Below are 57671 nucleotides of genomic sequence, written 5' to 3'. Positions count from 1 at the left end.
TTCAAATGCGCGTAGCCGAAGTTGACAACGGCTTCGTCGACGAGACCGAACACCGCGAGCGCAGAATTGCCGACGTGTCCCGAGTCGTCGCCGAACGTCACATAGCCCTGCGCGAGCGGCGCGCGTACCGGCGAGAACGGCATCACGCCGATGCCCGTCACGACAAAGCCGTTGTAGCCGCCGCCGCCCACCTGCAATGCGCGGCCGTTCCAGTTCTTCGGAAGATTCACGTCGAAGCGGATGTCGGGCGTGGTGCCTTTGATCGCACGAATGACGCCCGTGATCCGGCAGAAGTCGCCTGCGCTATTGCCGGACGTCTGTGCGGAAATCATCGTCGCCGTTTCGATGTGCGCGCCGTGCGTGGGCAGCGCGATCGAGTCGGCGTCGATCCAGACGTCGCCCAGGTCCGTGCAACGGGTGGCGAATGGCGGCTCGCTCTGTTTCTGAGTCGGGTTCTGGCCGGCTGGCGATGCGTTCGTTGCAATCGCGGCTGCAAACGCCGATTGCGCGCTGTAGATCAGCGCGTAAAGGAGGGCCGCGCGTGCGAGCCCGAGCGCCGCACGCGGCCATGCGATACCGTGCTTCATCGGCAGTCCGCTCCGGGGACGGCCGCGCGCGGCTGCGTCGGCCCCATCCATTCGTTCCAGATGCGCGCGAGCAGCAGCACGGCGATGATCGCGACGAGATCGCCCGCGAGCGCGGCGAGTCCGTGACTCAGGCCGTGGATGTTGCGCGGCGTTGCCGTATCGACGACCAGCGAAATCAGCGTGCCGCCGACGAAACAGACGAGACCCGTCCGGCCGACCTTGATCACGGCTGGCATCTTGCGCGCGAGCGTCGCGATGTGGCCCGTGCGGACGAGCACGGCGGCGACCCATGCAATGACGAGGAAGTTGATCACGCGTTCAATCGACAGGTTCTGTTTCAGATGGCCGGGCAGCGGCTGCGTCAGGACGAAAAGCTTGACGATGGCGAAGGCTAGCACGGCCGCGATGGCTATCACGGTGAGCCAGCGACCGGTTTTCGATAGCTGGAAACGATCGGACACGGGCTGCACACGGCACAGAATACCGATGACGAACATCAGTTGCCAGGCAAAGGGATTGAAGGACCAGTTGCCGACGTCGTCGATCGCGAAGAACTTCGCCAGTGGGATGGCGAGCGCCCACGTTGCGAGGCTCAGTGTCAACGCCGAAGCCGCCGATTTTCGCGCGAGCGGCACGATGAAAGGGACCGTGATCGCGAAGAGCGCGTACATCGGCAAGACGCTGGACAGATAGGGCTGGCGTCTGAAAGTGGCGATGTTGACGGCCTCTCTGATCGGCGCCGATGAGAAAGCTGACCAGTCTGTCAGGTCGACCATCGGGCGATTCAGGTGCAGGAACTGAAGAATCGCACCCGATAGCAGGGTGAGTAGCGCTGTCAGCAAATAGGCTCGGTAGATTTCCCAGCAGCGCTTGTAGAAGCGGTTTTGGGCGGATTTTTGGCCCTTTTTGGCCAGCACGGCGCCGTAAGCTGCGGCGGATGCATAGCCTCCGAGGCAGACGAAGACTTCGGCTGAATCGCATAAGGCGTAGGCGTGCAGCATCAGGTGCTGCAGGACGCCGCCCGGAATGTGGTCCAGCACGATCACGATCAGCACGATCCCTCGGAAGAAATCCACTTCGATTGAGCGTGTGGTGCGGGTTTGCATTCGAGGGCTCGATTGAAGGCGCTGGGTTGTGGTCCCTGGTTGGTTGTGTGGCGCGGCGTACGCTGCCGTTTCTCATGACGGCTTTTGTAACGCTGCACGCCGCACGCGTCGGGTTTACGTGCAGTAAGAACTGTTTTGGTTCAGAACGTTCCCGGGTTTACCCGTTGTTGTGAGAATGAATTGCAGTGGGAAGGGAGTTGAAATTTTGGGCGGAGGAGGATCGAACTCCCGACCTTCGCATTGCGAACGCGACGCTCTCCCAGCTGAGCTACCGCCCCACGATCACGCGATTCTAGCACAGCGCATTCTTAATGCACCAGCCAGCAACCCGCGTCATTTAGCCGGCGCCCCGGCCAGCACCCAGTCGACGACGATGCGGATATCCGCATCGCTCATCGCCGGATGGGCGGGCATCGGAATCGCGCCCCACACGCCCGATCCGCCATCCTTCACCTTGCGCGCGAGCATCCCAGGAGCCCCGGCATTGCCCTTGTACTTCTCCGCAACCTGCTGAAACGAAGGTCCAACGAGTTTCCGATCGACAGCATGACAACCCATGCACGCGTTGCTTCGCGCGATCGCGAGCCCGCGCGACGTATCGGCGGCGGATGCAGACACCGAAAACGTCCCCACAGCCAAAGTCATCAGCACTCCACTCAGCACCACGCGCCCGACAAAGAAGCCGAACCTCATTGCATCGCCTTAGGATTGCCCGGATGAACGGACGTCGAATTGCTGACGGGCGCAGGAGACTGCTGCTCCAACGGACGCGAAGTCACCGACGAATCCGGCACCGCCCCCGACGTCACTTCCGCAGCTTCCGGTTGCGCAGCGGCTGAGGGCGCGCTGGAAGCAGCCGAAGCAGCCGCCGCCGATGTCGCCACCGCCTCCTGCGGCTGGATGTACTGGAATACCTTCACAACCTGCACGACGCCCGGCACCCGGCTCGCGACATCCGCACCCCGATTGCCTTCATCGGCAGTCACGAGCCCCATCAGATACAGCGTCCCCCGCTCGCAAACCACCTTATAGTTGTTCGCCGAAATATCCTTCTCGGCGATCAGCGCAGTCTTCACGCGCCCCTCAAGATACGTGTCGTTACTGCGCGACGAGAAATCACTCGCCGGCGCAATAGCCAGCTCGTTGACGATCGCATTCACGTTATTGAGGCTTCGCACAACGCTTTCCGCGCGCGCCTTCGACACCTCGCCGGCCACTTCGCCCGTCAGCAGCACGCGCCGGTTGAATACCGTCACGTTGACGTGCGCATTGTCCGGCAGGTTCTGGCTGATCAGCGACATCGCCTTGACCTGAATCTCCCGGTCTTCCGTCTGCGCGCCGAGCGTGCGCCGATCGGTCGCGACGAGCGCGCTGCCGCCCGCCGCCGCGCCGACAGCCAGCACGCACCCCTGCAGCGTCGCGGCCAGTCCGGCGACGAGCCCGACCACCAGCGTGGTCCTCACAAACGTACTCTTCACGCGATATGCGCTCATCAACTCGCTCTCCTTCAGAATCATTCTTCGCCGAGCAACATGGCATCGATGCCGTCGCACAGACAATGGATCGTCAACAGATGCACTTCCTGCACGCGCGCCGTGCGATCGGACGGCGCGCAAAGATGGATGTCGGTATCGTGCAGCACTTCATTGATCTTGCCGCCACCCTTGCCCGATAGCGCAACGACGATCATCTCGCGGTCGTGCGCGTCGTCGATGGCGGCGAGGATATTCGCAGGATTGCCGGATGTCGAGATGGCGAACAGCACGTCGCCCGGCTGTCCGAGCGCGCGAACCTGCGTTGCAAATATCTGATCGAACGAGGCATCGTTCGCGATGCCGGTGATGATCGATGCATTCGTCGTCAGCGCGATGGCGGGCAACGCCGGCCGTTCACGCTCGAAGCCGCCGATCAGTTCGGCAGCGAAATATTGCGCGCCGGCAGCGGATCCGCCGTTGCCGCACGCCAGTATCTTGTTGCCGTTCGCGAGCGCGGCAAACATCGTGTCGACGGCCGCCGCGATCGGCATCGACAGGCTTTCTAGTGCTGCGAGTGTGACTGCCGCGCTGTCGCGGAAGTGTTGTTGAATGCGTTCGACTGACATCGACTCTCTATCGTGTACTGCATGCGCCACCCGCCGGCGACGCTGGTTCATGTGACGTGTTGTCCTTGCATGGGCGACTGCATACGGCCGCTCCAATCGGCGCGCCCCGATACGATAGCGCGCCGCCCCGTGCGCGTCCGCAAGTTTATCGTACTCACGCTGCGATTCCGGCGCCTCAACGGTCATCGGCTCAGTTGCCCGCGCAGTCGTCCGCGCGAAAAGCATCGCGCAGCCATAGCAGACGTCCGCGCTCGAACGCGATCACATCGAAGCGGCACACGGGCATCGCGCCATCATGGGCCGACAAAAAATGCTGCGCGGCGCGCACGATGCGTTGTTGCTTGCGCCACGCGACGCTCGCCGCCGCGCCGCCGTATCGGCTTTGCGTACGCGCCCGCACTTCGACGAACACCAGCGCGCCGTCCGGCTCCTTCATCACGAGATCGATTTCGCCGCCACGACAAACGACATTGCGCGCGACGAACCGCAAGCGCTGCCGCTGAAGAAACGTCATCGCGCGCGTTTCGAATGCTGCTCCGACGGTTTTGGACCGGGCGCCATCGGAAAAGTTGTTCGGGCGGCTCGCGCCATCGCGCGTGTCCTCTCGTGCGCCTGCAACTGCGTGGCACAATGTCGGCCTTGTTTTGTGTGTCTGCGTCTTTCGTGTCATGACTCCTCTTTCCGAACTCGCGCAAGGGCAGCACTATCCTGCTTCTGCGCTCTATGTCGTGGCTACGCCGATCGGCAATGTCGCCGACATCACGTTGCGCGCGCTGCACGTTCTCGGCCTCGTCGATCGCATCGCCGCCGAGGACACGCGTAACACAGGACAATTGCTGTCGCGCTACGGCATCGCGAAACCGCTGGTCGCCGTGCATCAGCACAACGAACGCGAAGCCGCGCAGCGCATCGTCGAGTATCTGCAGGCAGGCGAGCGCATCGCGTATGTCTCCGACGCGGGCACGCCGGGCATTTCCGATCCGGGCGCGAAGCTCGTCGATGCCGTGCGCGAAGCCGGTTTCGCCGCCGTGCCGCTGCCCGGCGCAAGCGCGCTTGCAACCGCGCTCAGCGTAGCGGGCGACTGGGTCGCGACGTTCACGTTTCTCGGCTTCCTGCCGCCCAAAGCCAAACAGCGCGCCGCCGCGCTCGCACCGCTCGCGAAGCATCCGCACGCGATGGTGTTCTACGAAGCGCCGCATCGCATCGTTGAAACCGTGCAGGCGCTCGCCGATGCCTTTGGCGGCGACCGACGTCTGTTGATTGGCCGCGAGTTGACGAAGTTACATGAGAGATTGCATCGCTGCACCCTGGCCGAAGGGCCTGGGTGGCTCGAAGAAGACGCGAACCGGCAGCGCGGAGAATTCGTGCTGGTCGTGGAAGGCGCGCGCGCCGAGGCCGAAGGCGAGCACGATCACGACGCGCTGCTCGGCTTGTTGCTGCAGGAGTTGTCGGTGAGCAGCGCGGCGAGGATCGCGGCGACGCTGACGGGCGCATCGCGTAACGTGTTGTACACGCGCGCGCTCGCGCTGAAAAAGGACGGCTGAAAAGCAAAAAGGGCTGCGTAGTGCAGCCCTCTTGCAATCCTTCTCTTTGCAGAGATCGCGTCTCCGCATCCATCCAGGCAATGACAGGACGATCTTACTTGTCGCTCGAATCGCTCTGGTTCGAAGCCAGGATCTGGTTCATCTCGGCCTTCGCCTCGCGCTGCGTCAGCCCTTCGATCTTCACGCGCGCCGTGCCCAGCCGAGCAAGATGCAGAACTTTCGCGGCCGCATACGACAGATCGATCACCCGGCCGCGCGCATACGGACCGCGGTCGTTGATCCGCACGACGACGGCGTCGTTGGTCGCCGGATTGGTCACGCGCACATACGAGCCAAGCGGCAGCGTGCGATGCGCCGCCGTCAGCGCATGCATGTCGAAGCGCTCGCCGTTTGCCGTCTTGCGTCCGTGGAAGCCGCGGCCGTACCACGACGCGCGCCCCAACTGATGGAAGTCGGCGATATCGGGACCGTCGGTCAGCGGCTCAGCGTCCGCGAGCTTGCCCTTCCGACCTGCCGCATCCGGCAATTCTTTCAAACCTGAACCATACGACAGCGGAGCGAGCGCCGTTTGCGCGTCCTTCGTTGTCGCGGACACACCGCTGACCTGGGTGCTCGCGCCTGGAGGCACCGCACAGCCGGCGAGTGCCAAAAAGGCAAAAACGCTCCCAACGCGTCGGGATAGCCGAGTCTTCATAATACGAATAGATACAAATGCGAGCCGCATCACGCGAATGGCTGCGTGTTTGCTTGCGACTCCGGCGGCAAAGGGCCGACACGCGCTGCGCAACGCTGGCGCAGAACGACAAAAGCCCGGACGCGGCACATTCAGCCGCAACCGCACGGTTAGTTTTCACGTCTGACGCAACCTGTCCCCGCAGATTCGCCAGACCCCACGAGCCGCCATCGAACGTTCACACGCTCAGCGCCGGAAACTCACAGCGCTCAGGAAGGCGGCGTAGGCCCCATCCGGCGTTACGGCAGCGAGGCCGTGACAGGCGCGTGGCACCTGGCTGGACAGGACGTGCGCATCGACAAAAGCGATCGATGCTGGATTTGCCGTCGGATACACCAACAGCACTTGCTTGATGGTGAATCAGCACCGTTCATTCCAGTTTCATATGATGAAACGGCAGCTGCTCACCCAAAAGATAGCGCGGTCTCCCACGCCCAATACGCGCATTATAGCAAAAACACAATTCCGTGTTCTCTACCTGCTGATTCCGTCGATGAATTCTCACTATTACTGCAAAAATGAGCATTCGTCAGTAGGCTTTCCGGCCAATGGCACGTGCCGCGACGGTCGGTACAATCGAGCTTTTCACGTATCGCGCCGCCACCCATGAAAGTCACTCTGATCCCCGTCACGCCGTTCCAGCAGAACAGTTCGCTGCTCGTCTGCGAGCAGACCGGGCACGTGGCCATCGTCGATCCGGGCGGTGATCTCGACATCATCAAGGGCGAAGTGGAGCGCCAGAAAGTGTCGGTCGAAAAGGTACTGCTGACGCATGGCCACATCGATCATTGCGCCGGCGCGAAGACGCTCGCCGCGCATTACGGCGTACCGATCGAAGGTCCGCATGTCGACGAGCGTTTCTGGCTCGACAAGCTGCCCGAGCAAAGCACGCGCTTCGGCTTTCCCGCTGCCGATGCATTCGAGCCGGACCGCTGGCTCGACGACAACGACGCAGTGACGTTCGGCAACGAAACGCTTGAGGTCTATCACTGTCCGGGCCATACGCCCGGTCACGTGATCTTCTTCAGTCGCGCGCATCGTCTCGCGCTGGTCGGCGATGTGCTGTTCGCCGGCTCCATCGGTCGCACGGACTTCCCGCGCGGCAATCACGGCGACCTGATCCGCTCGATTCGCGAAAAACTCTGGCCGCTCGGCGACGACGTCACCTTCGTCCCGGGCCACGGCCCGACGTCGACATTTGGCGACGAACGGCGCACGAACCCATACGTCGCGGACGGAGTCAGCGCATGACGGTGGAAATCTATGTGAGCACCGACGTCGAAGCTGACGGCCCGATTCCCGGCCCGCATTCGATGCTGAGCTTCGCGTCGGCAGCGTATACGGCGGACAAGCAATTGATCGGCACGTTCTCGGCGAATCTCGAATTGCTCGAAGGCGCGGTGCCTCATCCCGTGCAGGAAGCGTGGTGGAAGACGCAGCCCGAAGCGTGGGCCGCATGCCGCAAGGACCTGCAGCAGCCGGAGTCGGCACTCGTCGCGTATGTCGAGTGGGTCGAGGCGCTACCGGGCAAGCCGGTGTTCGTGGCAATGCCGGCGGGGTTCGATTTCACGTTCATGTTCTGGTACATGATGCGGTTTGCCGGCCGCTGCCCGTTCTCGTGGTCCGCACTCGACATCAAGACGCTCGCGTTCGCGATGACGGGATTGCCGTATCGCAAGTGCATCAAGCCACGTTTTCCGAAGCACTGGTTCGACGATCATCCGCACACGCATGTCGCGCTCGATGACGCGATCGAGCAAGGCGCACTTTTTTGCAACATGCTCGCCGACTTGCGGGCGCGTCAGAGCTTGATATTGTCCGATACTGAAGGGGACGACTCAGCAGAAAACGCCAACGACCCGGCGCGAAATTAGGTAATCTCCCTCAGCAAGGGCAGCTTCGGTTGCGTTTCGTTTTCCGTGCCTCTAACATTGACGAAAAGGCGACGCGAACACGGAGGCGCAGTTGACACTCGATACGTTCTCTCAAAAGATCCTGCGTCTTTTGCAGCTCGACGCGCGCCGTTCGGTGCAGGAAATATCCGATCAGGTCGGGCTCTCCAGCACGCCGTGCTGGCGCCGCATCAAGGACATGGAGCAATCGGGCATCATCCAGCGCTACACGGCGTTGCTCGACCGCGAAAAACTCGGCCTCCATGTCTGCGCGCTCGCACATATTCATCTCACGCGTCACACGGAAGGCGGCGTCGAGCAGTTCGAGCGGGAAATCGCCACCTGCCCTGAAGTGACCGAGTGCTACAGCACGACGGGCGAATCCGACTATATCCTCAAGATCGTCGCGCCCGACATCAAGGCGTACGACACCTTCCTGCACGACCGCATCTTCAAGATTCCCGCCGTCGCACAGGTGCGCACGAGCGTTGTGCTGCGCGAGATCAAGTTCGATACGCAGTTGCCGCTCTGACGCCCCCGCGCAAGCGACGGCTCACGCAGCGCCGCGCGGCTCGCGCGCGAGTTCGTCGCCGGCCGTCGACACATCGACCGCGTGCGTGACGTTGAGCTTGCGCGCGCCCAGCTTGCGCTTGAGCGCATCCAGATCGACCCGCGCCAGCTGCTGCGCTTCGCTTTCCAGCGCGCCGAGCCTCGACGGCTGCAACGTGACCTCGACGTCGAGGCCCGAACTCAGATAGTGCAGGTTCACCGTGGCCGCCGTCAGCCCTTGCGCGGCGAGCGCGGATTCGACTTCGGCGGCGATCTTCGCACGCGGCGGCAGATTCACGGGCGGCCGCGCGATCGCGTCGTTTTCCGGGTCCACGTGAATCAACGCATCGAGCACGCGGCTATCGGCCAGGACGCGCGAGCGCGCCGTTTCCGCGATGTAGTGGCCTTCGGAAACCGAGATCATCGGATCGACCAGAATGTGCGCGTCGACGAGCGCGAAATCGCCCATCTTGCGGGTGCGCAACTCGTGCACGTCGCGCACGCCGGGCGTCGACATCAGCCGCGTGCGCAGATCGGCGGTGGCCGATTCGTCGAGCGCGCGATCGGACAGGTCCTGTAGCGCATCCCAGCCGAAAGTCCAGCCCATGCGCGCGACCATGAAGCCGACGATGGCCGCGGCGATGGGATCGAGCAGCCTCACGCCGGCAAGACTCCCGAGTATGCCGAGTGCAACCACCAGCGACGACGCCGCGTCCGACCGCGCATGCCAGGCGTTCGCGATCAGCATCGCGGAACGCACGCGCTGCGCCTCGTGCAGCATGTAACGGAAGAGCCCTTCCTTCGACAACAGCACTACCACGGCCACGGCCAGCGCACTCATATGCACGGCCGGGATGTGCTGGAGATCGGTGAGCCGCGTGCCCGCGCGCCACAACATGCCGACGCCGACCGAGATCAGCAATCCGCCCAGAAAGAGTGAAGCGACCGTTTCGTAGCGGCTATGTCCGTAATTGTGATCGGCGTCCGGTTCCGCACCGCTATGGCGATTGGCGACCAATACGACAAAATCCGAAATCAGATCGGCAAGCGAATGCACGCCGTCCGCGACGAGTGCCTGGGAATGCGCAATTACGCCGACGACGATCTGTACCGACATCAACACCGTATTGAGTCCAATGCTGACGTAAGTGCTTTTGCGCGCGACGCGCTGTTTTTCCGCCGATTGCTCGGCCACGTTGGAAGGCATGTGAAAGAGTGCAGGTTCGATAGTTTTAATTCTACCTGCTGCTCGATGAAACCGCTGTTAAGCGAAGAAAAAACGTCTTTCAAATCAGATGCTTATCAAAACGCGAAGCATTCTCATTGTGAGCTTGCACGTTGTGTATGAAGTTCAATAGTGCAGTCAGGCAATCATAGGCAATAAAAAACCGCAGCCGAAAAAGTGCTGCGGTCTTTCTTTAATGCATTGCTCGCGATGCGAGCATTAAGTCATATTATTTCTCGATGAGAAATTTATCGCGATCCTGACCTGCGATCCAGCGCGGCGGTTTGCCACGGCCTGACCATGTGCTCCCACTGGCGGGATCGCGATATTTCGGCGCAACTCCGGCGCGCGGACGAGACGCCGCCTTCGCCGCCTTTGCGCGCCCCCCTCCGAGTTCGGCCAAAGTAATGCCGTAATCAGCCATTTTCTGCTTGATTTCGTTTAGCACTTCCGCATATTCGCGCGCTTTTGCCTCTTCGATCTGCTTCTCGAGCTTTTCGCGCTGCGCGAGTAGTTCCCTGTAGGAGGACATAGTTCCCTTGTGGTTCGATAAATGGACGTCGGTCTGCGCCGATTAGTCACTGAAAGTGATCATGCCTCGGAATTTGCTGGCGAGATTAACACAAAATAGAAACCGGGGAAAAGACTCCGCGCGAAATTAATTAATCTCAATTTCATAAACTTTCACCGCTGTCGCAATTGTCCGGTCTCGCCGCTCTATTATTCTTTCCCTGAAAACCGGGCCCCGGTAATAAAACTCTATTCAACTGGCAAAACATGAAACACAAAAGTTAATTTACTCCGGAACATTTCATTCCATGCGAACTTGGGCCGTGAAATGCAAAATCATCTTTTACAGCGAGGTTAAAACCCGGCGATCGAACGGTCTTCACGCAGCGGTCAGTCGCTCGATGCAATCTTCCAATGCGGTGCGCAGGGCGTTGTCATCGGATGCCGGCGTTTCGAACGGAATCCGGCTGCGTGCGCCCGCTATTTCGAGGTCGACACCGTAGCGGTCCACTCCCGCCAATCGCGCATGCGGCGGCCGGCGCGGATGACGTTCGAAAAATTCGACCAGGCCCTCTTCTTCGTCGAACGAAACCGGGTCGAGCGGATCGAGTTCATCCGCTGTCAACCAGCCCATCGCGCCAAAGCCGCCGATGTAGCGCATCCGTTCGACCGACATCGCCCAGAACGAGAAATCGCCCAGCACGAGATAGCGCTCGGCGTCCGGGTGATAGCGGAGGTAGCGGTGGATCACAGGCGGCGTCGAGTCGACGTGCTCGAACGTGCCGACCAGGGTGATCCGCTGGCCGTTGAGCACGTCGCCGTCCGGCGCGTGGACGATCAGGAAGCCGGCGCGCGGGTCGGAGTGCAGATTGCGCGTGTGTTCGGCAAGACGGCTCACGAGTATGGTCGGACGGTGGCGCGCGTCGGGCGCGAACGGCAGCACGGTCGGATACGGAAAGCCTTGCGGCTGACGCGCGTGCGTCGCGAGCGTGCCAATCGAAGCCTGATGCAGCAGATGCAGCGGAGCGTGAGCGGGGATGTTCAAGTGCGCGTCCTCGGGGGAATGGATGCGGCGGCCGGCGAAATCCAATGGGGAGCCGATGCGATGCAGACGCGCCGCGCGCGGATATCAATATTAGTTCAAGGGCTTGTCGGCACGACGCAAGATGCTTCGCTAGAATCCAAAATCGCTTTCAGCGCGCTTTCCCTCCTGCTGTCTTCCCATTCACCGAGATTTCCGTGTCCGATCGTCCGTCCGATTCCGCCTCGCTGCCTGCCGCGCACCGTAATCTGCCCGTCGGCGCGCGCAACCGCGCCCGCTACGCGACGATGGCGCTCTTTTTTATCGCGGGGATGATGTATGCATCATGGGGCGTTCACGTGCCGACGGTGCGCGACCGCTTCCATCTGAACCCCGCGATGCTGTCGCTCGCGCTGTTCGCGGTCGCGGGCGGCTCGATCGGCGCGATGGTGACGAATGCACCGTGGATCGCGCGCGTCGGCACGCGCCGCGCGTGTCTCGCAGGCGGGCTCGCGATGTCGGCTTGCGGCGCGTTGATCCTCGTCGTCCCGTGGTACTGGATGCTGCTCGTCGTGCTCGCGATCTTCGGCGCGGGCATGGCGACACTCGACGTCGCGATGAACGCCGAGGCCAGCGCCGTCGAAGAGGCGCTCGGGCGGCCGATCATGTCGTCGCTGCACGGAATGTTCAGCCTCGGCGGGATGGCGGGCGCGGCCGTCGGCGGCGCGGCGCTCGCGCACGGCATGGCGCCCGCGCTGCATCTGCTGCTCGCGTCGCTCGTCAGCGCGAGCGTGCTGATCGCGGCGTGTCCCGCCGTGTTGCCGCACGTGCCGCACGCCGAGCACCCCGATGCGCACACGCCCCGCGCGAGTCGCTGGCGGTCGCCGGCGCTGTGGGCGCTCGGCGCGATCGCGTTGATCGCGCTGATCGCCGAAGGCGCGATGTACGACTGGGCGACCGTCTACATGCGCGACGTCGTCGCGTCGACGCCCGCCGTCGCCAGCGCCGCCTATGCGGCTTTCTCAGGTGGAATGGCGGCCGCGCGTTTCGCCGGCGACGCCGTGCGCGCGCGTTTCGGCGCGCCGCAGCTGATCGCCGCGAGCGCGTCGCTCGCCTGCGCGGGCATGATCGGAGCGCTGCTCCTACCGAACGCCGTCGCCGCGCTGACGGGCTTCACGATGATGGGCCTCGGCCTCGCCAACATGATGCCGGTGCTGTTCGCGGCAGCGGCGCGCGTGAAAGGCATTCACGCCGCCGAAGGTCTCGCGCACGTCGCGGGCCTCGCGTACTTCGGCCTGCTGCTCGGGCCGGTGATCATCGGCGGCGTCGCGCAGCTGACGAATCTGCCGATCGGCCTGTCCGTCGTTGCGCTGTGCGCCGCGCTCGTCGCGTTCATCGGGCCGAAGGTGCTGCGCTGGCTGGGCATCTGAACGCCGCCGCGCGCGTTCGTTGGCCTCGCGCCGGCCTCGCCGCCGCTTCGCGCGGCGCTACGTCACTCGCTACGTGACGTACGCAGACATTTCACGGCACGCCAGCACGTCGAAAATCTCCACGCATTCCGCTCATCGCACCGAACCCATTGATTTTGTTAGGGTTCCAGACTAAATGTCAAATGATCAAACGCCGTGCGCGCAATGGCATGGGCTTTGCTCAAACATCAGACGATGCGCGACGCAGACATGCTCATCGCGTCACCGAACAAATAGCGACGGCAACCGAAGCGTCAGGGAGGACGGCGGACCGGAACATCGGTCCGCCGTATTTATCGCCGCATCCTCGGCTCGCGCGACGGAAACCGCTCCATTCCGATCGATCAAAGCTCGTGAAACGTGCTGTACGTCTGTCCGAAGTCGTTGCGTTCGAGAAAATTCGTGTAGGTCATCGTCACCGACGCGTCGAGCGCTTCGACGTAATGCCACCAGCCGATCGGCAGAAACAGCAGTTCGCCCGGTTCGAGCGTGCACTCGATCATTCGCGCCTGCTGGACGGAAGGAAAGCGTTCGACGTCGATCGCGCTGCCGTCGATCTGCGAGTAGCAATGCAGATGGTTGTACATGTACGGGGTATCGGTGAACGGCACGAGCAGTACGCGTTTGCGCCCGATCACCTGCGCCATCACGTTGTTGGTCAGATCGTGGTGAAACGGCGTCCTCGTGCCGGCCGGTCCGAACCAGAAAAAGCCCGCGTCGGCGGCGTCCGCATCCAGATACTCGCGAACGGGCGGCGCATCGGCCCATAACGCCGCAAGCGCCGCGCGGTTGCGCGACGCGTTGTTCGCCGTCATGTAGAAGTCGTTCGTCACGCCGCTCCGCTCGACGAGATCGACGTAGTCGCGAAAACGCATCGTGCGCTTCAACGCGGGCTGGTTGATCTCGTAGTCCGCGTTCGCATCGCGCCCGAATTGCACCTCGACTACCGCGTCGCCGCAGCGCGCGCGGAAGTAGTCGAAATTCCATCGAACGCGCGCGGGCCACGAATCGAACGTGCCCGTGATGATCACAGGTCGGTTCTGGAAATAGAACCGCTCGTAAAACACATCGCGTGGCAGACGTGCGCATCGTTCGACGGAATCCGCTCCGGCGCGCATGCGATTCAGGTCGCCGCACACGGAAAGCATCCATTCGCGCTTACGCAAACGATTGCGCAAGCGTGAACCCGCTAGAAAATAAGGGCTTTTCAGCGTGCTATCGATTTCGCATAGCGCGTGATCGCGTTCGAATCCATGCTGAACGAGCACGGCATGCACGGTTTCGGGCGCGGCGTCGAGCAACAGGTTTTCGGCGATCCAGCGACGCCATTCGTCATCGATCAGACGTGTCACGACAGCCCCCAAACGTTGATGTCCCGTTCGACAGTATCTCCGGCATTGCGCGCGAACGTGCGCGGCGATGCGCAGAAGTCGTGCGTCCGCGACGCAAGCCGGATGCGCATAAAAACAAAAGGCACGCGGGTCGAAACCCGCGTGCCTCCTGGGGCCTTCCGGCCGGCCCGCGTCAGACGGAAAGCGGCGAGCCGCTCATCCGCCCGCGACAACCGCTCTTACATCTTGACGACGTCGAGCAGCGTCTTCTTGCCTGACTTGTAGTTGTACAGCGAGATCACGCCGTGCTTCAGATCGCCCTTCGAGTCGAACGTGGTTTCGCCGATCACACCCTTGTAGTCGGTGTTCGGCATCGCTGCGAGGATCTTCGCCGGATCGGTCGAGTTCGCACGCTTCATTGCGTCGACGATGATGTACACAGCGTCGTACGTGAACGGAGCGTAGATCTGGATCGGCTGACCGAAGCGCTTCTGATACTTCGCCTGGAACGCCGCGCCGCCTTCCATCTTCTCGAGCGCCATGCCGGCTTCCGAGCAGACGATGTTGTCGGTTGCGTCGCCTGCCAGGTCGGACAGCTTGTCGGTACAGACGCCGTCGCCAGCCAGCACCTTCGCGCGGAGGCCGAGCTGCTTCGCTTGCTTCGCGAACGGGCCGCCCGTTGCGTCCATGCCGCCGTACATGATGGCGTCGGGGTTTTCGCCCTTGATCTTCGTCAGAATGGCGCGGAAGTCGACAGCCTTGTCGTTCGTCGCGTCATGCGACATCACGTTCAGGCCCAGCGACTTGGCCGTCTTCTCGAATTCGTTTGCGAGACCCTGGCCATAAGCCGTCGAGTCGTCGACGATCGCGACGCTCTTCACCTTCAGGCCCTTCGCTGCGTAGTTAGCCAGCGCCGGACCTTGCTGCGCATCGGTTGCCACGACGCGGTACGTCGTCTTGAAGCCCTGTTGCGTGTATGCCGGGTTCGTTGCCGACGGCGAGATCTGGACGATGCCTGCATCGCTGTAGATCTTCGAAGCCGGAATCGACGTGCCCGAGTTCAGGTGGCCGACCACGGCGACGACCTTGTCGTCGACCAGCTTCTGCGCGACCTGCGTAGCCGTACGCGGATCGGCTGCGTCGTCCTGTGCGTCCAGTTGCAGCGTGACCTTCTGGCCGCCGATCATCAGCCCCTTCGCGTTGATTTCCTCGACTGCGAGACGTGCGCCATTCTCGTTGTCCTTGCCCAGGTGAGCGATGCCCCCAGTCAAGGGTGCAACATGGCCGATCTTGACAACGGTGTCGGCCGAAGCCGTCGTCGCCAACGTTGCAAACAGCATCGCCGCAGCGCTGATCGGCAACAGCTTTTGAATTTTGATGTTCATGTAAGTCTCCGATTTCGGTCCCAAAAACAACGTAATCGCCCTTGTGCCCCGCTTCCTTCACGTGTCGCTCAAATCCCGTGGACGACTCCGCCGGATGCATCGTTCATGCACTTGGCAAGCACGCGTTCCAGCCTGTTTGTGGCAGGTGGCGCCCCGCGCTTGCGCGCAAGTGTAGGCCATCAAATTAATTTGTGGGGTTTTTTTGAGTAAGTGGGAACACTACCAATAGCGTTTGTCCTATTTAGTCGTGAATCGGGCCACAACGCTGCTCCGGAAGCTCCAATCCATGCGGCTTTCGGGAACACGAAGGTTTCTTCTATAGCGTGGGCCTTAAGCTTTGCGGGCATCGTCCGTTAATGCGTCGGATATGCGCCGATCCCGTCATAACGCGTGAACAGGGTGATAAAGCAGCGCTGAGAACGTTCTCATTTTTTCTTATGCGCTGCTCGCTATATATAGGCGTAGGTGCAAGCGGTACTTCCGCGTTTCGATGCACACGCGGATGCCGATGGCTCTCGCGCGAAACGCTCGGCAGAGCGCCCGACCTGTATCGCTACACTCACGCCCGTCGCAGTGCTCGCGTCCGTTCGGTGCATTCGAGATTGCGTTCCTCAGACGAGTGCGTGGACACATTGCGCGACTCACGCATCGACGCCCGCGAAGCCCGTGCAGCGGCCCGGCCAACGATCGCCATCGTTTCAATCCGCTTACGGGCGCGGCGCCGTCGGCGAAGCGCGTCAGTCAACCGTCAGCGCGCGCGGGCGCCCGCTGCAGCCGCTTTCTTTTGATGGCACACTGAGCGCCCGCTGCGAGCGAGGCCCGCGCAAACGATTGTCTGCCCGCAGCGGTCCAACAAAAGCGGCCCAACAGCGGCAATCCAACAGCAGCAGCCCGACTGCGGCATCCCCGTTTATGCAAGGAGAAACAACGTGAGCGTGACTTCCCGATGGATCGACATTCCGACCGGCAATGACTCGTTTGGCGCATACATGTCGACGCCCAAAAGCGGCAAGGGTCCGGCCGTCATCATCATTCAGGAGATCTTCGGCGTGAACGGCCACATTCGCGACGTCGTCGATCAGTATGCGCAGGACGGCTATATTGCGATCGCACCGGATATCTTCTGGCGCACGCAGCCGCGCGTCGAACTCGGGTACGTGGGTGCGGACCGCGACAGGGGCATCGAGATCCTGCAAAAGACCAACGTCGAGCTCGCCGTCGCGGACATCGGCGCAACGGCGGCCGCGCTGCGCGCTATGCCCGAAGTGACAGGCAAGGTGGCGGGCATCGGCTACTGCTTCGGCGGACGTCTCGCGTATCTGGCGGCCGCCGAAGGCACGCTCGATATCGCCGTGTCGTACTACGGCGGTGGCATCCAGAACCAGCTCGACAAGGCGCCGCAGATCAAGGTGCCGATGCAGTTCCACTACGGCGAGCTGGATCACGGCATTCCGCTGTCGGCAGTCGGCGAAGTGAAGGAGCGCTTCGCGGGCCGCGACGACGCCGAGCTGTACGTCTACCCGAACGCCGATCACGGCTTCAACTGCACCGAGCGCGCGAGCTATCACCAGCACTCGGCAGCGCTCGCGCACGGCCGCACGCTGACTTTCCTCGCGACCCACGCGTAAGTTACGCTAGAGGCGTGACGTGGCTGCGTCGCGCCTGACATCTGTGCGTCACGTCACCGGCAGCCCGCGCGTGTCGTCAACAACATGCCAAACCGGGCGGGGGCCTTCGTCGTGCAAGCCGATTATCTCGATCATGATGCGATCGGCCTCGCCGATCTCGTGCGCAAACGCAAGGTGAGCGCGCGCGAGCTGCTCGAAACAGCGATCGCGCGCGCCGAGGCCGCCAATCCCGCAATCAACGCGATCGTCCTGAAGGATTACGACGCCGCTCGCCAGCGCGCGACAGGCGAGCGCGTGAACGGCAGCGCGTTTGCGTCGGGTGCCGATGGACAGGCCGCCGATGCGCCGCGCGCCGACGCGCTCGGCGATGGCCCGCTCGCCGGCGTGCCGTATCTGATCAAGGATCTGGGACTGCCCGTCAAAGGGCTGCGCATGTCGATGGGCAGCCGCCATTACCGGCACTACGTTCCCACCGAAGACGCCCCGCTCGTCACGCTGACACGCGCCGCCGGCCTCAACATCTTCGGCAAGACGAGCACGTCGGAGATGGGCCAGATGCCTTTTACGGAGCCCGAACTTTTCGGTCCGTGCCGCAATCCGTGGAATCTCGATCACACGCCGGGCGGTTCGAGCGGCGGTTCGGCCGCGGCCGTCGCGGCGGGCATCGTGCCGCTCGCGCATGCGTCGGACGGCGGCGGTTCGATCCGTATTCCCGCTTCGTGCTGCGGCCTCTTCGGACTCAAGCCGTCGCGCGGACGCCAGCCGTCGAATGCAGCGCCCGCGCCCGGCGAACTCGGCATCGATCACGCCGTCTCGCGCAGCGTGCGCGACAGCGCGCTGCTGCTTGATCTCACCTCCGGCAACGCGGAGCGGCCAATGGGCGCGCCCGGCACTTTTCTCGCCGCGACACGCGAACCGTGCAAGCCGCTGCACGTCGCATTCGTGACGGACCCGATGTTCGCGCCCGCGCTGTCCCCCGACGCCCGCGCCGCGCTCGACGATGCCGCACAGCTCGCGGCTTCTTTGGGCCATCGCATCGAACCCGTCTCGCTCGGCATCGACTTCGCGAGACTGCGCGAAGCGTTTCTGATGATCTGGTCGGTCAGCGCCGAAAATCTCGTGCTGAAGGCCGATCAGATCACCGGGCGCAAGCCGAACCGCGACCAGTTCGAAATTGCAACATGGACGATGGGACACATCGGACGCAAGCTGGGCGAGCGCGAGCTGCCCGATGCGCTTGAAACGCAGCGCAACGTCAGCGCGAAACTCGCCGATCTTATGACGCGTTACGACGTGATCCTGTGCGCAACGCTTGCCTCCGCACCGATCAAGATCGGCGAAATGCAGCCGACTGCCGCCGAGAAAATGCAGATGCGCGCGATTACGACGGTCCCCGTCGAACCGCTGATGCGCAAGCTGCTGACGGATGTGTCGAACAAGGCGTTCGCGTGGGCGGGCTGCACGGAACTCTTCAATCTGACGGGCCAGCCGGCGATGTCCGTGCCGCTCTACTGGAATGCGCGCGGCCTGCCCGTCGGCGTGCAGTTCGCGGCGCGCGAAGGCGGCGAAGCGACGTTGCTGCGGCTCGCGGCTCAACTTGAGACGGCGCGTCCGTGGTTCGACAGGCGGCCGCCGCTGATGCCCGCGCGAATCTAGGCCGTCGCGAAGAGAACCAGCAGTACACTCAGGCGGGCTTGCGCATTGCGTCGAGATCGGCGTGACGTTGGGCGGGCACGCACGCGACGGCGAAGATCGACAGCGCGAGTCCGCACATCACGTAGTACGTCGGCGCGAGTGGCGAACCCGTCGTCTTGATGAGCCACGTAACGATGAACTGGCCGAAGCCGCCGAACAGCATCACCGCGAAGTTGTACGCGAGCGAAAGACCGATCGAGCGCACGTTCGCGGGAAAAAGTTCGGCCATCAGCGCGCCGAACGGGCCGTAATAGCCGGAGAGCGTGATCGAAAGGATTGCCTGTACGGCGATCAGTCTCGATACGCTCGGCGCCACTTCGAGCCATGCAAAGAGCGGATAGATCAGCACAAGCATGAGGATCAGCGACCACAGCGAAATGCCCTTGCGTCCGATGCGGTCCGACCACGCGCCCATCACCGGCGACAGCACCACGAGCAGCAGATTGCCGACGATCACGGCCGTGAACGAATCCGGGTAAGGCAGCTTCAGCTGCGTGACCGCGAAGGTCGGCAGATAGCCGATCAGCACGTAGGTCGAAACCGTGAGCGCGATCACCGAGCCGAGTCCGCACAGCACGTCGCGGCTATGGTGAGCGAAAAGCTCACGGAGCGTCGCGCGGCGCGCGGTCTGCTTCGCGTGCAAAAACGCTTCGGAATCCGCGAGATGCCCGCGGATGTAGTAGCCGACCGGCCCGATCACGAGCCCGATGATGAACGGCAAACGCCAGCCCCACGACTTGAGCGCTTCGGGCGACATCCCGCGCGTCACCAGCGCGCCAACGACGGCGCCGAGCAGCAGCGCGGCCGCCTGGCTCGCCATCTGCCAGCTGCCGTAAAAGCCGCGCTTCGAGAATGGCGCCGCTTCGATCAGCAGCGCAGTCGAACTGCCGAATTCGCCGCCTGCGGAGAAGCCTTGCAGCAAGCGGCCAATCACGATAACGACAGGCGCGCCGATGCCGATCGCCGAGTACGGCGGCGCGATCGCCAGCAGCAGAATGCCGAGCGTCATCAGCGCGATCACGAGCAAGAGCGCCGCCTTGCGTCCCGCGCGGTCCGCGTAGAGGCCGAGCACGATGCCGCCGACCGGCCGCATCACGAACGCGACGCCGAAGCTCGCGGTCGTCAGGAGAATCGATGAATAGTCGCTGCTGGCGGGAAAGAAGCGTTCCGCGATGACGACAGTGAGAAAACCGAAGACGGTGAAGTCATACCATTCGAGCGCATTACCGATAACGGCCGCCGTGACTGCGCGGGTGTTGAGACTCCTGGATGCACTCCTCGATGCTGTCGACATCGGTGTCTCCCGCCTTCGTCAACGCGTCGGGTGCGTTGGATTGAAGTTCATTCGAATGGGGCGGCGAGGCCCTGCGCGCACGCCTTGCGAGTGTATAAGAGCACGACATGCCGTTTCAACCACATTCATAAGGCAAAAGTTCATTCACAAAACAAGAGAGCGCCACGCCACATTGCGTGGCGGGCGCTCTCTTTCGGCTCCTGCGAATCTGCTGGAAATGGCGCGCCGGTCGATGCTGCGATGCATCGCCCATCGCGCCTCATCGAGATTCGCGGCGCTTCGCTCAGGCCTTCTTGTTATATGCGCTGCACCAGCCCTTGCTCGCTACCTGCTTGCCGGCGAACATCGGGCACGGCGCATAGGCGTCGGTGGCTTTGCCCTGAAAGAAGCTGCAATTGCCGCAGTCTTGGCCGGCTGCATATTTCGCATACTTGGCCTTGTCGACTTTTGTCGCGTCTTCCTTGTAGCCGAGTGCCTGCGCGGTCGGATCGGATTCGGCAACCTTCGGCGCATCGGCGAACGCCTGGCGGGACAGCGCGAGCGAAGACGCAACGCCGATGCTCGTGATCAAAAAGGTGCGACGGGAATTCTTCATGGGGACTCACTCCGTTTCTCTTGTGGATATTGATCAAGCCGTTCTGACGACAGCCGTCCCCAAGCATAGCAATGAAGCGGACGCGCGTGATGCCCGAAATGCCCGTCATAAGCAAATCCGTAGCGTGGACGCTGAATCGCGCGCGGTCCGGTTATGAAGATCCGATGCGTGTCACGGCGGCGTCACCATCGCCACATATCGGCGCTTGCGCGTTCGCGCCGTTGGCTTTTTCTTTCGTGACTCCGCTGTTGCCTTTTGCGAACCCGCCGTTGGCTTCTACGAATCCACCGATAGATTCTGCGAGCCGCTCGCAGCTACGCGCGACCACTCACTTCGCACACGCGCTGCGCGATCGCAAGCGATGCCGTCAGCCCCGGCGATTCGATGCCGAACAGGTTCACCAGCCCGCGCACGCCATGAGCGGCGGGGCCTTGAATCAGGAAGTCGGCGGCGGGCTCGCCCGGCCCCGACAGCTTCGGACGAATGCCCGCATACGCCGGTTGCAGCGCGTCATCGGGAAGTCCGGGCCAGTACGCGCGGATCGCCGCATAGAACGACTCCGCGCGACGCGGATCGACGTCGTAGCCGATTGAATCGACCCACTCGACGTCGGGACCAAAACGCGTCTGTCCGCCGAGATCGATCGTCAGATGCACGCCGAGCCCCGCTTCGTTCGGCATCGGATAGATGAGGCGGCTAAACGGCGCGTGGCCCGAAACGCTGAAGTAGTTGCCGCGCGCGAGATAGAGCGGCGGCACGTGGCGCGCGTCGAGTCCGCGTATTTTGCGCGCGAGCGCGTTCGCGTGCAGGCCCGCGCTGTTGATCACACACGCGGCGCCGATCGTGGTCGGCGAATTGCCGCCGACCTTCACGACAAAGCGCCCATTAATCGCCTCGACTGCTTCGACGGGCGCATGAAACGCACAGATTGCGCCATCGCGTTCTGCGTCGCCGAGCAGCGCCAGCATCAACTGATGGCTGTCGACGATGCCCGTCTGCGGCGAGAACACCGCTTCGACGCATCGTAGCGACGGCTCCAGTTCCTGCGCTTCCTCGCCCGTGATGCGCATCAGGTCGAGCACGCCGTTTTCCTTGCCGCGCGCCATGATGCTTTCGAGTTGAGGAATCTGGTTGCGCGCGGTCGCGACCAGCAGCTTGCCGCAGCGTTGATACGGCACGCCGCGCTCCGCGCAGTAGTCGTAGAGCATTTCGCGGCCGCGCACGCAGAGCGTCGCCTTGAGCGAGCCGCGCGGATAGTAGATGCCCGCGTGTATCACTTCGCTGTTGCGCGAACTCGTTCCGACGCCGATGGCTTCTGCTGCTTCGAGCACGATCACTTCACGTCCACGCGCAGCCAAAGCGCGCGCGACGGCAAGACCGACGACGCCAGCGCCGATCACCACACATTCGATCTGATCCATGTCCATTGGACGCGGCACGATGCGCCGCGTTCTGTCCCGTCATCCACCTGGATATCGAAAGCGTGCGGCACCTTATGATTCGCGGCCGCGCGCTGTCGAACGCTTCACATGCACAATGCGAAATCGCACAGCGCGCCACAGACACAAATGCCCGCAGCCTGATCCGGCTGCGGGCATCGATATGTGGGAACGCTGGCGCGTTTGAGTCAGTGTACGCCGACGACGCGCATTCCTGGTGAATTCGGGCGCACTCGCGCGGGCTAGCGTTCCGCGCGCGCCACAACAGGGTTGATCAATCCGTGGCAGTTGTGCGTTTGAAAAGATGGTGCAGATTGACTTGCGCGACGGGCACCGTATAGCCGCCCATTGCGAACTGCTGCGGGTACGCGGGCGCATTCGGATTCAGGCTCAATTCGCCGTTCGCGCGCGCTTGCGCCAGTTCCGCCTTCACTTCGGCGCGCGTCTTCGGGCCGTTCTGCGCGGACGGCGTTTGCGACGGAGCCGGGCTATAGCCGCTCGCGAAAGCCGGCACGGCGACCACTGCGGAAATCAACAGCGCTGCAAGTGAAGACTTTTTCATGATCGGTTCCTGACGTGAGGTTGGAAACGCAGTTCGCATTTCGATGAACGCAGTCTAGCCCTCGCCTATCACGTTGCCGACCCTCATTAATGAAATTGACTGTTGCCGGATTCATCCATATTGGACGCGAATTGCCCTCCATGCAGCGTGGAATAGCCGCATCATTGGAACAATAAAAAGACCGCGCAGGTGCGGCCTTTTCGCACGAATGGCGCAGGCGACGTTAGAAACCGATCGGTTTGCGGCGCGAGTTGTAGTCAAGGCGGATGTCGTCGGCGCTGATGTGATCGCGGCCAGCGATGCGCGCCGAACCGAAGCCGTTCAGGATCGCGCGCCGCATTTCGCGCGGCGACGCTTGCGCCAGTGCATCGAGCGCTTCCTCACCCATTTCCTCAGGAAAGCGCAGCCCCCAGCCATGCGCCAAGCGGATCTCGTCGTAGATCGACTGCGCGATGCGCCGCGAGCCCTCATGATCCGGCGGCGGAATCTCGTAGACGTTCATCCGGTTGAGGATCGGCTCGGGAATCGCGCGCTCATCGTTCGCGGTCGCGATCCAGATTACATGCCCGGCGTTGATCGGGATCTCCGCGAATTCGTCGATGAACGTCTGCGCGGTGTCGTGTTCGAGCAATGCGTAGAGCGCGCCGAGCGGGTCGTATTGCGCATCGCCCGTCGCCTTGTCGATTTCATCGACGGCGATGACCGGATTCGCATAGCTGCCGTGCACGAGCGCGTCGAACACCTTGCCCGGTTTCGCGTTCTTCCATTGCGACGACGCGCCCGACAGAATCCAGCCCGCCGTCAACGAACTCATCGCGACATAGTGATACGACGTGCCGAGCATCCGCGCGAGCTGCTTTGCGAAGTGCGTCTTGCCGATGCCGGGATCGCCGAGCAGCAGGATCGGCATCAGCTCCAGCCGGTCATCCGTTTCGAGGCACAGCGCGACCTGCTTGCGAATATCGTCGAGCGGCTCGGTGAAGTTGGGCAGCGCGCCGATCAGATCGTCGATTGACGGCATCCGGTTCGGCTTCACGCAAAAACGCAGATTGCCGACTTTCAGCATCTTCTCGTACGTCGAACGCAGCGCGTCGCTGGCGCCTTCGCTCAGTTCGTTCAGCGCCGTCTCCACCTGGTCCAGGTCGTAGACCTTGCTGAACGATGCAACCGCGATTTCCTGTTTCACCATTGCCGTTGTCATCGCTTCACCCCGTTATGCGGAACTTGCAGCCGCAGCGTCCCGGACGCCGCTCCGATTTCAGTGTATCGACGCAGAAATACCACGCAAGCCAGCAGCGGCGCGGGTGTGCTGCTAACGACGGCAGCGGGCGAGGCGCTTGCTTGAATCGCCACGTCCGCGCCCTTATCTGCAATGCACTGTTACCGCCGAAGGCTGAACCTTGGTTCCAGATCGGGTGTCAGAAAACCGTTATCTCGATAAAGCGTAAGATGGTCGGCGGTCGCAAGAAAGAACGCGCGGACACCGCACGCTTTAGCGAAACGCAGCGATTCCGGAGACTCTCTTTTCATGTTGAAAACCAGCTTCGCCGCCCTCCTGCTCGGCACCTCGCTGATCGCACAGGCCCCGATGGCTCACGCGCAACAGCGCCCCGCGGCGGCCGTCGTCAAATGGGAATTGCAGGTGATCCGCGACGGCCAGCAGATCGATACGTTCGACGGCACGACGACCGTCGGCCAGGCGCGCACCGACACGCATCATCACGTCGTGCAGAACAACGTCGGCTGCAAGAACGTGCCGGCGGGCAGCATCGACCTCGCGCGCACGCTGACCGTCTCGCCGACACAGGTGGATACGAGCGGCGTCACGTTCGCGATCGACGCGCAGGAAACGCTCGAAGAGCCGGGCATGCGCACCACGGACACCGGCTGCAAACTGCCGCCACAGCCGCGCCAGGTGAGCGCGAATCACCCGGGGCTGAAAGTGCCGCCGGGCGACTGGACCACATGGACGATCATCGACAAGGACCCGAATCTCGTCTATCGGTTGCGTGCAAGCGTCGCAAACAATCCGTGAACTCAATGAACGACGTGGATAACGCGGCATGCGAAACCCCGAAGAACTGATACACGAAAACATCGACCAGAAAGACTTCATCGCCGTGAGCTGGAACCTGCACAAGGGCCGCTCGCCGCTCGGTTTCCAGGCATGGGAGGCGATGCAGCGCTGGGTGCAGTCCGTTCATGCCGATGCGTATTTCCTGCAGGAGGCGATGGCTCGCCGGATGCCCGCGCCCGTGCTGGCCAGTTCGTTCGGCGCGCGCATGGGCGATTTCGACAACGACGTATGGCATTGCCAGGCAACCGAAATCGCCGAGTCGCTGGATTTGCAGATCGCGCTCGGGCCGAACGTGTTCAAGCCGTCGTGGCGGCACGGTAATGCGATCCTGTCGCCACATCCGCTCGATCTCGGCGGACGCTGGGACATTTCCGCGCACCGCTTCGAGAGGCGCGGACTGCTGGTCGCGCGCGCGACGTTCGGCGGCCATGCGGTGACGCTGCTGTGCGCGCACCTCGCGCTCACGCGCCAGGCGAGGCTGCGTCAGATGCACTGGATCGCGCACTGGATCTCGAAGGAAGCGCCGGACGGACCGCTCGTGCTGGCCGGCGACTTCAACGACTGGCGCAACGATTCGGTGCCGCTCTTCCGCGAACACGGCCTCGTGGAAGTGGCGACGCTGCTCGGCGAGCCGGGCCGCACGTTCCCCGCGTTCTCGCCTGCGCTTGCGCTCGACAAGATGTTCGTGCGCGGAATGAAGCCCATCGAATGGATCCAGCCCGCGCAGGAAACTGCGTGGCTGTCGGATCACCTGCCGTATATGGCGCGGCTGCGCGTCGAATAAAACGCGGACTCGTGACGCGGACCGGCGACGCTGACTTCCCGGTCAGTCGCGCCGCGGCGTCCAGACGAGTTGCGCACTGATCGTTTCGCCGGGCTCTAGCACCCGGTAGCCGGCGCGCTCGCGCATCTGCATGTCTTTCGCGTTGAAGCAGTCGGTCGTGTTCGTGACGGGTTCGACGCACAACTGCGCCTCGTTCGCAGGCGCAAACACCACCAGATGATCGAAAGGCGCTTCGGCCGTCAACGTCAACCGGCGACGCTCGTCCCGCCACGCAACCGTTGCTTCGCGCGACCAGCCGCTGAAGTTGTTGTCGAGATCGAATGCATCGGCGCTCATGCCGTGCTTCAGCGCGTCGACGGCGGAATGCGGACCGAGGTGAGTCGGCAGAACGTGTTCGTCGGTGTGCCACATCTGCTCGACGTTCGCGGTGATCGTCGTATTCGCAGTGCGCGGGTAATACGGATGATGACCCATGCCGAACGGCATCGGAGCGCCCGACAGATTCCGCGCCGTCAGCGTGATGCGCAGCGCGCCGCCCAGCAACTCGATGCGCTGGCTCGCGCAATAACGGAACGGCCAGTCGCCGCGCACAGCCGGATCGGGCGCATGCTCGAAATGCAGTTCGACGGATGCGGCCGTGCGCGCGCCGACACGCCACGGCCGCTTCCATGCGTGGCCGTGCAACGCGTGCGCGAACGCCGCGTCGTCCGAGGCCAGATCGATCGTGAGTCCGTCGAACTCGAAGCGAGCGTCGCGAATGCGGTTGCAGTACGGAAAGAGCGGAAAGCTCGCCATTCGCAGCGGATCGCATCGGGCGATTGCGTCGCGCGTCGCCGGGCGCAGCCAGTGCAGCACGCGTTGCGACGTTCGTTCACGCACCGTTTCGTAGTACGCGGCGATCGATCCGCCGACATGCGGCGCGACCACGAGCGTCGTATCGCCGCTCGTCAGCACGACGAGCGAAGGATCGCCGATGCGCAGATCGGTCGCCATGTCGGCCGCAGACGGTTTGAAGAAGGCTTCGCGCATGATCGTTTGTATTGGCGTGGACGATTGCGGCCCAAGGCGGCGTCCCATTCTGCCGAAGCGGCTCGCGCGATCGAGAATCGCACGTCGAGGCTTTTCGGTCAATATTATTAGTAATAACTTCGCCAAAGAACGGCTGTTCGCGCGATAGGCAGACGTCTGGAAAAGCGGGGTTTGCGCCTGTTGTCCGGCGCATATTATTAGTGTTACCGTCAGCACGACGATGCCTGCCGCATCCCCGTCTACAAGCCGCATTGCGCGGCCATATCAATGAAAAAATCGACCCAGCGCCGTCCGACGATGACCGATATCGCCAAGCTCACCGGCGTATCGCAATCGACTGTTTCCCTCGTCCTCAACAACGCGACCAGCGCGAAGTTTTCGGAAGCGACGCGCAACAAGGTGCTGAAGACGGCGCAGGAACTCGGCTACCGGCTCGCCCCGCGCGAACCGCTGCCGCCGTCTTCCGACGAACGCAACCTGATCATCTATCTCGCCGACGAAATCTCGACGAGCCCGCATCCTGTCGTGAACATCGACGGCGCACGCGATGCCGCGTATGCGAGCGGCAAGCTGCTCGCCGTCTACTCGACGCACGGCAACGCGGACATCGAGCAACAGGTGCTCGACGCCGTGCTCACGAGCCCAACCGTGTTCGGCGTGATCTACGCAACCGTCTACACGCGCAAGGTGACGCTGCCCGTCGCACTGTCGCGCGTGCCGACCGTGCTGCTGAACTGCTACACGAGCGACGGCGGCCAATCGTCGATCGTGCCCGCCGAAGTCGCGGGCGGCCACGTGGCGACGGAATACCTGCTGCGCGCGGGGCACAGGCGGATCGGCTATATCAACGGCGAACACTGGCAGGACGCCGCGAAAGACCGCCTGAAGGGCTATCGCACCGCACTCGCCACCGCCGATCTGCCGTTCGCGCCGGAAATGGTGCGCGACGGCGACTGGAGCTCGGGCACGGGCTTCGAGCACACGCTTTCGCTGATGCGCGAGCCGCATCCGCCCAGCGCGATCTTCTGCGCGAACGACCTGATGGCGCTCGGCGCGATCGAGGCGCTGAAGCAACTCGGCTACCGCGTTCCCGACGATATCTCCGTGCTCGGCTACGACGATCAGGAAATCGCGCGCCACACGCATCCGCCGCTTTCGACCGTCGTGCTGCCGAACTACGAGCTGGGCCGCTGGGCCGTCGAGACGCTGCTTCAGGAAGTGCAGAACCGGGCGGCGGGCGCGCCCGTCCGTCACCGGATGGTGAAGCTCGACGGTCCGCTGATCGAGCGCGGTTCGGTCAGGGTAATTACCGAGGCAAAAGCGGCAGCAGTTAATATTATTAGTGATTGACCGATAATAATTCGCGATGAAATAATCGGCGCGACCGGTCACGTCATCACCGGAGTGCCGGCGGCAGTTGAAACACAAAAGCACAACACATCCAACTGGTACCTGGAGGAAGACATGGCGTCGCACAATCGGGATTCGCGCCGGCAACGGCTTCAGCCGCTCGCCGCATCGCTGTTGGTAGTCGCGCTGGGTTTCGGCGTCGCGTCGGCACAGGCCGACGACCTGCCGAAGCTCGCCACCAAAACGCCGCTGAAAGTCGGCTTCGCGCAGACGGAGAGCAACAATCCGTGGCGTCTCGCCGAAACGAAAAGCTTCAAGGACATCGCCGCGAAGTGCGGCTGGCAGCTCGTGATGACCGATGCGAACGGGTCGAACTCGAAGCAGGTCTCCGACATCCAGAGCATGATCGCGCAGCATGTCGATCTGCTCGTGTTCCCGCCGCGCGAAGAGAAGCCGCTCGCGCCCGTCGTGCTGCAGGCCAAGAAGGCGGGCATACCCGTGATTCTCGTCGACCGCAACGTCGATCAGTCGGTCGCGAAGGCGGGCCGCGACTACATCACGTTCATCGGCTCCGACTTCATCGACCAGGGCCACCGCGCCGCCGACTGGCTCGTCAAGGCGACGGGCGGCAAGGCGAAGATCATCGAGCTCGAAGGAACGACGGGCGCTTCCGCCGCGAACGACCGCAAGAAGGGCTTCGATGAAGTGATCGCGAAGCATTCGGGCATGTCGATCATCGCGTCGCAAAGCGGCGACTTCGCGCGCGACAAAGGGCGTCAGGTGATGGAAACGCTGTTGCAGGCGCACCCGGACGTGACGGCCGTCTACGCGCACAACGACGAAATGGCGCTCGGCGCGATCGCCGCGATCAAGGCGGCCGGCAAGCAGCCTGGAAAGGACATCCAGATCGTGACCATCGACGGCACGAAGGGCGGCCTCGACGCAATCGCCGCCGGCGAACTCGGCGCGAGCGTGCAGTCGAGCCCGTTCTTCGGCCCGCTCGCGTGCGATGTCGCGCAGCGCTTTGCGAAGGGCGAAAAGATTCCGACGTGGGTCAAGGTATCGGACCGCTTCTACGACAAGGGCAACGTTCAGGAAAGCATGCAGTACGGTTACTGAGGGTTCGATGACCGGCTGGTGCTTGATGAGCAGTGACCCGGCCGCGCGCGCCTCGATCCACGCAGCGACGCGCGCAGCGAGCCGGACAGGCAGGGCCTCAGCGAGGCGCACGCGCGTCCCGCTGACGGGAAGGGTTCGAAGCGACGTGTCCGTTGCGCGCGTTTTCGCGGTCGACGGGCCGTCGCTTCGCTTTGTCGGGCGTACCATGAACGTCGCGGCCCGACGGGCGGCATCAATCGTCGCGCGCGCCGCTGTTCGTCGCCCGCCGTTCGTCGCCGGACACAGGAGACACACGTGACGCAAGCCGACCCGCATTCCGACGCTCCGCAGTCTTCCGCCCACGCGCCCCTGCTCCACATGCAGGGCATCGACATTTCGTTCGGCGGCGTGCCCGCGTTGCGCGGCGCGAACCTCACCGTCGCGGCGGGCGAAGTCCACGCGCTGATCGGCCAGAACGGCGCGGGCAAATCGACGATGATCAAGATCCTCACGGGCGCTTATCGGCGCTCGGGCGGCAGCGTGCGCTTCGAGGGCCGCGAGATCGATTTCCGCACGCCGAAGGAAGCGCGCGAAGCGGGCATCAGCACGATCTATCAGGAGATCAACCTGGTGCCGTTCCGCTCGGTCGCCGAAAACATCTTTCTCGGACGCGAGCCGCGCCGCTTCGGTCTGATCGACTGGCGCGAAGTGCAGCGGCGCGCATCGGCGCTGCTCGAATCGTTCGGCTTGCAGATCGACGTGAAAAAACCCGCAGGCAGCTATTCGACGGCGATTCAACAGATGGTTGCGCTCGCGCGCGCCGTTTCGTCGGACGCGAAGATGGTCATCATGGACGAGTCGACCTCGTCGCTCGACGAGCGCGAAGTCGAACTGCTCTTCAGCGTCGTGCGCAAGCTGCGCGACGACGGACGCGCGGTGATCTTCGTGTCGCATCGTCTCGACGAACTGTATGCGCTGTGCGACCGCGTAACGGTGATGCGCGACGGTCAGACGGTCGCGCAAAGCGCGATGAAGGACATCGACAAGCGCCAGCTCGTCACGACGATGCTCGGCCGCACGCTCGCCGCCGTCGTGCAGGACGACAGCGCGACGCGCGAAGCAAATCTCGCGCGTCGCGGCGGCAAGGCGATTTCAGCGAGTCATCTCGCCGCGCATCCGAAAGTGAGCGACGTATCGCTCGACGTCCACGCGGGCGAAGCCGTCGGCCTCGCCGGCCTGCTCGGCTCCGGCCGCACGGAAACGATGCGCCTGCTGTTCGGCGCGGACCCGGCGGAGCGCGGCGCATTGTCGATCGACGGCGAGACAGTCGCGCTGAAGTCGCCGCAGGACGCCATCGCGCGCGGTCTCGCCTATCTCACGGAAGACCGCAAGGCGGAAGGCATCGTGCCGGATCTGTCGGTGCGCGACAACCTCACGCTCGTCTGTTTGCGCACGCTGTCGAAGCACGGCGTCGTCGACGTGAAGAAGCAGCAGGCAATCGTCGAGCGCTTCATCGCGTCGCTCGGCATCAAGCTACGCTCGCCGGATCAGCCTATCCGCGAGCTGTCGGGCGGCAATCAGCAGAAGGTGCTGCTCGCGCGCTGGCTCGCCGCGCAGCCATCGCTGCTGTTGCTCGACGAACCAACGCGCGGCATCGATGTCGGCGCAAAGGCCGATGTCGCGAAGATCGTGCGCGAGTTGCGCGACGAAGGCATGGCGGTGCTGCTGTCCGCGTCCGAACTCGAAGAGCTGACGGCCGTCGCCGATCGCGCCGTCGTGATCCGCGACGGACGCACGGTCGCCGAACTCGACGGCGCGCACATGAGCGAATCCGCGATCATGGATGCGATTGCGTGGGGCAGCGCGGGCACGTCGCAACTGGTCGAAGCGGCGCAGTCCGCGCATATCGGCGATGCACTGGAGGGCGACCGTCATGGCTCATGAGTCGCTGCGCAACGACGCCGCGCCGCTCGCCGCGACGGCATCGGCGCCTGACACGCCGACGGTAAAGAAGAAACGGCGCGTCGCGATTCAGCGTGAAATCGTCGTGCTGCTCGCGATGCTCGTCTTCAATCTGCTGTTTACGCAGCACTTCTGGTCGCTGCAAACCTTCAACGTCAATCTGACGCAGGTCGTGACGATCGTCATCGTCGGCATCGGCATGACGCTGGTCGTGGCGACGGGCGGCATCGATTTGTCGGTGGGCGCATCGATGGCGATTGCGGGCGCGCTCGCGCCAATGCTCTTCGTGCATATCGCGGGTCCATCCGGCATCGCGCTCGCGTTCGTGCTGCCCGTTCTGGCTGCGGCGCTTTGCGGCGTGTTCAACGGCTTTCTGGTCACAAGACTAGCCGTGCAGCCGATCGTCGCGACGCTCGTGCTGTTCATCGCCGGACGCGGCATCGCGCAGGTCGTCACCGACGGCAACCTTCAGGCGTTCAACAATCCCGCATTCCAGTGGATCGCGCTCGGCAAGGTGGCGGGCGTTCCGTTCCAGGTGCTGCTGATGTTCGCACTCGTCGCGTTCTTCGCGTGGGTCGTGCGCAAGACGCTGTTCGGACAATATCTGCTCGTGACGGGCGGCAACGAAAAGTCGGCGTATCTGAGCGGCGTGCCGACCGCGCGCGTGAAGATGATCGCGTACACGCTGTGCGCTGCGTTGTCGGGGCTCGCGGGGCTGATTTCCATTTCCGTGAATTCGTCGTCGGATGCGAATGTCGTCGGGCTCGGCATCGAACTCGACGCGATTGCCGCCGTCGCGGTCGGCGGCACGGCGCTGACGGGTGGCAAGGCGTATATCGGCGGCACGCTGATCGGCGCGCTAATCATCCAGTTGCTGCGCTACACGCTGCTCGCGCATGGCATCCCCGATGCGGCCGCGCTCGTCGTCAAGGCGGCCATCATCATCGCAGCGGTGTACGTGCAGCGGCGCTCGCGCTGAAGCACTCGAACGATCTTGCGAGACACGATCCGATGAAAAAGAACCTGCCCATCCTGATCGCGCTCGGCGCGCTGATCGTGCTCGGCCTCGTGCGCTACGAGCACTTTGCGTCCGAGTACAACATCATGTCCTTCTGGCGCTACAACTCGATGTTCGCGCTGATCTCCGTCGGCATGGCCTTCGTGATCATCACGGGCGGGATCGATCTGTCCGTCGGCACGGTCGCGGCGCTGGCGAGCGTCGTGTCGGCGCTGGCGAGTCCATACGGCGGCTGGATCGCGGTCGTCGCGGGCGCGGGTGCGGGACTGATGGTTGGCGTGGTCAACGGCGTCATCATCACGCGAATGAAGATCCTGCCGTTCATCACGACGCTCGCGACGAGCCTCGGCGCGCACGGCCTCGCGCTGCTGCTCGGCAAGAACGACGCGGTGTCGGTTTCGTCGGATACGAACTTCGCGAACTTCGGCCAGGGCGATCTGTTCGGCCTGCCGATTCCCGGCCTGATCGCGCTCGTCGCCGCCGTCGCGGGCTGGCTCGCGCTGCGCAGCACGCGCTTTGGACGGCATTCGCTGGCGATCGGCGGCAGCGAGGAAGCGGCGCGGCTGATGGGCCTGAACGTCAACCGCGCGCTGGTCGCCGTGTATGCGGTGAGCGGCTTGCTGGCGGGGCTGGCGGGCGTGATCCTCGCCGCGCAATTCGGCGCGGGGCAGCCGAACGAAGGCGTCGGCTGGGAGCTGTTCGCGATCTCGGCCGTCGTGCTGGGCGGCACGCTGCTGACGGGCGGCGAAGGATCGATCGCAATGACGATCGCGGGTGTGCTGTTGCTCGGGCTCGTGTTCAACCTGCTGAACTTCGAGAACGGGCTCGGCTATATCAGTCTGTCGGCGTACTGGCAATCGGTGATTCGCGGCGTGTTCCTGCTGCTCGTGATCGTGCTGCAAGCGCGCGTGCTCAAGCAGCGTGCGCACAAGCGCCCGCTCGCAGAAACAGACGCGGGCGCGGGTCCGGCTGCGGGTTGAGATCCGGGTTGATATCCGCTTGAAGTCCGGATTGACGTCCGGGTCTGGCTCCATGCGTCGCCGGCATTCAAACGTGCGTTGGCGAGAGTAAGATCGCGGTTCCCGTCGTTCCCTTTCAGCCCAACGCGCCGCCGTCCCATGCGGCATATCGTCGCCATGCATCACTTTCTGCCGATCCTGCTGCAAATCGCCATCGTCTATCTGGTCGCGCTCGTGAGTCCCGGTCCCAACTTCTTCATGATCATGCAGCTGTCGCTGGCAGGACGGCGCGGGCTCGGCGCGGCGTCGGCGCTGGGCGTCGGCACGGCATCGACGATCTGGGCCTCGCTCGCGATGCTCGGCTTCGCGACCGTGCTACAGCGGATCGACTGGTTATACAACGGCATCCGCATCGCGGGCGCGGTGTATCTGGTGTGGTTCGGCTTCAAGCTGCTGCGTTCGAGCGCAAAGCGCGGCGACGCCGCCGCTGTCGTGGTCGATACGCCGCCCGCAAGCGACCGCGGCGCCTATTTCCGCGCATGGCGCTCGGGCCTGCTCACGTGCCTGACGAACCCGAAGTCGTGCGCGTTCTGGACCAGCGTGTTCGCGACGATGTTTCCCGCGCATCCGCCGACGTGGTTCTATGGCGTCGCGCTCGCGCTGATCGCGACGATGTCGGCGAGCTGGTACAGCAGCGTCGCGCTGATGTTCGCGACGGAGCGCACGCAACGCGGCTATCGGCGCCTGCGCCGGCCGATCGACGGACTGTGCGGCGCGGTGCTCGTCGGGCTCGGCGCGAAGCTCGCGGCGGAAAGCTGACGGCACTCGCGGCGCATCGCGGTTCCAGCTTCGCCAGAAGGGTCAATGCTGCGGTGCGTGATCCGTTTCCGGTATTATCCCGAAATAGCGCTTACCCGCGCCCTGTGGCGCGGCAACCGGCATCCGACGACCGCAGGCAAGCGCCCCTCACGCGGGCGTCGTTCGGTGCCCGCCACGGTGGGCGAGACCTGAAGGGCAACAGCCGCGACGGTCGGCAGCCGGGCACAGGTCCCAGTTCCGTACCACCCCAGCAGTGCGCTCTAGCCGCGCCGCAGTCGTCCGTTCCGGCGAAATCGAACCATAGCGAACGACAGCCGCGCCGGCGCTGGACAGATCTCCGGTTCACCGTCCAACCCGCTGCGGCAATGCCCGGTGTGCTGACGCGGTAAAATAGCGGATTACGCGTCATGCCCATGTCGCTGCGGACACGGGACGATGCATTGCCTTTGCCGTGCCGGCCTCGCTTTTGTGCGGCCGACCTTGTTTTCGCACCATCGAAGAAGCCATGAGCAACCTGAATCCACAAACCGTCCTGAGCGTCCATCACTGGACCGATACGCTTTTCAGCTTCACCTGCACGCGCGATGCGTCGTTCCGCTTCGAGAATGGCCAGTTCACGATGGTCGGCCTCGAAGTCGACGGCAAGCCGCTGATCCGCGCCTACAGCATGGCCAGCGCGAACTACGAAGAGAACCTCGAATTCCTGAGCATCAAGGTGCAGGACGGGCCGCTGACGTCGCGTCTGCAACATCTGAAGGTCGGTGACCAGGTGCTGATCGGCAAGAAGCCGACGGGCACGCTGATGGCCGACAACCTGCTGCCCGGCAAGACGCTGTGGCTGCTGTCGACGGGCACGGGCCTGGCCCCGTTCATGTCGATCATCAAGGACCCGGACGTCTACGACCGCTACGAAAAGGTCGTGCTGACGCATACGTGCCGTTTCGTCGACGAACTGGCATACAAGGAATACATCACGGAGCACCTGCCCGCGCACGAGCACATCGGCGAACTGATCCGCGACAAGCTGGTGTACTACCCGACCGTCACGCGCGAGGCGTTTGCGAACCGCGGCCGCATCACGGATCTGATCGAAACGAAGAAGCTGTTCGAAGACCTCGATCTGCCACATTTCTCACTGGAAAACGACCGCGTGATGCTCTGCGGCAGCCCGCACATGCTGCGCGATACGCGTGAACTGCTCGATAGCATGGGCTTCCAGGAAGGCAGCAACAACAATCCTGGTCATTACGTCGTCGAAAAGGCGTTCGTCGGCTAAACATCTAGCCGCATGAGCGGCGGCGCGACCTCTGGTCGCGGCCGCATGAGCCGCATCACCGGAAACCGGAGCCTTCGCGCTCCGGTTTTTCTTTTGGCGCGCTGCTTTGCTCTCGCCGGACGGCTGACGGATCGCGCGTCACCGCCCGGCAACCGAGTTGGCTATGCGGGTGCGGTTACAAATTCCATGGTGTTCGATCCGCCTTCCATGTAGGTATTTTTCTGACACAAATAATCGCCGACTTGATCCACTGCGTGGAAACTACGCGGGAATCCCTTACAGACAGCCATTTTTTCTTTTTTTAAGATATGATCGCAACGCAGCGCCATTTGACAGACTATTAACAAAACTGTCGTCTTTTTGTTACAGAATGTAAATTTCGTTACGTCGCAGCGTAGCGTTTTTCCGTCGCGGATCGTGCTGCGGCGGACATATCTGGGGATCAGAGTTCGCATGCGTTCTTTCGTCTATGTGCTGTCGGTGTCTGGCTGCCGTTCGTGCCAGTCCGTTTCGTGAGCGGGATCATGGATACGCCGACCGTCGTCCCGATGCATGCGCACGGCTCGGCCGCGCTCGCAGGCGACGCGCAGCAGCAGGAACAGCGTGCGTCCGAGCGTCTCGCGAGCCGTTCCCGCGCCGCCCGCAAGCCTGCCGCCCTGGCCACGCCAGCGGCATCGCGCGATGAGGTCGCGCGTCTGCAGGCGCGCGTGCGAGAACTGGCCGCCGAACTGACGCGCACGCAGGAAGCCACGCGCCGCCAGGTCGCGCACGAACTGCACGACAGCGTCGGCGCGGAGCTGACGGCCGCGCGCTTCGCGCTGGCCGGCGTCGAAACGTGGCTGCCCGCCGACGCGCCGGCGCAATGCGCGGCCGCGCTGGCAACAGCGCAGCGCTCGCTCGACGCCGTGACGGAAGCCGCCCAGCATGCCGTCGGCGACCTGCATGCGCCGACCCTCGACAAAGGCATCATCAACGCGCTGTCGCACTGGACCCACAGCTTCGCCGCGCGCACGGGCCTGCGCATGAGCTTTGTGTGCGCAGCCGATGCGCGCCTCACGCGCCTTTCCGCCGATGCGTCGCTGGCCGTGTTCCGCGTCGCGCAGGAAGCGCTCAACAACGTCGCGAAGCACGCGCGAGCAGCGGGCGCCGACATGCGCATCGAATCCACGCCCACCCATCTGAGCATCGTCGTCAGCGACGACGGCATCGGCATTCCGCCGCACGCAGGCCAGGACGAGCGCCAGTTCGGCCTCGCGGGCATGCGAGCGCGCTGCAATGCGTTCGACGGCGAGTTGCGCATTGGCGCCGGTCCCGCCGGTCGGCAGCGCGGCACCACCGTGCAGGCCCGTTTCGCGTGGAAAGCGCTGCTCGGCAACGCGTCGCGCCCGCGCGCGCGGCGCACTGCGATCCGTCTGTGAATACCGGTATTTCCTCATGAGCTTGCGCATTCTGATTGCCGAAGATCACGCCGTCGTTCGCGAGGGCGTGCGGCAGTTGCTGATCGACCGGGGCGTCGCCGATGACGTCGACGAGGCGCAGACGGGCGCCGAAGCGCTCGCGCATGCGTCGAAGCACGTGTACGACGTGATCCTGCTCGACATCTCGCTGCCGGACATCAATGGCGTCGAGGTGTTGAAGCGGTTGAAGCGTAAGGTGCCGCGCATCCCCGTGCTGATGTTCTCGATGTATCGCGAGGACCAGTACGCGGTGCGCGCGCTGAAGGCGGGCGCGGCCGGCTATCTGTCGAAGACGGTCGACACCGTGCAGATGATCGCCGCGATCCAGCAGGTCGCGGCGGGCCGCAAGTACGTGAGCCCTGCGATGGCGGAAGCGCTCGCCGACTACGTGTCATTCGACGGCGAGCAGATGCCGCACGAAAAGCTCTCGGACCGCGAATACCAGACGCTGTGCATGCTCGCATCGGGCAAGCGGCTGACGGACATTGCGGTTGCGCTGTCGCTGTCGGTGAAGACGGTGAGCGTCTACCGCACGCGGCTGCTCGAAAAGATGAAGCTGCGCAACAACGCCGAACTCACCTTCTATGTGATGAGCAACCGCCTCGTCGACCTGAATCCGGCGATGACCGCCTGAACGACCGCACGCGGACGCAGCGCAACGCAGCGCGACACAACGTCACGCCGCGACCGCACGTCGCGCACGTCTGTTGCGCGGCAGAAAGGGCTCACGAGCGCACTTCCGCTAAAATTGCGGGTTTTCCCCGACATTGGCCGCGCCCACACGCGTGCTTCACAGGAGACCCCGCCAGATGTCCCTTTTTCGCAAGAAGAACGTCGAGCACATGATCGCCGGCGCGCAGGCTGCCGGCCTGAAGAAAGCGCTCGGCGCGCTCGATCTCACCTTTCTCGGCGTCGGCGCCATCATCGGCACCGGCATCTTCGTGCTCACGGGCACGGGTGCCGTGCAGGCCGGCCCCGCGCTGATGCTGTCGTTCATCATCGCGGCCGTCGCGTGCGGCTTCGCGGCGCTCGCCTACGCCGAATTCGCATCGACAATTCCCGTCGCCGGCTCGATCTACACGTATTCATACGCGACGCTCGGCGAACTGGCCGCGTGGATCATCGGCTGGGATCTGATGCTCGAATACGGCCTCGCGACGTCGGCAGTATCGGTCGGCTGGTCCGGCTATCTGCAATCGCTGCTGTCGGGCTTCGGCGTTTCGCTGCCCGTCGCGCTGACGGCCGCGCCCGGCGCGCTGCCCGGCCACGAGACGCTCTTCAACCTGCCCGCCTTCCTCGTGATGATGGCGATCACCACGCTGCTCTCCGTCGGCGTGCGCGAATCGACGCGCGTGAACAACCTGATGGTCGCGATCAAGGTGACGGTCGTGCTGCTGGTGATCGCCGTCGGTGCATTCCACGTGACGCCCGCAAAATGGCATCCGTTCATGCCGAACGGCTGGAACGGCGTGTTCGGCGCGGCAGCCGTGATGTTCTTCGCGTTCATCGGCTTCGACTCGGTGTCGTCGGCGGCGGAAGAAGTGAAGAACCCGAAGCGCGATCTGCCCATCGGCATCATCGCGTCGCTCGGCGTGTGCGCGGTGCTGTACGTCGCCGTGGCCGCCGTCGTGACGGGCATCGTGCCGTCCGCGCAGTTCGCGAACGTCTCGCACCCGGTGTCGTACGCGTTGCAGGTCGCGGGACAGAACTGGGTCGCCGGCTTCATCGATCTCGGCGCCGTGCTCGGCATGCTGACCGTGATTCTCGTGATGGCATACGGCCAGACGCGCGTGATCTTCGCGATGTCGCGCGACGGCCTGTTGCCCGCCGCGCTGTCCAAAGTCCACCCGCGCTTCGCGACGCCGTTCGCGACGACGTGGCTCGTCGGCATCGTCTTCGGTCTGATCGGCGCACTCGTGCCGCTGAACGTGCTGGCCGAGCTGATCAACATCGGCACGCTCGCGGCGTTCTCGATGGTGTCGATCGCCGTGCTCGTCCTGCGCCGCACGCATCCCGATCTGCCGCGCGCGTTCCGCTGCCCGGGCGTGCCCGTCTTGCCGGTGCTCGCCGTCGCATCGTGCCTGTTCCTGATGGTCAACCTGAGCGCCGTCACGTGGATCGCGTTCGTCGTCTGGCTCGTGATCGGCATGCTCGTGTACTTCGGCTACTCGCGCCGTCATTCGAAACTCGCGCACGGTCAGCATTGATTGCATACGCTCGCGCCGCCACAGCAATAAGAAAGGCAAAGGCGCATTGAACAAAACGGCACGCGCGGCGTGCCGTTTTTCATTTCGGGCGTCGTGACGTCAACCAGGCACGCGCGCCGCGCAAGCGCGAGATCCCAGGCGCAACGACGCAAGCGCAATGCAAGCACCTGCACCGCAGCATCTTCTCAAACTCAACGATCTGTCATTCCCTGTGCGGCTCGCCCCATAGCCTGTTACCCTTTTTTGTGTTTTACTTTTCCGCACAAAGATAAAAGCACCAACCGAACCGGACCCTCACAGCAGGCAGGCGGTAGGTAGTGAACGCGGGCCCGAGCCGGTTTTGCCCCATCCGGGGCTCATTCCAAGGGCGTCCCCAAGGAGACAGTTCATGGCGATCAGCATCAGTCTGACGGTGAACGGTTCACCCGTCACCGCGAACGTCGAACCACACACCCTGCTTGTCCAGTTTCTACGCGAACAGTTGCGGCTGACGGGTACGCACGTCGGCTGCGACACAGCACAATGCGGCGCGTGCACGGTTCATCTGAACGGCCGCGCGATCAAGTCCTGCAACATGCTCGCCGTGCAGGCCGAAGGCCAGGAAATCACGACCATCGAAGGACTGTCGAAGAACGGCGAGCTGCATCCGATGCAAGCGGCTTTCCGCGAATGCCACGGCCTGCAGTGCGGCTTCTGCACGCCGGGCATGGTGATGAGCGCGACCGCGCTTGCCGAGGCGAATCCGAACCTCACTGACGACGACGTGCGTCGTCAGCTCGTCGGCAACCTGTGCCGCTGCACGGGCTATCACAATATCGTCAAGGCTGTCATTCAGGGCGCAGCCGGCATGAAAGCCGGCGCGACCGCCTGAGGAGCCCGCCATGAACGCACCCGATACGCAACGCATGGTGGGCATGCCCGTCAAGCGCAAGGAAGACTATCGCTTTCTCACGGGCAACGGCCAGTACACCGACGACATCGTTCTGCCCGGCCAGACTTACGCCGTGTTCCTGCGCTCGCCACATGCGCACGCGCGCATCAAGAGCATCGACACCGAAGCGGCGAAGCAGTCGCCCGGCGTGGTCGCGATCTTCACGGGCGCCGATCTCGCCGCTGAAAACGTTGGCGGACTGCCGTGCGGCTGGCTGATACACAGCGTCGACGGCAAGCCAATGAACGAGCCGCCGCACCCGGTGATTGCGCATACGAAAGTGCGCCACGTCGGCGATCAGGTCGCGCTCGTCATCGCCGATTCGGTGAAAGCGGCGAAAGACGCCGCCGAACTGATCGACGTGATCTACGACGAGCTGCCCGCCGTCGTCGACACTGCGCACGCCGCCGATTCCGGCCAGCCCGCGGTGCATGACGAAGTGCCCGACAACACCTGCTACACGTGGGGCCACGGCGACAAGGCGGCCACGGATGCCGCGTTCGCGAAAGCCCATCACGTGACGACGCTCGATATCGTCAACAACCGCCTCGTGCCGAACGCGATCGAACCGCGCGCAGTCAACGCCAGTTACTCGCAGCAGGACGACAGCTACACCGTCTATGTCGCGAATCAGAACCCGCACGTTGAACGGCTGTTGATGGCGGCGTTCGTGCTGTCGCTGCCGGAATCGAAAGTGCGCGTGGTTGCGCCGGATGTCGGCGGCGGCTTCGGCTCGAAGATTTTCCTCTACGCGGAAGACGTCGCGCTGACGTGGGCCTCGAAGAAAATCCGCCGCCCCGTGAAGTGGACGGCCGAGCGTTCCGAAGCGTTTCTGTCGGACGCGCACGGCCGCGATCACGTGACGAAAGCCGAACTCGCGATGGACGCCGACGGCAAGTTCCTGGCAATGCGCGTGCACACGATCGCGAACATGGGCGCGTATCTGTCGACGTTCGCCTCCAGCGTGCCGACCATCCTCTACGCGACGCTGCTCGCGGGCCAGTACGCGACGCCCGCGATCTACGCCGAAGTGAAAGCGGTGTTCACGAACACGGTGTCCGTCGATGCGTATCGCGGCGCGGGCCGCCCCGAAGCGACGTATGTCGTCGAGCGGCTCGTCGAAACGGCCGCGCGCGAAATGAACATCGAGCCCGCCGAAATCCGCCGGCGCAATTTCATCCGCTCGTTCCCGTATGCGACACCCGTCGGCCTCACCTACGACACGGGCGATTACGAAGCCTGCCTGAGCCGCGCGCTGGAACTCGCGGACGTGAAAGGCTTTGACGCGCGCCGGCAGGCATCGGAAAAGAACGGCAAGCGTCGCGGGCTCGGCTACTCGTGCTACATCGAAGCATGCGGCCTCGCGCCGTCGAACATCGCGGGCGCGCTCGGCGCGCGGGCGGGCCTCTTCGAAGCGGGCGAAGTGCGCGTGCATCCGACAGGCTCCGTCACCGTATTCACGGGCTCGCACAGTCATGGCCAGGGCCACGAGACGACGTTCGCGCAAGTCGTGGCTGACAGGCTCGGCGTGCCGCTCGACAACATCGAGATCGTGCACGGCGACACCGGGCGCATTCCGTTCGGCATGGGCACGTATGGCTCGCGGTCGATTGCAGTCGGCGGCTCGGCGATCATGAAGGCGCTCGACAAGATCGAATCGAAGGCGAAGAAGATCGCCGCGCACTTGCTGGAAGCATCGGCTGATGACATCGAGTTCAAGGACGGCACGTTCCGCGTCGCGGGCACCGACCGCACGAAGACATTCGCCGACGTCTCGCTCGCGGCTTATGTGCCGCACAACTACCCGCTCGACAAGCTCGAGCCGGGCCTAGACGAAAGCGCGTTCTACGATCCGTCGAACTTCACGTATCCATCGGGCGCGTATATCTGCGAAGTCGAAGTGGACGTCGATACGGGCGAGACGCGCATCGAGCGCTTCACGGCCGTCGACGACTTCGGCAACGTGATCAATCCGATGATCGTCGAAGGACAGGTGCACGGCGGTCTTGGCCAGGGCATCGGGCAGGCGATGCTTGAGCGCTGCGTGTACGACAACGAAAGCGGTCAGCTGCTGTCCGGTTCGTACATGGACTACGCGATGCCGAAAGCGTCCGATCTGCCGTCGTTCACCGTCGAGACCGCGAAAGGCACGCCGTGCACGCACAATCCGCTCGGCGTGAAGGGCTGCGGCGAAGCGGGCGCGATCGGTTCGCCGCCTGCCGTGATCAACGCGATCATCGATGCGCTCGCGCCGCTCGGCGTCAAGGACCTGCAGATGCCTGCCACGCCGCATCGAGTGTGGTCCGCGATTCACGCTGCGCAAAACGCGCAGGCACGTCCATAAGCGCTCACAGCGGAGGCCAACATGTATTCGTATTCATTCGACTATCAACGCGCAGCCGATCCGAAGAGCGCCGTATCCGCGCTGACCGCCGACAGCGAGGCGAAGTTTCTGGCGGGCGGACAAAGCCTGTTGCCGACAATGCGTCTGCGTCTCGCGCAGCCGTCGAAGCTGATCGACGTCACGCGCATTCCGCAGTTGAAGGAGATTCGCGTCGAGCCGCAGAAGGTGACGATCGGCGCGGCCGTCTGTCATGCGGACGTGGCGAACGACGCGGACATGCAGCGCGTGTTGCCAGCGCTGGCGCTGCTCGCCGGCGATATCGGCGACCGGCAGGTGCGCGCGCTTGGCACGATCGGCGGATCTATCGCGAACAACGATCCCGCAGCGGATTATCCCGCTGCCGTGCTCGGGCTCGATGGAACCGTCGTGACGGACCGGCGCAGCATTCCGGCCGCCGACTTTTTCGTCGGCATGTACGAGACCGCGTTGCACGCGGATGAACTGATCGTCGCCGTCGAGTTTCCCGTGCCGGAAAAAGCGGCGTATGAGAAGTTCAAGAATCCCGCATCGCACTTCGCGCTGACGGGCGTGTTCGTCGCGAAGACGGCGGGCGGCGTACGCGTCGCGATCACGGGCGCGGCGCCCTCGGTGTTCCGCTCGGCCGAGCTGGAGAACGCGCTGAACGCGAACTTCACCGAAGCGGCCGCGCGCGGCGTGACGATCGCGCCCGACGACCTCAACACCGATCTGCACGCGAGCGCCGAATATCGCGCGCATCTGATACCGGTGCTGACGGCGCGCGCGGTGCGAACGGCGTTGAGCTAGCGGGCGAGTGATGCCGCAAAGCGTTTGAGCATGCGTAGGCCCGGCGCGTCCGGGCCATTTCGTCTATCGGCGTCGTTTGTTTTTATTCATGCGAGCCGACGCGTCCGGGAGAACCATGCAGCCTGCTTCGATCGACGAAACACTCGCGCTGCTCACGCGCCAAGGCTATTACGCAAGCCGCGACCTCGCGACCGCTCTCTATCTCGCGTTGCGCATGGAGCGGCCGCTTTTCGTCGAAGGCGAGCCGGGCGTCGGCAAGACGGAACTGGCGAAGGCGGGAGCGGGCATGCTCGGCACGTCGATGCTGCGGCTGCAATGCTACGAAGGGCTCGATACGGCGAGCGCGTTGTACGAGTGGGACTATCCGCGGCAGATCATGGCGCTGCGCCTCGCTGAAGCCGCCGGCGAAAAGCCCGACAACAGCACGCTGTATCGCGGCGAATTCTTGCTGAAGCGCCCTCTGCTCCAGGCGCTGTTGCCCGACGAAAACCATCCGGGTGCGCGGCGCGTGCTGTTGATCGACGAGATCGACCGCGCCGACGAACCGTTCGAAGCGTTCTTGCTCGAACTGCTGTCGGACTTCCAGGTATCGATTCCCGAATATGGCACCGTGCGAGCCGAGCATCCGCCCCTCGTCGTGATGACGTCGAATCGCACGCGCGAAGTGCACGATGCGTTGAAGCGCCGCTGCCTGTATCAATGGATCGGTTATCCCGAGCGCGAACGCGAACTGGCGATCGTCGCCGCGCGCGCGCCGGAAACGGGCGAAGCGCTGCAACGCCGTGCCGTCGATTTCGTGCATCGTCTGCGCGGGATGGATCTGTTCAAGGCGCCCGGCATTGCTGAAACGATCGACTGGTGCCGCGCGCTCGCGGCGCTCAGCGTGACGGAACTCGATCCGCAATCGGTGCAAAACACGCTGGGCGTGCTGCTGAAGTATCAGGACGATCTCGCGCGTTTCGACGCCGCGCAGATCCAGCAATGTCTCGAAGCGACGGAGTAGCGTCGATGATGCCCGACTGCGATACCGGCTCACCGACGCTCGCGCGCAACGTCGTGCACTTCGTGCGGCTGTTGCGCGGCGCGGGCCTGCCGATGTCGCCGGCGCAGGCCGTCGATGCGCTCGAAGCGCTGCGCTTTATCGAACTCGATCGCCGCGACGATGTGCGCGCGGCGCTCGCTGCATTGCTCGTGCGTGCGCCCGACGAGCGCGAGCTCTTCAATGCCGCGTTCGATCTCTTCTGGCGCGATCCCGATTGGGAAGGCAAGCTGCGCGCGCTGCTGTTACCCAAAGTGACGAGCGGCGTGCCGCCGCCGAAGCGCAATAACCGGCTCGCCGATGCGCTCGCCGTGCATCACGCGAACCAGCACAAGCAGGCCGCGCAAGCCGACGACAAGGACAAGCTCGAACTGCACGCGCACGTGACGTTCAGCGCCGAAGAGCGCTTGCGTCATCGCGATTTCGACACGCTCACAGCGGACGAATGGCGCACGCTGCGCCATCTGATTCGCGCACAGCGTTTGCCGCTCGGGATGGAGCCGACGCGTCGATTGAAAGCGGCGTCGCACGGCACGCATGCCGATCTGCGCGCAAGCGCGCGGCATGCGGTGCGCGCGGGCGGCGACTGGACCGTATGGAAGTATCGCGCCGTCGTCGCGCGCAAGCCGCCGCTCGTGTTGCTGCTCGACATTTCGGGCTCGATGAGCAGTTATTCGCGCGCCGTGCTTTACTTCTGTCATGCGCTCTTGCAATCGCGCGAACGCTTGCAGGTGTTCCTGTTCGGCACGCGTCTCACGAACGCGACGCGCGCGCTGAAGGAACGCGACCCCGATGTGGCGATTGCGGCACTCGCGGATCAGGTCGTCGACTGGTCGGGCGGCACGCGGATCGGCGCGGCGCTCGCCGAATTCAACCGGCGCTGGGCACGCAGAGTGCTGACGGGCAGAGCGACCGTGCTGCTCGTCACCGATGGCCTCGATCACGAAGCGATCGACGTGCTCGAAACCGAAATGGCCCGCTTGCGCCGCTTTGCGCATCGGATCGTGTGGCTCAATCCGCTGCTGCGGTACAGCGAGTTTGCGCCGAAAGCGCGCGGCGTCCAGGCGATGTTGCCGTTCGTCGATGTCCACAAGCCTGTTCACAATCTCGACAGCCTGGCTGCGTTCGGCCGCGATCTCGCGCAATTGACGCGCGCGCCCCGCGATACCGCGCGCGCCGCCCTATCTGGAGGAGCAACGTCATGGAGCTGACCGAAACCTACACGCTGCCGGTACCGCAGCAACGGGCATGGGACGCGCTGAACGACACGGAGATCCTGCGCGCGTCGATTCCCGGCTGCGACAGCATCGAGCCCGATGGCGACAATGCGTACGCCGTCGCGTTAAGCGCGGCCGTCGGTCCCGTGAAAGCGCGCTTCAAGGGCCGCATGGAACTCACCGATATCGACGCGCCTCACACCTATACGATCGTGTTCGAAGGCCAGGGCGGCGCTGCGGGCTTCGGCAAAGGCCAGACGCACGTGACGCTCGAACCCGACGGCGACGACGCAACGAAGCTCACCTATACGGCCCAGGCACAGGTCGGCGGCAAGCTCGCGCAGATCGGCTCGCGGCTCGTCGACGGCGCGGCGCGCAAGCTCGCGGGCGAGTTCTTCAGACGCTTCGGCGAGCAGGTGACGGGCGGCAGTGGCGCGGCGCAAGCACAAACCGGCGACTCGGGCGACACTGTAAGTGAAGCCGCTGACGGTGAAGCTGCCGGTAGTGGCGGTGCCGAAGGCGAAGAACCGAAGAGGAAGAAATCATGGACAGCGTGGATCTCGAAGTCCTGAAGAGCAGCGCGCGCTGGCTCGACCAGGGACATCGCGCGCTTCTCGTGACGGTGGTGAAGACGTGGGGCTCGTCGCCGCGTCCCGAGGGCGCGATGCTCGTCGTGCGCGACGATGGCGCGGTGGTCGGCTCCGTGTCGGGCGGCTGTATCGAAGACGATCTGATCGATCGCGTGCGCCAGCGCGGCATCGAGCAGACGAAACCCGAAGCAGTGAAGTACGGCATCACGGCAGAAGAAGCGCATCGTTTCGGCTTGCCGTGTGGCGGCACGATTCAGCTCGTGCTCGAACCGTTGACGAAAGCGAGCGGGATCGCGGAACTGTATGAAGCCGTCGAAGCGGGGCGTCTCGTTGCGCGCACGCTCGATATGGAAACGGGCGTTGCGAGCCTGGGGCCCGCGCAGGCCACCGATGGCGTCGACTTCGACGACAAACGCCTGCTGACGATCCACGGCCCGCGTTACCGGATGCTCGTGATCGGCGCGGGGCAACTGTCGCGCTATCTGTGCAATATCGCGGTGGGGCTCGATTATCAGGTGACGGTGTGCGATCCGCGCGAAGAGTACACGGATGAATGGGACGTGCCGGGGACGAAAGTAGTCCGCACGATGCCTGACGATACGGTGCTGGACATGAAGCTCGATGAGCGCTGCGCGGTGATTGCGCTCACACACGACCCAAAGCTCGACGACCTTGCGCTGATGGAGGCCTTGAAAACACCCGCGTTTTATGTCGGCGCTTTGGGCTCGCGGCGCAATAACGCGGCGCGGCGCGAACGTCTCAAGGAGTTCGATCTAACCGAAAACGAACTCGCGCGGCTGCATGGACCTGTCGGGATTTATATCGGCAGCAGGACGCCGCCTGAAATCGCCGTGTCGATTCTTGCCGAAGTGACGGCGGCGAAGAATGGCGTATCGCTGCCGACCTTGCTGCAAGTCGAAGGCGCCAAGGCCGCGCGTGAAATCGCGGCAAACGGCGGAGCGACTTGTAGTATTCCGGATTAGTTTTTTGCTACGCATGGCCGCGAGATAGGGTGTCGCTCGCGGTCTATTTCTTTTCCCCGGCATCGGCCATTCGGCTGCGTGTCGCCGGGTCGCCCTGATCCCTAGCATCGAATTTTTGCGGACCGTCGATGCGAGCTTCGCGCTCGCGCCGCAACGGGTCCGCAGCCGTCATTATTCCCTTGACGGAATATTCCTTGGGAGCTATATTTTCGATGCCATGGGACGTTGAGTACACCGATGCATTTCGGGCCTGGTGGGAAGGGTTGCGAGAGGCCGAACAGGAGTCCGTCGACGCGACGGTCCGCTTGCTGGAAGAATGCGGTCCGGCTTTGTCCTTCCCGCATTCGAGCCGTATCGTTCGCTCGCAGTTCGGCAATCTGCGCGAGTTGAGAATTCAACATCGCGGCAGACCGTATCGCGTGCTGTACGCGTTCGACCCACGGCGCGTCGCCATTCTGCTCGCTGGCGGCGACAAGTCAGGGCATGACCGTTGGTACGAACAGAACGTCCCGCGAGCGGAAATTCTTTATCGGTTGCATCTCATGCAGCTAGCGCATGGAGAAACAAGAGATGGCGAGAAAATTTGAAGAACTGCGGGCAAGCATGTCGCCTGAATCGCGCGCCCGCGCAAAGGCACTGGCGAGCAAACTTCGCGCCGCAATGCCTCTGCACGAACTGCGTCATGCACGCGGTCTGTCGCAGGAAGCACTCGCGAAGCGGCTCAACATCAAGCAACCGAGCATTGCGAAACTCGAACAGCGCACGGATATGTACATTTCGACGCTTCGCGATCATATTCGCGCGCTCGGCGGCGAACTTGAAATCATCGCGCGCTTTCCTGAAGGTGAGGTGCGGATCACGAACTTCGCGCAACTCGACGAACCCGTGCGCGAGCCCGCTCAAGACGACTAAGCGGGCGCGACGAACAAGCGCCCACGCGTCACATCAACCCGCACACCACAACCGCCACAATCGATCCGAACACCAGCACAACGCCTACCGTCCGCCGCCGGTTCAACTCCGTCCACAGCAGCACGCCCGTCAGCGACAGCAGAATGAGACTGCCCGCGATGGTATCGACGAGCAATACCCAACCAATGCTCATTCCCACGCCCTTGTGCAGGTTGTTCATCGTGCCAAGAAGCGAGTTCTGCGTGCGTTTCACCGACACGAAGCCATTGCCTACCCAGTACTCGGCCTGCACGTTCTGATGCGGACCGGCAACGCCCACCTGCCAGAATTCCGGCTGCACGGCGCTATGGTCGCCCCAGGCGACAGGATGCGCCGGCTCGCGGCGCGGCTTGCCCGGCTTGCCGTCGATATGCAGTTCGTCCTTCAGCCAGCGCGCCATATCGGTGGGCGACTTGAAGCCGCGCTGTGGCAGCGCGATCTGCAACTGCTCGACCTGCGGCTCACCCGACGACACTTTCAGCGGGCCGCCGCGATGATTCAGCAGAAACCCGGTCGTGCCGAACAGCAAGCCGAGCACGGCGCCCCATAGGCCGATCCAGCCGTGCACCTTGCGCAGCCACTTGATGAAGTTCGCGCGCCGCGAGCGGTGGCGCCGCGTGGCAAGTTGGCGTCCATCGGGTGCACGCTTGCAGGCATGACACCGGCACGCGCAGCAGGCTTCAGTTCGATCGATTCGGGCGCGTTCAAGTCGGCTCCTGGCAAAACGGGTCGTGCGTTGCCGGCACGCGGCAGCGCGTTCAATTGCAAACGGAGTGTGTCGTTCCGGACGGGAAAGACGGATGCCCGGCGCGTATGCGCTCACCGTCCGTCAGACGGCGGCAGCGAATACGCGGGACGAAGCAGGGCGATCATCGGAAGGCTGGCTAGCGATCACCGAGGAGAAAGATGACGAAAAGCTGGCGACGCCTTTCCAATGAGAATGACTATCATTACATAGAAAGGCGTTTTTCTCAATCGCGTGGATTGCGCGCGAGTCACGCGAGTCGCGCGAGTCATACGGGCCAGAGCGGCCCTTCCTGCATCGCGCCGATCTGCTCGCGCAATTCGAGAATGCGATCTTCCCAGTAGCGCTGCGTGTTGAACCACGGAAACGCGACGGGAAACGCGGGATCGTCCCAACGGCGCGCAAGCCACGCCGAGTAGTGGATCAGCCTCAACGTCCGCAACGCTTCGATCAGATGCAATTCGCGCTGATCGAACTCGCAGAAATCTTCATAGCCCGCGAGCAGATCGGTGAGCGCGCGCGACGCTTCTTTTCGCTCGCCCGGCAGCAGCAGCCAAAGATCCTGAATGGCAGGGCCCATCCGGCTGTCGTCGAAATCGACGAAATGCGGGCCGGCGTCCGTCCACAGCACGTTGCTCGGATGGCAATCGCCGTGCATGCGGATGTGCCGCACATCGCCCGCCGCTTCGAATGCGCGCTCGACGCCCTCCAGCGCGAGATCGACCGCCGCTTTCCACGCGGCGCGCACATCGGCGGGCACGAAGCCTTGCGCGAGCAGATACTTGCGCGGCTCGTAACCAAAGGTGTGAATGTCGAGCACAGGACGCGCCGCATAGTTCACCGTCTGACCGACCGCGTGAATGCGCCCGATAAAGCGGCCCAGCCATTCGAGCGTGTCTTTGCGATCGAGGTCGGGCGCGCGGCCGCCGCGTCGTTCGAAGATGGAGAAGCGAAAACCGTCGAACGTGTGCAGCGTGCGGCCATCGAACGCACGCGCGGGCACGGCGGGAATTTCACGAGCAGCCAGTTCGGCGACGAACGCGTGTTCTTCGAGAATCGCCTGGTCGATCCAGCGCTCGGGGCGGTAGAACTTCGCAACGACGGGCGGCCCGTCCTCGACGCCCACCTGATAGACGCGATTCTCGTAACTGTTGAGCGGCAGCATGCGCCCGTCGGTACGCACGCCGATGGTATCGAGCACGCTATCGAGCGCATCGAGCACGACTTCCGGCGTGAGCCGGGCGAAGGGAACGGCGTGGCCGTCCTGCGGAAATGGAGTGTCTTCGATCATGCCCGCATTGTGCGCCGTGCCGCGCGCAAAGACGAGCGCCGAGACAGGCATGAGCGCAACGGGTGCCGCGCCACACGCCTCGCGCGGCCGCGCATCGCTACAAACGTAAAGTCGTGAGTCAGTCGCCCGCGATCAATGTATCTGCGCGCCTGCGGGGCGGACGAATTCGCCCGTATCGATCAGATCCTCGAGGAAAAAGGGTTCCGTGTTCAGCTGCTTCGACGTTCCTGGCTCGCCGGCGTACCACGCCACCATTGCCATGTCGCCCAGGATGCGCATCACGATTCCGCGCGCGCCTTGTGGCACGGCGATATGCACGGATCGAACAATAGAACCGACTTGCATGATATTTCCCCGTCCTCCCTATTGCCGGCTTGTTCGGGACTGCGCCGGTCAATGTGCTGATAAAAGCGCTGCAACATGCGAAAGGTTGCACGCGCACCTGATTCGAAAAACGAAGCGCTCCTCCGAGCCTTCGCATCGGAAACCCCGATGCGAACCGGAGTCCATTGTTGCCTGTTTGGGCACTTTGGCAAAGTAAAAAGTAACGCCTCGCGAGGCCGCCGTTCGGTCAATTCGACTTACGAAACCCTGACTGTAACCTCTCGTAACAGGGTCATCATAAACCGCGCCGCACAGGCGTCTCAAAAATGTCGATGTAAGCTACGATACGCGTTATATTCCTGTCGCGCACGCCCGGCCGGGCTGTCGTTCGCGCAACGCTCGCTGCCACCAGAAGCAGCCGCTCCACGCCCTCACCGGACCGCACCTTTTCATGTGGATCGTTCGTCTCGCGCTGCGGCGCCCCTACACGTTCGTCGTCCTCGCGCTGTTGCTGCTGATCATCGGCCCGTTGACGATCCTGCGCACGCCTACCGATATCTTCCCGAACATCGACATCCCGGTGCTGTCCGTCATCTGGACATATAACGGGCTGCCCGCCGACGAGATGGAACGGCGCATCGTGTTGAACTACGAGCGCGGGCTGTCCGTCGCGGTGAACGATATCGAGCACGTCGAATCGACTTCGCTTAACGGCATCGCTGTCGTCAAGATCTTCTTCCAGCCGCACGCGAACATCAGCGAGGCGCTCGCCCAGGTCACGGCACTGTCGCAATCGCAACTGCGCTCGCTGCCGCCCGGCATCACGCCGCCGTTCATCCTCCGCTACAACGCATCGACGGTGCCCATTCTGCGGCTCTCGCTGTCGTCGCCGTCGCTCACCGAACAGGAGCTGTTCGACTACGGTAACAACTTCCTGAAGACACAGCTCGCAACGGTCCCCGGCGCATCGGCACCATTGCCTTATGGCGGCAAGCAGCGGCAGATCATGGTCGACATCGACTCGCGCAAGCTTCAGGAGCGCAACCTGTCGCCGATGGACGTCGTGAACTCGATCACCGCGCAAAACCTGATCGTGCCGACGGGCACCGCGAAAATCGGCTCGACCGAATACTCGGTGCAGATGAATTCGAGCCCGGATTCGCTCGCCGGTCTCAACAACATCCCGATCAAGTCGGGGCCGAACGGCACGATCTATATCCGCGATGTCGCGCATGTGCGCGACGGTTATCAGCCGCAAACGAACATCGTGCGCGTGAACGGCCAGCGCGCTTCGCTGCTGACGATCAACAAGAGCGGCAACACGTCGACGCTCGAGATCGTCGATCGCATCAAGAGCATGATGCCGGCGCTGCACAATCTCGTGCCCGAGTCGCTGAACATCGACCCCGTCGCGGATCAGTCGCTGTTCGTGCGCGCATCGGTGCAGGGCGTGCTGCGCGAAGCGCTGATCGCCGCGTGCCTGACGGGCCTGATGATCCTGCTGTTCCTCGGCAACTGGCGCGCGACGCTGATCATCGCCGTGTCGATTCCGCTGTCGATGATCACGTCGATCATCGCGCTCTCGGCGCTCGGCGAGACGATCAACATCATGACGCTCGGCGGGCTCGCGCTAGCCGTCGGCATTCTCGTCGACGACGCGACCGTTGCAATCGAGAACATCAGTCATCAGCTCGAACAGGGCAAGAACCTCGAACAGGCGATTCTCGACGGCGCGCATCAGATCGCGATTCCAACGCTCGTGTCCACGCTGTCGATCTGCATCGTGTTCGTGCCGATGTTCCTGCTGACGGGCGTCGCGCACTACCTGTTCATTCCGCTCGCGGAAGCCGTCGTGTTCGCGATGCTCGCGTCGTACTTCTTCTCGCGGACGCTCGTGCCGACGCTCGCGAAGTATCTGCTGCGCTATCACCACCGGCCCGCCGACTTCCATCATTCGAACACGCGCAATCCGTTCATGCGCATTCACCTCGCGTTCGAGCGCGGCTTCGCGAGCGTACGCGAGCGCTATCGCGACTTTCTCGTTGCGCGCGTCGCGCGGCCCGGCATCTTCGTGACGGTCTTTCTGTTGTGCTGCGGCCTGTCGCTTCTGCTGATGCCGTTCCTTGGCCGCGACTTCTTCCCTTCCGTCGATGCCGGCACGATCGCGTTGCATCTGCGCGCGAAAACGGGCATGCGCGTCGAGGAAACGGCCGTGGTCACGGATCGCGTCGACACGCGCATCCGCCAGTTGATTCCGCCGCGCGAACTGCATTCGATCATCGACAACATCGGCTTGCCCGTCTCCGGTATCAACCTGTCGTACAGCAACACGGGCACGATCGGCACATCGGATGCGGACGTGCTGATCAGCCTGAACCCGGATCATCATCCGACAGCCCAATACGTGCGCAAGCTGCGCCGCACGCTCACCGACGAATTCCCCGGCGTGCAGTTCGCGTTCCTGCCCGCCGACATCGTTAGTCAGACGTTGAATTTCGGCATGCCGTCGCCGATCGACATTCAGATCGTCGGCCGCGACGTGCAGGGCAATCGCGCGTTCGCCGCGATGCTGCTCGACAAGTTGCGCGCAATACCCGGCCTCGCCGACGCGCGCATCCAACAGCCTTCGGACCTGCCGCGCATCTTCGTCGACATCGACCGCACGCGCGCGCAACAGGCGGGTTTCTCGCAACGCGACATCGCGAGCAATCTGCTGATCACGCTGTCCGGCAGCCAGCAGACGACGCCGACGTTCTGGCTTAATCCGCGCAACGGCGTGAGCTACAACGTGATCACGGAAGCGCCGCAATACACGATGGATTCGCTGCAATCGCTCGCCAACATTCCGCTGAACGCGAACGGCCACACGAACATTCTCGGCGCGCTGTCGACGATGCGGCGCACGTCGGGCAACGCCGTGCTCACGCACTACAACGCGCAGACCACGATCGACATCTACGGCACCGCCGACGGCCGCGATCTCGGCGCGGTGTCCGACGACATCGAGAAAGCGATCGCCGAAACCAGGGCGCAACTGCCGAAGGGCTCGACGATCGAACTGCGCGGCCAGGTGCAGACGATGAACGATTCGTTCTCCGGGCTGTTTGCGGGCCTGGTGTTCGCGATCGTGCTCGTGTATCTGCTGATCGTCGTGAATTTCCAGTCGTGGCTCGATCCGTTCATCATCGTTACGGGCTTGCCAGGCGCGCTGGCGGGCATCGTGTGGATGCTGTTCCTCACGCACACCACGCTGTCGATTCCCGCACTGACGGGCGCGATCATGTGTATCGGTATCGCGACGGCGAACTCGATTCTCGTCGTCAGCTTCGCGCGCGAGCAGTTGCTCGAACATGGCGACGCGACACGCGCCGCGATCGAAGCGGGCTTCACGCGCTTTCGCCCCGTGCTGATGACGGCGCTGGCGATGGTGATCGGCATGGTGCCGATGGCGATCGGCCTCGGCGAAGGCGGCGAGCAGAATGCGCCGCTCGGGCGCGCGGTAATCGGCGGCCTCGCCATCGGCACCCTCGCGACGCTGGTGTTCGTGCCTGTGGTCTTTTCGATGATTTATCGACGGCTGTCGGACCGGCGCGCACGCGCGGCCGCGCACGTCATCCACCGACCGCAGTGATGCGGCCGCAGCCATAACAACGATGCACAAGCACAGGATCTGGAGTGCCGATGGAAGGGAAACGTCCTGATGAGTCCGCGCCGCACGGGGAAGGCCCGCGCGCCTCATCGAAACGCTCACGCTGGATCGCGGCAGGCGCGGCCATCGTCGTGCTCGCGCTCGCGGCGCAGGGCATCTGGTCGCGACACGACGCGCAGGCCGCGCTCGAACGCGACGCGCAGCATGCCGCGCAACTGAGCGTCGAAGTCGTGCGGCCGCAGAAGTCGACGGCGGCGCTCGACCTCGTGCTGCCCGGCAACGTGCAGGCGTTTCTCGACACGCCGATCTACGCACGCACCAACGGCTATCTGAAGAAGTGGTACGCCGACATCGGCGCGCGCGTGAAAGCGGGACAACTGCTCGCGGAAATCGACACGCCCGAAGTCGACGATCAGTTGAAGGCCGCGCGCGCCGATCTCGCGAACGCCGAAGCAAATTACGCGCTCGCGAAAAGCACCGCCGAGCGCTGGACGGAGATGCTGAAGAGCAATTCCGTCTCGAAGCAGGAAACCGACGAAAAGGTCGGCGATATGCTCGCGAAGAAAGGCACGCTCGATGCCGCGCGTTTCAACGTCTCGCGGCTCGAAAAGACGCAGTCGTTCCAGAAGGTCTACGCGCCGTTCGACGGCATCGTGACGGCGCGCAACGTCGATGTCGGCGCGCTGATCGACGCGGGCAGCGCGGGCGGTCCCGCGAAAGAGCTGTTCCATGTCGCGCAGGCGGACAAGCTGCGCGTCTACGTGAACTTGCCGCAGGCCTACGCGCAGGAAGTGAAGGCGCGGCAGACCGCGTATCTGACGCTGACGGAATCGCCAGCGAAGCATTATCCCGGCACGGTCGCGCGCGCGTCGGGCGCCGTCGATCCGCAGCAGCGCACGATGCTCGTCGAAGTGGACGTCGACAACAGTAGCGGCGATCTGCTGCCGGGCGCGTACGCGCAGGTCCATTTCGCGCTGGGCGCGCAGGCCGCGCCGTTCACGCTGCCGGGCAACGCGTTTCTGTTCCGCCCCGACGGCGTGAAAGTCGCGACCGTCGACGCGCAGCAGCACGTGAAGCTCGTCAAGGTCGCGCTCGGCACCGACTACGGCACGCGTGTCGCCGTCGCATCGGGTCTGAAAGGCGACGAGCTGGTGATCCTGAATCCGCAGGACTCGATCGTCGATGGGGCAACGGTGCGCGTCGTGCATCCGAAGGCGGGCAGCGCTGCCGGTGCGTCGGGTGCATCGGGTGCGGGCGAGCAGACGGCTAAGGCGCAAGAATGAACGCGCGGCGCATCCGTCTTCGTTCAACGCTTCTCGTGCTTGCGGGCGCGAGCCTCGTCGCCGCATGCACGATGGGGCCCGACTACAAGCGGCCCGCCACCGCCACGGCCGCCACGTACAAGGAACTCGAAGGCAGCGGCTGGAAGAACGCGCAGCCCGCCGACACGCAGATTCGCGGCGCCTGGTGGGAGGTCTACGACGATCCCGCGCTGAACGCGCTCGAACAGCAGGTCGCGAGCGCGAACCAGAACGTGCAGGCCGCGCAGGCCCGCTTTCGCGCGGCGCGCGCGCAGGTCGCGCAGTTCCGCTCGCAGTTCTTCCCCGTCGTCACTGCAAGCGGCAGCTATTCACGCGCGCGCTCGTCGGAGAACGTGAAGTTCAAATCGTCGGCGGGCAGGACGCTCGACGACTGGATCGTCGGCGCGGACGCGACATGGGAGCCCGATCTGTGGGGCCGCGTGTCGCGCAGCGTCGAAGGCGCGAAGGCGAGCGCGCAGGCCAGCGCCGCCGATGCGCAAAGCGCGCTGCTGTCGATGCAGGCCGAACTCGCGACCGATTACTTCGAACTGCGCGGCATCGACCGCGAGCGGCAACTGCTCGACGACGCGATCTCCGCGTACAAGGAAGCTGTCGAGCTCACGCAAAACCGCTACAAAGGCGGCATCGCCACCGATGCCGACGTCGCCCAGGCGCAAACGCAATTGCGCACGACGCAGGCGCAATCGATCGATCTCGGCGTGCAGCGCGCGCAACTCGAACACGCAATCGCGATACTCATCGGCCAGACGCCATCGACGTTCTCGATGCCCGTCGCGCCGCTCGTCGCCGTGCCGGTAATCGCACCCGTCGGCGTGCCGTCGGCGCTGCTCGAACGGCGGCCCGACATCGCCGCCGCAGAACGGCATGTCGTCGATCTGAACGCGCAGATCGGCGTCGCGACGGCGGCGTATTTTCCGAATCTGATCCTGTCGGTGACGGGCGGACTGGAAGCGACCAACTTCAGCCAGTGGCTGCTTGCGCCGAGCCGCTTCTGGTCGCTCGGGCCGACGCTCGCGGGCACGCTGCTCGACTTCGGCGCGCGCGCAGCGCAAAAGGAGCAAGCGCAGGCGAACTACGACGAAGGCGTCGCGCAGTATCGGCAAACGGTGCTCACGGCGTTCGGCCAGGTCGAGGACAACATCGCCGCACTGCGGGTACTCGAACAGGAAGCGCAGGCGCAGGACGACGCCGTCGCGGCGGCGGAACGATCGCTCGCGATCGTCACGAACCGCTACAAGAACGGCGCGATCACGTATCTCGACGTCGTCGTCGCGCAGACGACAGCGCTCACCAACGAGCGCGAAGCCGTCTCGATCGCGCGCCGCCGGATGGCCGCGAGCGTCGCGCTGGTGAAGGCGCTCGGCGGCGGCTGGGACGCGTCGGCGCTGCCCACCGACGAGCAGCTCACGCATCCCGATGCCGCCGGCCAGCCCGCAAGCGCGCCGGACGCGCCAACCGTGGCGCCCAGCTAACGCGCGTTCAAGACGGGAACCACACTGCCCGACTCGACGACGCCGACTGCTCAACCAGCGTATCGTTGAGCTTTTGCACGCGTTCCAGCGCGTTCTACGCGTCGTTTGTCGTCGTTTCCGGGAGTTTTGTTGTGACCGCATCGTCGGACCCGAGTCGGCCCGCTGCTTCATCCGCTTCAGCTTCATCCCCTTCCTCTGCCAACGGTGTGTCCTATCTCGAACGCGGCACGCGCGCGTACTGGCGCGCAAGTCTCGCGCTGCTGTTCGCCGGCTACGCAACGTTCTCGCTGCTTTACTGCGTGCAGCCGCTCTTGCCTGCGTTTTCCGCGTCGTTCGATATCAGTCCCGCGCAGAGCAGTCTTTCGCTGTCGGTGACGACGGCGGCGCTCGCGCTCGCGATCTTCGTCGCCGGCTTCGTGTCGGAAGGATGGAGCCGTCACCGGCTGATGACGGCTTCGCTCACCGCGTCGTCGCTGCTGACGCTCGCCGTCGCCTTCACGCCGCAATGGCACGCGCTGCTGCTGTTGCGCGCGCTCGAAGGCCTGGCGCTCGGCGGCGTGCCCGCCGTCGCGATGGCCTATCTCGCGGAGGAAGTGCACCCCGACGGCCTGGGTCTCGCGATGGGTCTCTACGTCGGCGGCACGGCGATCGGCGGAATGGCCGGGCGCGTGATTACGGGCGTCGTCGCCGATCTGTTCTCGTGGCGCGTGGCCATCGGCACGATCGGCGTGCTCGGCATTCTGTCGATGCTCGCGTTCCGCTCGCTGCTGCCGCCGTCGCGCCATTTCGTGCCGCGCCGCGGGCTCGGCTTTTCGCATCATCGCGCGGCGCTGCTGAAGCATCTCCGGCGCCCCGGCCTGCCGCCGCTGTTCACGATGGCGTTCGTGCTGATGGGCAGCTTCGTCACGCTCTACAACTACATCGGCTACCGGCTGCTAGCGGCGCCGTTCCATCTGAGCCAGACAGCCATCGGCGGCATCTTCGTCGTGTATCTGACGGGGGTCGTCGCGTCGCCGTGGTCGGGCCGCATGGCGGACAGCTTCGGACGCGGACGCGTGTTGATCGGCAGCATCGTCGTCATGCTGTGCGGCCTGCTGCTGACGACGACGCAATCGCTCACGCTGATCGCGTGCGGCATCGCCTGCGTGACGTTCGGCTTCTTCGCCGGACATGCCGTCGCAAGCGGCTGGGTCGGCCGGATCGCGAAGGAAGCGAAGGGCCAGGCGGCCGCGCTGTATCTGCTCGCGTATTACCTCGGGTCGAGCATCGTCGGATCGTACGGCGGC

Annotated in this window: 53 protein-coding genes, 1 tRNA gene and 1 pseudogene (2 of these 55 running past the window's edge); 32 read left to right on the top strand and 23 right to left on the bottom strand. The window is 63.8% G+C overall.

What is annotated here, in order from left to right; all coding sequences use genetic code 11:
- The 7 genes from AABE10_RS22810 to AABE10_RS22780 all read right to left on the bottom strand — a co-directional run.
- Positions 1–587, bottom strand: the 5' portion of a protein-coding gene (locus tag AABE10_RS22810; RefSeq protein ID WP_342935496.1) for a tannase/feruloyl esterase family alpha/beta hydrolase. The gene continues 1129 nt to the left of window position 1, outside the view; the window shows 587 of its 1716 coding nt (coding positions 1–587); its start codon is at positions 585–587; the stop codon falls past the left edge of the window.
- Positions 584–1693 (bottom strand): OpgC domain-containing protein, encoded by a 1110-nt coding sequence (locus AABE10_RS22805; protein WP_342935495.1) that lies wholly within the window; start codon positions 1691–1693, stop codon positions 584–586. The genes AABE10_RS22810 and AABE10_RS22805 overlap by 4 nt, the downstream gene beginning before the upstream one ends.
- Positions 1694–1898: 205 nt before the next feature.
- Positions 1899–1972, bottom strand: a tRNA-Ala gene (locus AABE10_RS22800).
- A 54-nt stretch (positions 1973–2026) separates the two neighbouring features.
- Positions 2027–2338 carry a c-type cytochrome gene (locus AABE10_RS22795; protein ID WP_342935494.1) on the bottom strand — a complete coding sequence of 104 codons (312 nt, stop codon included), beginning with the start codon at positions 2336–2338 and terminating at the stop codon, positions 2027–2029.
- 44 nt (positions 2339–2382) lie between these two features.
- The gene (locus AABE10_RS22790; RefSeq protein WP_342935493.1) at positions 2383–3186 is read right to left on the bottom strand and encodes a BON domain-containing protein; all 804 of its coding nucleotides are present in this window, start codon (positions 3184–3186) and stop codon (positions 2383–2385) included.
- A gap of 20 nt (positions 3187–3206) precedes the next feature.
- A complete protein-coding gene (locus AABE10_RS22785; RefSeq protein ID WP_342935492.1) occupies positions 3207–3794 on the bottom strand; it encodes a phosphoheptose isomerase in 588 nt (195 codons plus the stop codon).
- Between the two features lie 190 nt (positions 3795–3984).
- Positions 3985–4464 (bottom strand): YraN family protein, encoded by a 480-nt coding sequence (locus AABE10_RS22780; protein WP_342935491.1) that lies wholly within the window; start codon positions 4462–4464, stop codon positions 3985–3987.
- Between AABE10_RS22780 and rsmI the strand changes: the two genes are divergently transcribed.
- Positions 4463–5338, top strand: a complete 876-nt coding sequence (gene rsmI, locus AABE10_RS22775; protein ID WP_342935490.1) for a 16S rRNA (cytidine(1402)-2'-O)-methyltransferase — start codon at positions 4463–4465, stop codon at positions 5336–5338. The genes AABE10_RS22780 and rsmI overlap by 2 nt on opposite strands.
- Before the next feature lie 94 nt (positions 5339–5432).
- On the opposite strand, the gene AABE10_RS22770 is transcribed toward rsmI, so the two are convergent.
- Positions 5433–6032 (bottom strand): septal ring lytic transglycosylase RlpA family protein, encoded by a 600-nt coding sequence (locus AABE10_RS22770; RefSeq protein ID WP_428983372.1) that lies wholly within the window; start codon positions 6030–6032, stop codon positions 5433–5435.
- 645 nt (positions 6033–6677) lie between these two features.
- Here AABE10_RS22770 and AABE10_RS22765 point away from each other — a divergent pair.
- From AABE10_RS22765 to AABE10_RS22755, 3 genes are all read left to right on the top strand, one after another.
- The gene (locus tag AABE10_RS22765) at positions 6678–7322 is read left to right on the top strand and encodes an MBL fold metallo-hydrolase (protein WP_342935488.1); all 645 of its coding nucleotides are present in this window, start codon (positions 6678–6680) and stop codon (positions 7320–7322) included.
- Entirely contained in the window at positions 7319–7945 is a 627-nt protein-coding gene (locus AABE10_RS22760) for an exonuclease (protein WP_342935487.1), read from the top strand. Before AABE10_RS22765 ends, AABE10_RS22760 begins: the two co-directional genes overlap by 4 nt.
- 91 nt (positions 7946–8036) lie before the next feature.
- Positions 8037–8495, top strand: coding sequence for an Lrp/AsnC family transcriptional regulator (locus tag AABE10_RS22755; protein ID WP_012399541.1), 459 nt, complete (start codon positions 8037–8039; stop codon positions 8493–8495).
- Between the two features lie 21 nt (positions 8496–8516).
- Here AABE10_RS22755 and AABE10_RS22750 read toward each other — a convergent pair whose 3' ends face one another.
- The 3 genes from AABE10_RS22750 to AABE10_RS22740 form a co-directional block, all read right to left on the bottom strand.
- Positions 8517–9719 carry a cation diffusion facilitator family transporter gene (locus AABE10_RS22750; protein WP_342935486.1) on the bottom strand — a complete coding sequence of 401 codons (1203 nt, stop codon included), beginning with the start codon at positions 9717–9719 and terminating at the stop codon, positions 8517–8519.
- A 247-nt stretch (positions 9720–9966) separates the two neighbouring features.
- On the bottom strand, positions 9967–10269 hold the full coding sequence (locus AABE10_RS22745) for an H-NS histone family protein (RefSeq protein ID WP_342935485.1): 303 nt from the start codon (positions 10267–10269) through the stop codon (positions 9967–9969).
- A 357-nt stretch (positions 10270–10626) separates the two neighbouring features.
- Positions 10627–11292, bottom strand: a complete 666-nt coding sequence (locus AABE10_RS22740) for a HugZ family protein (RefSeq protein WP_342935484.1) — start codon at positions 11290–11292, stop codon at positions 10627–10629.
- A 194-nt stretch (positions 11293–11486) separates the two neighbouring features.
- On the opposite strand from AABE10_RS22740, the gene AABE10_RS22735 reads away from it, so the two are divergent.
- The gene (locus AABE10_RS22735; RefSeq protein ID WP_342935483.1) at positions 11487–12698 is read left to right on the top strand and encodes an MFS transporter; all 1212 of its coding nucleotides are present in this window, start codon (positions 11487–11489) and stop codon (positions 12696–12698) included.
- A gap of 383 nt (positions 12699–13081) precedes the next feature.
- Here the strand turns inward: AABE10_RS22735 and AABE10_RS22730 are convergent, their stop codons facing one another.
- Together AABE10_RS22730 and AABE10_RS22725 are read right to left on the bottom strand one after the other, a co-directional pair.
- Positions 13082–14080, bottom strand: coding sequence for a cupin-like domain-containing protein (locus AABE10_RS22730; RefSeq protein ID WP_342935616.1), 999 nt, complete (start codon positions 14078–14080; stop codon positions 13082–13084).
- Between the two features lie 227 nt (positions 14081–14307).
- Positions 14308–15453, bottom strand: coding sequence for a branched-chain amino acid ABC transporter substrate-binding protein (locus AABE10_RS22725; protein ID WP_342935482.1), 1146 nt, complete (start codon positions 15451–15453; stop codon positions 14308–14310).
- 929 nt (positions 15454–16382) lie between these two features.
- Between AABE10_RS22725 and AABE10_RS22720 the strand changes: the two genes are divergently transcribed.
- Positions 16383–17081 (top strand): dienelactone hydrolase family protein, encoded by a 699-nt coding sequence (locus AABE10_RS22720; protein ID WP_342935481.1) that lies wholly within the window; start codon positions 16383–16385, stop codon positions 17079–17081.
- Positions 17082–17192: 111 nt separating this feature from the next.
- Positions 17193–18737 (top strand): amidase, encoded by a 1545-nt coding sequence (locus tag AABE10_RS22715; protein ID WP_342935480.1) that lies wholly within the window; start codon positions 17193–17195, stop codon positions 18735–18737.
- 28 nt (positions 18738–18765) lie between these two features.
- On the opposite strand, the gene AABE10_RS22710 is transcribed toward AABE10_RS22715, so the two are convergent.
- From AABE10_RS22710 to AABE10_RS22690, 5 genes are all read right to left on the bottom strand, one after another.
- A complete protein-coding gene (locus AABE10_RS22710; RefSeq protein WP_342935479.1) occupies positions 18766–20070 on the bottom strand; it encodes an MFS transporter in 1305 nt (434 codons plus the stop codon).
- A 283-nt stretch (positions 20071–20353) separates the two neighbouring features.
- Positions 20354–20665, bottom strand: coding sequence for a high-potential iron-sulfur protein (locus AABE10_RS22705; protein WP_342935478.1), 312 nt, complete (start codon positions 20663–20665; stop codon positions 20354–20356).
- 314 nt (positions 20666–20979) lie between these two features.
- Positions 20980–22086, bottom strand: a complete 1107-nt coding sequence (locus tag AABE10_RS22700) for an NAD(P)/FAD-dependent oxidoreductase (RefSeq protein ID WP_342935477.1) — start codon at positions 22084–22086, stop codon at positions 20980–20982.
- A gap of 292 nt (positions 22087–22378) precedes the next feature.
- Positions 22379–22666, bottom strand: coding sequence for a DUF4148 domain-containing protein (locus AABE10_RS22695; protein ID WP_342935476.1), 288 nt, complete (start codon positions 22664–22666; stop codon positions 22379–22381).
- A 223-nt stretch (positions 22667–22889) separates the two neighbouring features.
- The gene (locus AABE10_RS22690; protein WP_342935475.1) at positions 22890–23867 is read right to left on the bottom strand and encodes an AAA family ATPase; all 978 of its coding nucleotides are present in this window, start codon (positions 23865–23867) and stop codon (positions 22890–22892) included.
- A 327-nt stretch (positions 23868–24194) separates the two neighbouring features.
- Here AABE10_RS22690 and AABE10_RS22685 point away from each other — a divergent pair, with 327 nt between their 5' ends.
- Entirely contained in the window at positions 24195–24701 is a 507-nt protein-coding gene (locus AABE10_RS22685; protein WP_342935474.1) for a hypothetical protein, read from the top strand.
- 28 nt (positions 24702–24729) lie between these two features.
- On the top strand, positions 24730–25527 hold the full coding sequence (locus AABE10_RS22680) for an endonuclease/exonuclease/phosphatase family protein (protein WP_342935473.1): 798 nt from the start codon (positions 24730–24732) through the stop codon (positions 25525–25527).
- A gap of 42 nt (positions 25528–25569) precedes the next feature.
- Here the strand turns inward: AABE10_RS22680 and AABE10_RS22675 are convergent, their stop codons facing one another.
- A complete protein-coding gene (locus tag AABE10_RS22675; RefSeq protein WP_342935615.1) occupies positions 25570–26520 on the bottom strand; it encodes an aldose 1-epimerase in 951 nt (316 codons plus the stop codon).
- Between the two features lie 333 nt (positions 26521–26853).
- Between AABE10_RS22675 and AABE10_RS22670 the strand changes: the two genes are divergently transcribed.
- The 7 genes from AABE10_RS22670 to AABE10_RS22640 all read left to right on the top strand — a co-directional run bounded on the left by AABE10_RS22670 (position 26854) and on the right by AABE10_RS22640 (position 35038).
- Positions 26854–27906 carry a LacI family DNA-binding transcriptional regulator gene (locus tag AABE10_RS22670; RefSeq protein ID WP_342935614.1) on the top strand — a complete coding sequence of 351 codons (1053 nt, stop codon included), beginning with the start codon at positions 26854–26856 and terminating at the stop codon, positions 27904–27906.
- Between the two features lie 114 nt (positions 27907–28020).
- Complete coding sequence (locus tag AABE10_RS22665; RefSeq protein ID WP_342935472.1) at positions 28021–29025, top strand: ABC transporter substrate-binding protein; 1005 nt, start codon at positions 28021–28023, stop codon at positions 29023–29025.
- 357 nt (positions 29026–29382) lie between these two features.
- On the top strand, positions 29383–30948 hold the full coding sequence (locus AABE10_RS22660) for a sugar ABC transporter ATP-binding protein (RefSeq protein WP_342935613.1): 1566 nt from the start codon (positions 29383–29385) through the stop codon (positions 30946–30948).
- Positions 30938–31945 (top strand): ABC transporter permease, encoded by a 1008-nt coding sequence (locus AABE10_RS22655; RefSeq protein WP_342935471.1) that lies wholly within the window; start codon positions 30938–30940, stop codon positions 31943–31945. Before AABE10_RS22660 ends, AABE10_RS22655 begins: the two co-directional genes overlap by 11 nt.
- 32 nt (positions 31946–31977) lie before the next feature.
- Positions 31978–32964, top strand: a complete 987-nt coding sequence (locus tag AABE10_RS22650) for an ABC transporter permease (RefSeq protein WP_342935470.1) — start codon at positions 31978–31980, stop codon at positions 32962–32964.
- Positions 32965–33120: 156 nt separating this feature from the next.
- Entirely contained in the window at positions 33121–33762 is a 642-nt protein-coding gene (locus tag AABE10_RS22645; protein ID WP_342935612.1) for a LysE family translocator, read from the top strand.
- Positions 33763–34267: 505 nt separating this feature from the next.
- On the top strand, positions 34268–35038 hold the full coding sequence (locus AABE10_RS22640) for a ferredoxin--NADP reductase (RefSeq protein WP_342935469.1): 771 nt from the start codon (positions 34268–34270) through the stop codon (positions 35036–35038).
- A 161-nt stretch (positions 35039–35199) separates the two neighbouring features.
- On the opposite strand, the gene AABE10_RS22635 is transcribed toward AABE10_RS22640, so the two are convergent.
- Positions 35200–35493 (bottom strand): hypothetical protein, encoded by a 294-nt coding sequence (locus tag AABE10_RS22635; protein ID WP_342935468.1) that lies wholly within the window; start codon positions 35491–35493, stop codon positions 35200–35202.
- A gap of 69 nt (positions 35494–35562) precedes the next feature.
- On the opposite strand from AABE10_RS22635, the gene AABE10_RS22630 reads away from it, so the two are divergent.
- From AABE10_RS22630 to AABE10_RS22575, 12 genes are all read left to right on the top strand, one after another.
- Positions 35563–36456 carry a sensor histidine kinase gene (locus AABE10_RS22630; protein ID WP_342935467.1) on the top strand — a complete coding sequence of 298 codons (894 nt, stop codon included), beginning with the start codon at positions 35563–35565 and terminating at the stop codon, positions 36454–36456.
- Between the two features lie 16 nt (positions 36457–36472).
- Positions 36473–37129, top strand: coding sequence for a response regulator transcription factor RqpR (rqpR, locus tag AABE10_RS22625; RefSeq protein WP_342935466.1), 657 nt, complete (start codon positions 36473–36475; stop codon positions 37127–37129).
- Between the two features lie 175 nt (positions 37130–37304).
- Positions 37305–38702 (top strand): amino acid permease, encoded by a 1398-nt coding sequence (locus AABE10_RS22620; protein ID WP_342935465.1) that lies wholly within the window; start codon positions 37305–37307, stop codon positions 38700–38702.
- 388 nt (positions 38703–39090) lie between these two features.
- Positions 39091–39573: a (2Fe-2S)-binding protein gene (locus tag AABE10_RS22615; protein ID WP_342935464.1), complete on the top strand. Its 483-nt coding sequence runs from the start codon at positions 39091–39093 to the stop codon at positions 39571–39573.
- A 10-nt stretch (positions 39574–39583) separates the two neighbouring features.
- On the top strand, positions 39584–41977 hold the full coding sequence (locus AABE10_RS22610) for a xanthine dehydrogenase family protein molybdopterin-binding subunit (RefSeq protein WP_342935463.1): 2394 nt from the start codon (positions 39584–39586) through the stop codon (positions 41975–41977).
- 21 nt (positions 41978–41998) lie between these two features.
- Entirely contained in the window at positions 41999–42802 is an 804-nt protein-coding gene (locus AABE10_RS22605; protein ID WP_342935462.1) for a xanthine dehydrogenase family protein subunit M, read from the top strand.
- A 115-nt stretch (positions 42803–42917) separates the two neighbouring features.
- Positions 42918–43805 (top strand): MoxR family ATPase, encoded by an 888-nt coding sequence (locus AABE10_RS22600; protein WP_342935461.1) that lies wholly within the window; start codon positions 42918–42920, stop codon positions 43803–43805.
- Between the two features lie 5 nt (positions 43806–43810).
- Positions 43811–45052, top strand: coding sequence for a VWA domain-containing protein (locus tag AABE10_RS22595; RefSeq protein WP_342935460.1), 1242 nt, complete (start codon positions 43811–43813; stop codon positions 45050–45052).
- Positions 45043–45630: a carbon monoxide dehydrogenase subunit G gene (locus tag AABE10_RS22590; RefSeq protein ID WP_342935459.1), complete on the top strand. Its 588-nt coding sequence runs from the start codon at positions 45043–45045 to the stop codon at positions 45628–45630. Before AABE10_RS22595 ends, AABE10_RS22590 begins: the two co-directional genes overlap by 10 nt.
- On the top strand, positions 45603–46631 hold the full coding sequence (locus AABE10_RS22585) for an XdhC family protein (RefSeq protein WP_342935458.1): 1029 nt from the start codon (positions 45603–45605) through the stop codon (positions 46629–46631). Before AABE10_RS22590 ends, AABE10_RS22585 begins: the two co-directional genes overlap by 28 nt.
- Before the next feature lie 212 nt (positions 46632–46843).
- Positions 46844–47218 carry a type II toxin-antitoxin system RelE/ParE family toxin gene (locus AABE10_RS22580; protein ID WP_342935611.1) on the top strand — a complete coding sequence of 125 codons (375 nt, stop codon included), beginning with the start codon at positions 46844–46846 and terminating at the stop codon, positions 47216–47218.
- A complete protein-coding gene (locus AABE10_RS22575) occupies positions 47202–47543 on the top strand; it encodes an XRE family transcriptional regulator (RefSeq protein ID WP_342935457.1) in 342 nt (113 codons plus the stop codon). The genes AABE10_RS22580 and AABE10_RS22575 overlap by 17 nt, the downstream gene beginning before the upstream one ends.
- A 28-nt stretch (positions 47544–47571) precedes the next feature.
- Here AABE10_RS22575 and AABE10_RS22570 read toward each other — a convergent pair.
- The 3 genes and pseudogenes from AABE10_RS22570 to AABE10_RS22560 all read right to left on the bottom strand — a co-directional run bounded on the left by AABE10_RS22570 (position 47572) and on the right by AABE10_RS22560 (position 49963).
- Positions 47572–48290: pseudogene (locus AABE10_RS22570) on the bottom strand (PepSY-associated TM helix domain-containing protein).
- Between the two features lie 305 nt (positions 48291–48595).
- Positions 48596–49618: a serine/threonine protein kinase gene (locus tag AABE10_RS22565; protein WP_342935610.1), complete on the bottom strand. Its 1023-nt coding sequence runs from the start codon at positions 49616–49618 to the stop codon at positions 48596–48598.
- Between the two features lie 132 nt (positions 49619–49750).
- Positions 49751–49963: a hypothetical protein gene (locus tag AABE10_RS22560; RefSeq protein ID WP_087732196.1), complete on the bottom strand. Its 213-nt coding sequence runs from the start codon at positions 49961–49963 to the stop codon at positions 49751–49753.
- 430 nt (positions 49964–50393) lie between these two features.
- Between AABE10_RS22560 and AABE10_RS22555 the strand changes: the two genes are divergently transcribed.
- The 4 genes from AABE10_RS22555 to AABE10_RS22540 all read left to right on the top strand — a co-directional run.
- Entirely contained in the window at positions 50394–53573 is a 3180-nt protein-coding gene (locus AABE10_RS22555; RefSeq protein ID WP_342935456.1) for an efflux RND transporter permease subunit, read from the top strand.
- A gap of 50 nt (positions 53574–53623) precedes the next feature.
- On the top strand, positions 53624–54874 hold the full coding sequence (locus tag AABE10_RS22550; RefSeq protein WP_342935455.1) for an efflux RND transporter periplasmic adaptor subunit: 1251 nt from the start codon (positions 53624–53626) through the stop codon (positions 54872–54874).
- Entirely contained in the window at positions 54871–56385 is a 1515-nt protein-coding gene (locus AABE10_RS22545) for an efflux transporter outer membrane subunit (protein WP_342935454.1), read from the top strand. Before AABE10_RS22550 ends, AABE10_RS22545 begins: the two co-directional genes overlap by 4 nt.
- A gap of 131 nt (positions 56386–56516) precedes the next feature.
- Positions 56517–57671, top strand: the 5' portion of a protein-coding gene (locus AABE10_RS22540) for an MFS transporter (RefSeq protein WP_342935453.1). Its footprint extends 117 nt past the window's final position; 1155 of the gene's 1272 nt are visible here — the first part of the coding sequence; its start codon is at positions 56517–56519; the stop codon falls past the right edge of the window.

Source organism: Paraburkholderia diazotrophica, assembly GCF_038900755.1.
Lineage (GTDB): Bacteria > Pseudomonadota > Gammaproteobacteria > Burkholderiales > Burkholderiaceae > Paraburkholderia > Paraburkholderia diazotrophica_A.
Note: the sequence above shows the minus strand (reverse complement) of the source record. Positions and strands in the feature narration are given on the sequence as shown.

Coding starts and splice junctions, on each gene's coding strand:
- AABE10_RS22655 (WP_342935471.1), top strand. CDS start 30,938: ATGGCTCATGAGTCGCTGCGCAACGACGCCGCGCCGCTCGCCGCGACG.
- AABE10_RS22560 (WP_087732196.1), bottom strand. CDS start 49,963: ATGCAAGTCGGTTCTATTGTTCGATCCGTGCATATCGCCGTGCCACAA.
- AABE10_RS22615 (WP_342935464.1), top strand. CDS start 39,091: ATGGCGATCAGCATCAGTCTGACGGTGAACGGTTCACCCGTCACCGCG.
- AABE10_RS22640 (WP_342935469.1), top strand. CDS start 34,268: ATGAGCAACCTGAATCCACAAACCGTCCTGAGCGTCCATCACTGGACC.
- AABE10_RS22700 (WP_342935477.1), bottom strand. CDS start 22,086: ATGGATCAGATCGAATGTGTGGTGATCGGCGCTGGCGTCGTCGGTCTT.
- AABE10_RS22670 (WP_342935614.1), top strand. CDS start 26,854: ATGACCGATATCGCCAAGCTCACCGGCGTATCGCAATCGACTGTTTCC.
- AABE10_RS22645 (WP_342935612.1), top strand. CDS start 33,121: ATGCATCACTTTCTGCCGATCCTGCTGCAAATCGCCATCGTCTATCTG.
- AABE10_RS22555 (WP_342935456.1), top strand. CDS start 50,394: ATGTGGATCGTTCGTCTCGCGCTGCGGCGCCCCTACACGTTCGTCGTC.
- AABE10_RS22545 (WP_342935454.1), top strand. CDS start 54,871: ATGAACGCGCGGCGCATCCGTCTTCGTTCAACGCTTCTCGTGCTTGCG.
- AABE10_RS22780 (WP_342935491.1), bottom strand. CDS start 4,464: ATGACACGAAAGACGCAGACACACAAAACAAGGCCGACATTGTGCCAC.
- AABE10_RS22675 (WP_342935615.1), bottom strand. CDS start 26,520: ATGGCGACCGATCTGCGCATCGGCGATCCTTCGCTCGTCGTGCTGACG.
- AABE10_RS22635 (WP_342935468.1), bottom strand. CDS start 35,493: ATGCGAACTCTGATCCCCAGATATGTCCGCCGCAGCACGATCCGCGAC.
- AABE10_RS22690 (WP_342935475.1), bottom strand. CDS start 23,867: ATGACAACGGCAATGGTGAAACAGGAAATCGCGGTTGCATCGTTCAGC.
- AABE10_RS22695 (WP_342935476.1), bottom strand. CDS start 22,666: ATGAAAAAGTCTTCACTTGCAGCGCTGTTGATTTCCGCAGTGGTCGCC.
- AABE10_RS22785 (WP_342935492.1), bottom strand. CDS start 3,794: ATGTCAGTCGAACGCATTCAACAACACTTCCGCGACAGCGCGGCAGTC.
- AABE10_RS22705 (WP_342935478.1), bottom strand. CDS start 20,665: ATGAAGAATTCCCGTCGCACCTTTTTGATCACGAGCATCGGCGTTGCG.
- AABE10_RS22580 (WP_342935611.1), top strand. CDS start 46,844: ATGCCATGGGACGTTGAGTACACCGATGCATTTCGGGCCTGGTGGGAA.
- rqpR (WP_342935466.1), top strand. CDS start 36,473: ATGAGCTTGCGCATTCTGATTGCCGAAGATCACGCCGTCGTTCGCGAG.
- AABE10_RS22575 (WP_342935457.1), top strand. CDS start 47,202: ATGGCGAGAAAATTTGAAGAACTGCGGGCAAGCATGTCGCCTGAATCG.
- AABE10_RS22745 (WP_342935485.1), bottom strand. CDS start 10,269: ATGTCCTCCTACAGGGAACTACTCGCGCAGCGCGAAAAGCTCGAGAAG.
- AABE10_RS22765 (WP_342935488.1), top strand. CDS start 6,678: ATGAAAGTCACTCTGATCCCCGTCACGCCGTTCCAGCAGAACAGTTCG.
- AABE10_RS22550 (WP_342935455.1), top strand. CDS start 53,624: ATGGAAGGGAAACGTCCTGATGAGTCCGCGCCGCACGGGGAAGGCCCG.
- AABE10_RS22750 (WP_342935486.1), bottom strand. CDS start 9,719: ATGCCTTCCAACGTGGCCGAGCAATCGGCGGAAAAACAGCGCGTCGCG.
- AABE10_RS22585 (WP_342935458.1), top strand. CDS start 45,603: ATGGACAGCGTGGATCTCGAAGTCCTGAAGAGCAGCGCGCGCTGGCTC.
- AABE10_RS22610 (WP_342935463.1), top strand. CDS start 39,584: ATGAACGCACCCGATACGCAACGCATGGTGGGCATGCCCGTCAAGCGC.
- AABE10_RS22600 (WP_342935461.1), top strand. CDS start 42,918: ATGCAGCCTGCTTCGATCGACGAAACACTCGCGCTGCTCACGCGCCAA.
- AABE10_RS22710 (WP_342935479.1), bottom strand. CDS start 20,070: ATGTCGACAGCATCGAGGAGTGCATCCAGGAGTCTCAACACCCGCGCA.
- AABE10_RS22630 (WP_342935467.1), top strand. CDS start 35,563: ATGGATACGCCGACCGTCGTCCCGATGCATGCGCACGGCTCGGCCGCG.
- AABE10_RS22595 (WP_342935460.1), top strand. CDS start 43,811: ATGATGCCCGACTGCGATACCGGCTCACCGACGCTCGCGCGCAACGTC.
- AABE10_RS22605 (WP_342935462.1), top strand. CDS start 41,999: ATGTATTCGTATTCATTCGACTATCAACGCGCAGCCGATCCGAAGAGC.
- AABE10_RS22790 (WP_342935493.1), bottom strand. CDS start 3,186: ATGAGCGCATATCGCGTGAAGAGTACGTTTGTGAGGACCACGCTGGTG.
- AABE10_RS22665 (WP_342935472.1), top strand. CDS start 28,021: ATGGCGTCGCACAATCGGGATTCGCGCCGGCAACGGCTTCAGCCGCTC.
- AABE10_RS22620 (WP_342935465.1), top strand. CDS start 37,305: ATGTCCCTTTTTCGCAAGAAGAACGTCGAGCACATGATCGCCGGCGCG.
- AABE10_RS22650 (WP_342935470.1), top strand. CDS start 31,978: ATGAAAAAGAACCTGCCCATCCTGATCGCGCTCGGCGCGCTGATCGTG.
- AABE10_RS22685 (WP_342935474.1), top strand. CDS start 24,195: ATGTTGAAAACCAGCTTCGCCGCCCTCCTGCTCGGCACCTCGCTGATC.
- AABE10_RS22565 (WP_342935610.1), bottom strand. CDS start 49,618: ATGATCGAAGACACTCCATTTCCGCAGGACGGCCACGCCGTTCCCTTC.
- AABE10_RS22760 (WP_342935487.1), top strand. CDS start 7,319: ATGACGGTGGAAATCTATGTGAGCACCGACGTCGAAGCTGACGGCCCG.
- rsmI (WP_342935490.1), top strand. CDS start 4,463: ATGACTCCTCTTTCCGAACTCGCGCAAGGGCAGCACTATCCTGCTTCT.
- AABE10_RS22660 (WP_342935613.1), top strand. CDS start 29,383: ATGCAGGGCATCGACATTTCGTTCGGCGGCGTGCCCGCGTTGCGCGGC.
- AABE10_RS22725 (WP_342935482.1), bottom strand. CDS start 15,453: ATGAACATCAAAATTCAAAAGCTGTTGCCGATCAGCGCTGCGGCGATG.
- AABE10_RS22770 (WP_428983372.1), bottom strand. CDS start 6,032: ATGAAGACTCGGCTATCCCGACGCGTTGGGAGCGTTTTTGCCTTTTTG.
- AABE10_RS22795 (WP_342935494.1), bottom strand. CDS start 2,338: ATGACTTTGGCTGTGGGGACGTTTTCGGTGTCTGCATCCGCCGCCGAT.
- AABE10_RS22680 (WP_342935473.1), top strand. CDS start 24,730: ATGCGAAACCCCGAAGAACTGATACACGAAAACATCGACCAGAAAGAC.
- AABE10_RS22805 (WP_342935495.1), bottom strand. CDS start 1,693: ATGCAAACCCGCACCACACGCTCAATCGAAGTGGATTTCTTCCGAGGG.
- AABE10_RS22590 (WP_342935459.1), top strand. CDS start 45,043: ATGGAGCTGACCGAAACCTACACGCTGCCGGTACCGCAGCAACGGGCA.